General features: G+C 70.8%; 40 protein-coding genes and 1 pseudogene. 19 read left to right on the top strand and 22 right to left on the bottom strand.

Going from position 1 to position 40,722, the window contains the following annotated elements; translation table 11 throughout:
- Positions 1-328: 328 nt before the first annotated feature.
- The 3 genes from C3489_RS29505 to C3489_RS29495 all read right to left on the bottom strand — a co-directional run bounded on the left by C3489_RS29505 (position 329) and on the right by C3489_RS29495 (position 3,194).
- Complete coding sequence (locus C3489_RS29505) at positions 329-802, bottom strand: carboxymuconolactone decarboxylase family protein (protein WP_103785136.1); 474 nt, start codon at positions 800-802, stop codon at positions 329-331.
- Between the two features lie 86 nt (positions 803-888).
- Positions 889-2,166: an MFS transporter gene (locus C3489_RS29500; protein WP_219821991.1), complete on the bottom strand. Its 1,278-nt coding sequence runs from the start codon at positions 2,164-2,166 to the stop codon at positions 889-891.
- A gap of 251 nt (positions 2,167-2,417) precedes the next feature.
- A complete protein-coding gene (locus C3489_RS29495; RefSeq protein WP_103785134.1) occupies positions 2,418-3,194 on the bottom strand; it encodes a DeoR/GlpR family DNA-binding transcription regulator in 777 nt (258 codons plus the stop codon).
- A gap of 227 nt (positions 3,195-3,421) precedes the next feature.
- On the opposite strand from C3489_RS29495, the gene C3489_RS29490 reads away from it, so the two are divergent.
- Genes C3489_RS29490 through C3489_RS29475 form a run of 4 tightly spaced genes read left to right on the top strand, consistent with a single transcriptional unit; the run spans position 3,422 to position 8,088 of the window.
- On the top strand, positions 3,422-4,939 hold the full coding sequence (locus C3489_RS29490; RefSeq protein ID WP_103785133.1) for an FGGY-family carbohydrate kinase: 1,518 nt from the start codon (positions 3,422-3,424) through the stop codon (positions 4,937-4,939).
- On the top strand, positions 4,932-6,419 hold the full coding sequence (locus tag C3489_RS29485) for an FGGY-family carbohydrate kinase (protein WP_103785132.1): 1,488 nt from the start codon (positions 4,932-4,934) through the stop codon (positions 6,417-6,419). The genes C3489_RS29490 and C3489_RS29485 overlap by 8 nt, the downstream gene beginning before the upstream one ends.
- Positions 6,416-7,036 carry a histidine phosphatase family protein gene (locus tag C3489_RS29480; protein WP_103785131.1) on the top strand — a complete coding sequence of 207 codons (621 nt, stop codon included), beginning with the start codon at positions 6,416-6,418 and terminating at the stop codon, positions 7,034-7,036. Before C3489_RS29485 ends, C3489_RS29480 begins: the two co-directional genes overlap by 4 nt.
- Before the next feature lie 17 nt (positions 7,037-7,053).
- A complete protein-coding gene (locus tag C3489_RS29475) occupies positions 7,054-8,088 on the top strand; it encodes a 2-hydroxyacid dehydrogenase (protein ID WP_103785130.1) in 1,035 nt (344 codons plus the stop codon).
- Positions 8,089-8,097: 9 nt separating this feature from the next.
- Here C3489_RS29475 and C3489_RS29470 read toward each other — a convergent pair whose 3' ends face one another.
- The 8 genes from C3489_RS29470 to rpmG all read right to left on the bottom strand — a co-directional run bounded on the left by C3489_RS29470 (position 8,098) and on the right by rpmG (position 12,982).
- Positions 8,098-8,442 carry a GNAT family N-acetyltransferase gene (locus C3489_RS29470; RefSeq protein WP_103785129.1) on the bottom strand — a complete coding sequence of 115 codons (345 nt, stop codon included), beginning with the start codon at positions 8,440-8,442 and terminating at the stop codon, positions 8,098-8,100.
- Between the two features lie 34 nt (positions 8,443-8,476).
- A complete protein-coding gene (gene panD / locus C3489_RS29465) occupies positions 8,477-8,896 on the bottom strand; it encodes an aspartate 1-decarboxylase (protein ID WP_103785128.1) in 420 nt (139 codons plus the stop codon).
- A gap of 175 nt (positions 8,897-9,071) precedes the next feature.
- The gene (locus C3489_RS29460) at positions 9,072-9,818 is read right to left on the bottom strand and encodes a TIGR03943 family putative permease subunit (RefSeq protein ID WP_103785127.1); all 747 of its coding nucleotides are present in this window, start codon (positions 9,816-9,818) and stop codon (positions 9,072-9,074) included.
- The gene (locus C3489_RS29455) at positions 9,815-10,849 is read right to left on the bottom strand and encodes a permease (protein ID WP_181139899.1); all 1,035 of its coding nucleotides are present in this window, start codon (positions 10,847-10,849) and stop codon (positions 9,815-9,817) included. The genes C3489_RS29460 and C3489_RS29455 overlap by 4 nt, the downstream gene beginning before the upstream one ends.
- A 291-nt stretch (positions 10,850-11,140) precedes the next feature.
- Positions 11,141-11,383 carry a 30S ribosomal protein S18 gene (gene rpsR, locus C3489_RS29450; protein ID WP_103785126.1) on the bottom strand — a complete coding sequence of 81 codons (243 nt, stop codon included), beginning with the start codon at positions 11,381-11,383 and terminating at the stop codon, positions 11,141-11,143.
- 20 nt (positions 11,384-11,403) lie between these two features.
- The gene (locus tag C3489_RS29445) at positions 11,404-12,549 is read right to left on the bottom strand and encodes a GTP-binding protein (RefSeq protein ID WP_181139900.1); all 1,146 of its coding nucleotides are present in this window, start codon (positions 12,547-12,549) and stop codon (positions 11,404-11,406) included.
- Between the two features lie 5 nt (positions 12,550-12,554).
- A complete protein-coding gene (locus C3489_RS29440; RefSeq protein ID WP_103785124.1) occupies positions 12,555-12,812 on the bottom strand; it encodes a type B 50S ribosomal protein L31 in 258 nt (85 codons plus the stop codon).
- Positions 12,813-12,817: 5 nt separating this feature from the next.
- Positions 12,818-12,982 (bottom strand): 50S ribosomal protein L33, encoded by a 165-nt coding sequence (gene rpmG / locus C3489_RS29435; RefSeq protein WP_017949758.1) that lies wholly within the window; start codon positions 12,980-12,982, stop codon positions 12,818-12,820.
- Between the two features lie 83 nt (positions 12,983-13,065).
- Here rpmG and rpmB point away from each other — a divergent pair, with 83 nt between their 5' ends.
- A complete protein-coding gene (gene rpmB, locus C3489_RS29430; protein WP_103785123.1) occupies positions 13,066-13,302 on the top strand; it encodes a 50S ribosomal protein L28 in 237 nt (78 codons plus the stop codon).
- Positions 13,302-13,607: a 30S ribosomal protein S14 gene (rpsN, locus tag C3489_RS29425; RefSeq protein WP_103785122.1), complete on the top strand. Its 306-nt coding sequence runs from the start codon at positions 13,302-13,304 to the stop codon at positions 13,605-13,607. The genes rpmB and rpsN overlap by 1 nt, the downstream gene beginning before the upstream one ends.
- Before the next feature lie 99 nt (positions 13,608-13,706).
- Here the strand turns inward: rpsN and C3489_RS29420 are convergent, their stop codons facing one another.
- The 3 genes from C3489_RS29420 to C3489_RS29410 form a co-directional block, all read right to left on the bottom strand.
- A complete protein-coding gene (locus tag C3489_RS29420; RefSeq protein ID WP_103785121.1) occupies positions 13,707-14,507 on the bottom strand; it encodes a TIGR03943 family putative permease subunit in 801 nt (266 codons plus the stop codon).
- Complete coding sequence (locus C3489_RS29415) at positions 14,504-15,535, bottom strand: permease (protein WP_103785120.1); 1,032 nt, start codon at positions 15,533-15,535, stop codon at positions 14,504-14,506. The genes C3489_RS29420 and C3489_RS29415 overlap by 4 nt, the downstream gene beginning before the upstream one ends.
- 154 nt (positions 15,536-15,689) lie before the next feature.
- Entirely contained in the window at positions 15,690-16,370 is a 681-nt protein-coding gene (locus tag C3489_RS29410) for a TetR/AcrR family transcriptional regulator (protein ID WP_103785119.1), read from the bottom strand.
- An 84-nt stretch (positions 16,371-16,454) separates the two neighbouring features.
- On the opposite strand from C3489_RS29410, the gene C3489_RS29405 reads away from it, so the two are divergent.
- Complete coding sequence (locus C3489_RS29405; RefSeq protein ID WP_103785118.1) at positions 16,455-17,696, top strand: right-handed parallel beta-helix repeat-containing protein; 1,242 nt, start codon at positions 16,455-16,457, stop codon at positions 17,694-17,696.
- A gap of 88 nt (positions 17,697-17,784) precedes the next feature.
- Here the strand turns inward: C3489_RS29405 and C3489_RS29400 are convergent, their stop codons facing one another.
- From C3489_RS29400 to C3489_RS29370, 7 genes are all read right to left on the bottom strand, one after another.
- Entirely contained in the window at positions 17,785-19,338 is a 1,554-nt protein-coding gene (locus C3489_RS29400; protein ID WP_103785117.1) for a long-chain fatty acid--CoA ligase, read from the bottom strand.
- Positions 19,339-19,432: 94 nt separating this feature from the next.
- Positions 19,433-19,738: a hypothetical protein gene (locus C3489_RS29395; protein WP_219821990.1), complete on the bottom strand. Its 306-nt coding sequence runs from the start codon at positions 19,736-19,738 to the stop codon at positions 19,433-19,435.
- Positions 19,735-20,967 carry an acyl-CoA dehydrogenase family protein gene (locus C3489_RS29390; RefSeq protein ID WP_103785116.1) on the bottom strand — a complete coding sequence of 411 codons (1,233 nt, stop codon included), beginning with the start codon at positions 20,965-20,967 and terminating at the stop codon, positions 19,735-19,737. The genes C3489_RS29395 and C3489_RS29390 overlap by 4 nt, the downstream gene beginning before the upstream one ends.
- 102 nt (positions 20,968-21,069) lie before the next feature.
- The gene (locus tag C3489_RS29385; RefSeq protein ID WP_103785115.1) at positions 21,070-22,437 is read right to left on the bottom strand and encodes an NAD(P)/FAD-dependent oxidoreductase; all 1,368 of its coding nucleotides are present in this window, start codon (positions 22,435-22,437) and stop codon (positions 21,070-21,072) included.
- 7 nt (positions 22,438-22,444) lie between these two features.
- Complete coding sequence (locus C3489_RS29380) at positions 22,445-22,825, bottom strand: hotdog domain-containing protein (protein WP_103785114.1); 381 nt, start codon at positions 22,823-22,825, stop codon at positions 22,445-22,447.
- Complete coding sequence (locus C3489_RS29375) at positions 22,822-24,483, bottom strand: NAD(P)/FAD-dependent oxidoreductase (protein WP_103785113.1); 1,662 nt, start codon at positions 24,481-24,483, stop codon at positions 22,822-22,824. Before C3489_RS29375 ends, C3489_RS29380 begins: the two co-directional genes overlap by 4 nt.
- Before the next feature lie 119 nt (positions 24,484-24,602).
- Positions 24,603-25,589 carry an alpha/beta hydrolase gene (locus C3489_RS29370; protein WP_103785112.1) on the bottom strand — a complete coding sequence of 329 codons (987 nt, stop codon included), beginning with the start codon at positions 25,587-25,589 and terminating at the stop codon, positions 24,603-24,605.
- A gap of 168 nt (positions 25,590-25,757) precedes the next feature.
- On the opposite strand from C3489_RS29370, the gene C3489_RS29365 reads away from it, so the two are divergent.
- From C3489_RS29365 to C3489_RS29340, 6 genes are all read left to right on the top strand, one after another.
- A complete protein-coding gene (locus C3489_RS29365) occupies positions 25,758-26,420 on the top strand; it encodes a hypothetical protein (RefSeq protein ID WP_103785111.1) in 663 nt (220 codons plus the stop codon).
- Positions 26,413-27,786 (top strand): glutamine synthetase family protein, encoded by a 1,374-nt coding sequence (locus C3489_RS29360; RefSeq protein ID WP_103785110.1) that lies wholly within the window; start codon positions 26,413-26,415, stop codon positions 27,784-27,786. The genes C3489_RS29365 and C3489_RS29360 overlap by 8 nt, the downstream gene beginning before the upstream one ends.
- Positions 27,783-28,592: a gamma-glutamyl-gamma-aminobutyrate hydrolase family protein gene (locus C3489_RS29355; protein WP_103785109.1), complete on the top strand. Its 810-nt coding sequence runs from the start codon at positions 27,783-27,785 to the stop codon at positions 28,590-28,592. Before C3489_RS29360 ends, C3489_RS29355 begins: the two co-directional genes overlap by 4 nt.
- Positions 28,589-30,997, top strand: coding sequence for an AMP-binding protein (locus tag C3489_RS29350; RefSeq protein WP_103785108.1), 2,409 nt, complete (start codon positions 28,589-28,591; stop codon positions 30,995-30,997). The genes C3489_RS29355 and C3489_RS29350 overlap by 4 nt, the downstream gene beginning before the upstream one ends.
- A 97-nt stretch (positions 30,998-31,094) precedes the next feature.
- A complete protein-coding gene (locus C3489_RS29345; RefSeq protein WP_103785107.1) occupies positions 31,095-32,192 on the top strand; it encodes a Zn-dependent alcohol dehydrogenase in 1,098 nt (365 codons plus the stop codon).
- A 28-nt stretch (positions 32,193-32,220) separates the two neighbouring features.
- Positions 32,221-33,684, top strand: coding sequence for an aldehyde dehydrogenase (locus C3489_RS29340; RefSeq protein ID WP_103785106.1), 1,464 nt, complete (start codon positions 32,221-32,223; stop codon positions 33,682-33,684).
- 13 nt (positions 33,685-33,697) lie between these two features.
- On the opposite strand, the gene C3489_RS29335 is transcribed toward C3489_RS29340, so the two are convergent.
- Positions 33,698-34,309 carry a TetR/AcrR family transcriptional regulator gene (locus C3489_RS29335; RefSeq protein WP_258055010.1) on the bottom strand — a complete coding sequence of 204 codons (612 nt, stop codon included), beginning with the start codon at positions 34,307-34,309 and terminating at the stop codon, positions 33,698-33,700.
- Positions 34,310-34,524: 215 nt separating this feature from the next.
- Here C3489_RS29335 and C3489_RS29330 point away from each other — a divergent pair, with 215 nt between their 5' ends.
- From C3489_RS29330 to C3489_RS29305, 6 genes and pseudogenes are all read left to right on the top strand, one after another.
- Complete coding sequence (locus C3489_RS29330; protein WP_103785105.1) at positions 34,525-35,424, top strand: phytanoyl-CoA dioxygenase family protein; 900 nt, start codon at positions 34,525-34,527, stop codon at positions 35,422-35,424.
- Positions 35,425-35,441: 17 nt separating this feature from the next.
- The gene (locus C3489_RS29325) at positions 35,442-37,082 is read left to right on the top strand and encodes an MFS transporter (RefSeq protein ID WP_103785104.1); all 1,641 of its coding nucleotides are present in this window, start codon (positions 35,442-35,444) and stop codon (positions 37,080-37,082) included.
- A gap of 41 nt (positions 37,083-37,123) precedes the next feature.
- Positions 37,124-37,819, top strand: a complete 696-nt coding sequence (locus tag C3489_RS29320) for a transporter (protein WP_103785103.1) — start codon at positions 37,124-37,126, stop codon at positions 37,817-37,819.
- Between the two features lie 42 nt (positions 37,820-37,861).
- Positions 37,862-39,208 carry an FAD-binding oxidoreductase gene (locus tag C3489_RS29315; RefSeq protein ID WP_103785102.1) on the top strand — a complete coding sequence of 449 codons (1,347 nt, stop codon included), beginning with the start codon at positions 37,862-37,864 and terminating at the stop codon, positions 39,206-39,208.
- A 225-nt stretch (positions 39,209-39,433) separates the two neighbouring features.
- Complete coding sequence (locus tag C3489_RS29310; protein ID WP_103785101.1) at positions 39,434-39,715, top strand: hypothetical protein; 282 nt, start codon at positions 39,434-39,436, stop codon at positions 39,713-39,715.
- 6 nt (positions 39,716-39,721) lie between these two features.
- Positions 39,722-40,722, top strand: a pseudogene (locus C3489_RS29305) (transporter); the annotation flags it as partial.

The following is a 40,722-nucleotide window of genomic DNA, read 5'->3' as shown; positions in this document are numbered from 1 at the left end:
GGCCCGGGCCCGGCGGCTGGGGTGTCGGCGGGGGCTCCGACGGTGAGGCGGGGTACGGCTGCTGCGGATGCGGGCCGGGTGTCGGGCCCGGATGCACCGGGTCGTGGTACGGGTCGGTCATGGCGTCCTCCGGCCAGTCGGTCGACGGTGGCTCCTGGACTACTCCCCCGCGTACCCGGCGGCCGAGCGGCCAGTCACCCGGCGGAGCCGGGACGCGCCCTCCGCATGGCCCAACGGCGGCGTCCGGGACGTGACCCCGGCCGCCGCCGCTCTCGGAACTCGGCTCCCCGGCCGAACCGGCCCCGCACGGGCGGGGCCGGACGCCTCGTCAGCCGAACATGCCCGGCTCGTACGCGCCCGCCGGCTGCCGGACGAGGACGTTCGCCCGGTTGTAGGCGTTGATCAGGGCGATGAGCGCGACCAGCGCGCCGAGCTGCTCCTCGTCGTAGTGCCTGGCGGCGTTCGCCCAGACCTCGTCCGGCACACCGCCCGCCGCGTCCGCGATCCGCGTCCCCTCCTCCACCAGCTCCAGGGCCGCGCGCTCGGCCTCGGTGAACACCGTCGCCTCCCGCCAGGCCGCGACGAGGTGGAGGCGCACCGCGGTCTCCCCCGCGGCCGCGGCATCCTTGGTGTGCATGTCGGTGCAGAAGCCGCAGCCGTTGATCTGGCTGGCCCGGATCTTCACCAACTCCTGCGTCGCGGCGGGCAGCGAGGAGTCGTCGATCACCTTTCCGGCCGAGTTGAAGTACCGGATGAGCTTGTTCGTCACCGGGTTTTCGAAGAGGTTCAGCCGAGCGTCCATCGGTGAGCTCCCTGTGCGTCGTGGTCGGTTGCACTCATACGACGTACCGGCCCGGCCCCACGTGACAGCCGTCAGTGTGATCTGAGTCACTGCGCCGTCGTCGCCTCGCGCGCCGCGACCGCACCCTCGGCCGCCGCGCCCGCGGCCTCCCGCGGCAGCTTCAGGAACACCGTCAGCACCGCGCTCCCCGCGTACATCAGCGCGAAGACCCACATCACGCCCTCCACCCCGAGCGGCCCCAGGAAGAGCCCCACCACGGCCGGACCCAGGAACGTGCTGACGCCGGCTCCGAGGTTGAGGGCCGACATGGCCTGGCCCTTGTGCCGGGGCGCCATCGACGGAATGAGCGCCGACAGCGGCACATAGCCGGCGAGCGTCGCGCCGAACAGGCTCACCAGCAGCAGCGCGAGCGGGTAGTCGTGCCCGGCGGCCACGGTCCCGTAGTACAGCAGCAGCGTCGTCACCGCGCAGCCCACGCCACCGCACCAGGCGACGGTGCGGCGCCAGCCGATGCGGTCGCCGAGGACGCCGAAGAGCAGGTTGAAGAAGATGTTCGTGGCGAACATCGCCGACAGCAGCCGCAGCCACTGGGCGAGGGAAAAGCCCAGCGTGTCGGTGAAGAACACCGGCAGGAAGACCAGGAACCCGAACTGCGCCGCCGTGTTGACCGCGCGCACCACCGCCCCGGCGCCGATCCGCGGCTCGTGCCAGACGATCGCGAGGGAGCCGAGCAGCGTGGCCACGGGACGCTCGCCGGCCGGGGCGAGCCGGGTCCGGCCACTCGGTTCGCGCACCAGCAGCAGGGCGATCAGCCCACCGGCGACGACCAGCGCCAGCGACATCCACAGGGTGCGGTAGGCCCCCACCCACGGAACCGTGAAACTGGCGAACAGCGAGCCCAGCGTGGGCAGTCCGCCGGTGAACGCGAACCAGAACCAGCCCACGGCGGAGCCGAGCCGGCGCGGCGGGGTCACCGCGGTCACCCACACCAGGAAGCCGTAGGCGAAGAGCGGATACCCGAAGCCGCGCAGTCCGTAGCCGGCCAGCAGCAGCCCCATGTTCTGGGCCGGGATCGCCACGGCGAGGAAGAAGACCTGCAGCGCCACCCAGATGCCGAGCCCGAGCAGCATCACCCGGCGCGGCCCCCACAGGTCGGACAGCGCCCCCGAGAACCACGCCGCGATGCTGGCCGTCACCCCGTAGACGGTGAACAGCAGCGCCACCTGGCCCTTCGGGAAGCCCTGGTCGAGGAGATACGGCGAGAGATATCCGGATTCGACACCGTCACCGATCATGAATATGAGAACTCCGAGAAATCCCCAGGCAAGGGCTCTGGGAATTCCGATGCGTTCGAGGTCAAGCACGGCGGATCACCTTTTCGGGGTTTTTCGGCGGAGCGGAATGCCGCGAGTGGTGACGATGAAAAGAGCCGTGCCGTGGCCCGTCAATCCGCTGGTGGGAACACCTCGTGGGGTGCGGGGGCCGCCACGTGAAGTCGTCTGCGACCGGTCAGCCGTGTGGTGATGTATGTGCTGGTCAGAGGCGCGATCGGCGGCGACAGAGGGCCAGCCCCCGGGTGAAGTCCGCGTGATGTTCACGTGAGGGAGGCCGCCGCTCAGCCGGACACCACCCGCACCGCGACCCCCTGCTCGCGCAGCCGGCGCACCTCGGCCGCCGGTGCGGCGTCGTCCACCAGGATCAGGTCGAAGTCGGTCAGCGGGGCGAGCGCGTACAGCCCCTGGTTGGCGAACTTGGTGTGGTCGATGAGCAGCACCCGGCGTGCCGCGGCCGTCATCATCGCCCGCTTGACCTGCACCGTCTCCGGCGACATGTGGTAGCAGCGGCCCGCGGTGACGGCCGTGGTGGACATGAACAGCACATCCGCGCGGAACGCCTCCACGCCCGCCGCCGTGTGCGGGCCCATGAAGGCGTCGTAGGCCGGGAAGTAGGTGCCGCCGAGCGCGACCAGGGCCACCCCCGGCTCGCGGGCCAGGGCGGAGATGGCGGGCAGCGAGTTCGTGATGACCGTGATCGGCGTGTGCGCGGGCAGGTGCTGGGTGAGGGCGAGGCAGGTGGTGGAGTCGTCGACCATGACGACCTGCCCCGGCGCCAGTTCCTCCGCGGCCGCCCCCGCCAGGCGCCGCTTGACCTGCGCCATCGCCCGCATGCGTTCGCCGACGCTGCCATGGAACTGGGTGGAGGGCAGGCAGCTCGCGCCGCCGCGCACCTTGCGCAGCCAGCCCTGGGCCTGCAGCGCGTCCAGGTCGCGGTGGATCGTCATCACGCTCACGTCGAACTCGGCGGCCAAATCGGCCGTCCGCACGAACCCCTTGCCGGTGACGAGGTCGCGCACGCGGCGCCGCCGCTCCTCCTGGGCGTCCACCCGGTCCATGTCGTCGAGCCCCTTCCCGCCTCGCGCGATGTCCCCGTGCGAAGGTCACACGAACTTAACACGGCGGTCGGGCCTGCGGTCCGGCCCGGAAGCCGGTTCCGTCGGCGGACTTCACATGAAAGGCCGCGCCCGTCGCGGGATATGCGCGGGGAGTAATTGACGGTGCTTCTCACCGCGGGTTTCCCTGAGAGCGTCGCCCCAGCAACGAAGGGACAGGGAGTGCAGCCATGTCGGTACTGACCGTCGACGTCGGCACGTCCGTCATCAAATCCGTGGTGTTCGACGACCGGGGTCGGGAATTGGCGGTCTCCCGTATCGGCACGGAGGTGCTGCGCCCGCACCCCGGGTGGGCCGAGCAGGACATGGACGCGGTGTGGAACGCGGTCGTGTTCACCGTGCGCAGCGCGCTCGCCCGGCTGGGACCCGGTCACGAGCCGGTGTGGCTGGTCGCGTTCACCGCGCAGGGCGACGGCTGCTGGCTGGTCGACGGCGAGGGCCGGCCCACCGGCCCGGCGATCCTGTGGTCCGACGGGCGCGCGGCGGACCTGCTGGCGCGCTGGCAGGCGGACGGCGTACTGGACCGGACGTTCCGCCGCAACGGCTCGCTGACCTGCGGCGGCATGCCCAACGCGGTGCTCGGCTGGCTCGCCGGGCACGACAGCGAACGTCTCGCGCGCTCACGGACCGCGCTCACCGCGGCCGGCTGGCTGTTCCTCAAGCTCACCGGTGTCACCGCGATCGACCCGTCCGACGCGTCCGCGCCCTTCCTCGACCATGCCACCGGCGACTACGACCCGGCCGTCCTCGACCTGTTCGGCATGGACTGGGCGCGGCCGCTGCTGCCCCGGGTGCTGGGCGAGCAGGAGCGCGTCGCCGAGATCACCCACCACGCGGCGGGCGAGCTGGGCCTGCCGGCCGGTCTGCCCGTCGTCATGGCGCCGTACGACATCGCCGCCACCGCGCGCGGCGCGGGGGTGGTGGAGGCCGGGCAGGCGTGCGCGATCCTCGGCACCACGCTGTGCACGGAGATCGTGCGCGACTCGGTGGACACCTCGGGCGAGCCGTGCGGCATCACCATCGCCTACGACGGTCCCGAGCGCGTCCTGCGCGCCTTCCCGACGCTCTCCGGCACGGAGGTCCTGGACTGGGCCTGCCGCACGCTGGGCGCCGACGGCCCCGCGGCCCTCGGCGACCTGGCCTTCTCGGCGGAGCCGGGCGCGCGGGGGCTGGCGTTCCTGCCGTATCTCTCCCCGGCGGGCGAGCGGGCGCCGTTCCTGGACCCGCGGGCGCGCGGCGCGTTCTGGGGGCTGTCGCTCACCCACACCCCGGCCGACCTGGCCCGGGCGGTGTTCGAGGGGCTGTCGCTGGTGGTGCGCGACTGTCTGCACGCCTCCGGGACGCGGGTGCGCGAGCTGCGGCTGTGCGGGGGCGGCGCCGCCAGCGACCGCTGGTGCCGCCTCATCGCCGACGCCACCGGCGTGCCGACCGCCCGCAGCACCGACACCGAGCTGGGCGCCAAGGGCGCCTTCCTCACGGGTCTGGTGGTCACCGGCGCCGTACCCGACATGACCGAGGCCGTCGCCCGGTGCGTGCGGATGGGGTCGGCCTGGGAGCCGGACCCCGGCCGGGCCGCCCTCTACGACGACCTCTACGCGGCGCATCTGACCTGGCGGGACGCGGCCCGGCGCCTCGGCTGGACGCCCGCTCCCGCGACGGCCGGCGCACCGGAGGCCACCCATGTCTGACGCCCTCTCCCCCGATGCCGTCCACCTCGGCCTCGACCTCGGCACGCAGAGCGCCCGCGCGGTCGCCGTCGACGGCACCGGGCGCGTCGTGGGCGCCGCGTCCCGCCCGCTGACCGGCCGCCGCGACGGCCCGCGCCACGAGCAGGATCCGGAGCAGTGGTGGTCCGCGCTGAGCGCGGCCTGCCGCGAGGCGCTGGCCGGTGTGGAGGCCGGACGGGTGCGGGACGTGGCCGTCGACGCCACGTCCGGCACCGTCCTCCTGGCCGCCGCGGACGGCACCCCGCTCACGCCGGGTCTGATGTACGACGACGGGCGTGCCGCCGCCTGCGCGGACCGCGTGAACACGGTCGGCGCCGAGGTGTGGGAGCGGCTCGGCTACCGCAGCATGCAGCCGTCCTGGGCGCTGCCCAAGCTGCTGTGGCTGCTGGGGCGGGAGCGGCCGCCCACCGGTGCCCGGCTGCTGCACCAGGCCGACCTGGTGACCTGGCGGCTGGCCGGCCGGCAGGTGGCGAGCGACGCCAGCCACGCCCTGAAGACCGGGTACGACCTGCTCGCCGAGCGCTGGCCGGATCACGAGCTGTCCGCGCTGGGCGTCCCGGCGGGGCTGCTTCCGGAGGTCGTACGCCCCGGCACGGTCCTCGGTGACGTGTGCGCCGAGGCGGCCGCCGCCACCGGCGTCCCGGCCGGGACGCCGATCGTGGCCGGGATGACCGACGGCTGCGCCGCCCAGATCGGCGCGGGCGCCCTGGCGCCGGGCGCCTGGAACTCGGTGCTGGGGACGACGCTGGTGCTCAAGGGCGTCAGCCCGCACCCGGTGCGCGATCCCGCCGGGGTGGTGTACTGCCACCGCGGACCCGAGGGCACCTGGCTGCCCGGCGGCGCCTCCAGCAGCGGTGCCGGGGTGCTGACCCGGCGCTTCCCCGGCGCGGACCCGCGCGCCCTGACCGCCGAGGCGGCGGCGACCGGCTCCACGGCCGTCACCTATCCGCTCGTCGGCGACGGTGGTGAACGCTTCCCGTTCCGCGCCCCGCGGGCCACGGCCTTCACCCTCGGCGGACCGGCCGGCCGGGCCGAGGAGTTCCACGCCTGCCTGCTGGGCGTCGCCTGCCTGGAACGGCTGTGCTTCGACTACCTCGACCACCTCGGCGCCCCCGTGACCGGACCGCTGCGCCTCACCGGCGGCGGCGCCCGCAACCCCTACTGGTCCCGGCTGCGCGCCGACGTCCTCGGCCGCCCGGTCCAGCTGCCGGAGCAGGCCGAGAGCGCCGTCGGCATGGCGGTGCTGGCGGCGACCGCGTCCGGCGCCGCCCTGAAGGACGCGGCGGCGGCGATGGTGCGGATCCGCGAGGAGCTGCACCCCGACCCGGCCCGCACCCAGCGGCTGCTGCCCGTCTACCTCCGCTTCGTCGACGAGCTGGTCCGGCGGGGCCTGCTGGACGAGCAGGTGGCCGCCCACGCCCACGGAAAGGCCCGGACATGACCGACTTCGTCCTCGTACGGCACGGCGAGACCCCGTGGCACGCGGACAACCGCTACGCCGGCCGCACCGACGTGCCGCTGACCGAGCACGGCCACAAGCAGGCCGCGGCGCTGGGCGGTTGGGCGGCGGGGCAGCGGCTGGACGCGGTGCTGTGCTCGCCGCTGTCGCGGTCCCGCCTGACCGCCGAGCCGGCAGCAGCCGCCCTCGGTCTGCCGCTGCGGGTCGACGAGCGCCTGTACGAGGTGGACTTCGGCCGCGGCGACGGGCTGACCCGGGCCGAGATGGCCGAGCGTTTCCCGGCCGAACTGGCCGCGTTCCTCACCGACCCGGTCGCCCATCACCTGCCCGGCGGCGAGGACCCGGCCGCGGCCGCGCGCCGCGGGGTCGCCTGCCTGCGTGAGGTCGCCGGCGAACTGCCCGACGGCCGCGTCCTGGTCGTCGCCCACTCCACCCTCGTACGCCTGATGCTGTGCGCGCTGCTCGGCATCCCGCTCGCCCGCTACCGGGCCGTGTTCCCCGCACTGGAGAACGGCGCGCTGACCGAACTGCGGCTGCGCGAGGGGCAGGCCGCGCTGCTGCGGCTCAACGCCCCCGTCCTGCCCGCCGACCGCCTCTGACCGACCGGAGTACCCGCGTGACCACCACCGTCCTCGCCGCCGGCGACCACTTCGTCCTGCCCGAGCTGCTCGTGCGCGAACTGCGCGCCGCCGCACCCGACCCGGCCGCCCTCGACGTGCGCGAGCTGCGCCTTCCCTGGCCGCACACGCCGTTCGGCAAGGTCGCCGAGGTCGACGAGGCGTCCGGGACCGAGGAGCAGATGATCGAGGCGCTGCGCGGCGCGCGGATCTGCGTGACCCAGATGGCGCCGCTCACCGAGCGCGTCCTTCAGGCCTGCCCGGACCTGGAGCTGTTCTGCGTCAGCCGGGGCGGTCCGGTCAACGCCGACCTTCAGGCGGCCACCCGGCACGGGGTCAGGGTCTGCTACGCGCCGGGCCGCAACGCCGTGGCCACCGCCGAGCACACCCTCGCGCTGATCCTCGCCGCCGCCCGCCGGGTCGCGGACGTCCACACCGACCTGAAGCGGGCTGTGTGGCGCGGCGACTACTACGACTACGGCAACTGCGGCATCGAGATCGACGGCGCGACGGTGGGCCTGGTCGGCTTCGGCGCGATCGGCTCGCGGGTGGCGCGGGTGCTGGCGGCGATGGGCGCGACGGTGCTGGTGCACGACCCGTACGTGGACCCGCGGGCGGTGGAGGGAGTGGCCCGGCTGGTCACCCTGGACGAACTGCTGCGCCGCTCCCGCGTCGTGTCCCTGCACGCGCGGGTGACCGACGAGACACGCGGCATGATCGGCCGCGCGCAGCTCGACGCGATGCCGCCCGGCTCGGTGCTGGTGAACTGCGCCCGGGGCGCGCTGGTGGACTACGACGCGGTGTGCGACGCGCTGGACTCCGGGCACCTGGCCGGCGCGGGCTTCGACGTGTACCCGGCCGAACCGGTGCCGGCGGGCGCCCGGCTGCTGTCGACGCCGGGCGTGGTCCTCACCCCGCACATCGCGGGCGCGAGCCGAGAGGTCGCGCACAAGGCGGCCCGGATCGTCGCGGCGGAGGCCGGCCGCTTCCTGCGGGGCGAGCCCCTGGCCCACTGCGCGAACCCCGCCGCGTAGGGAACGCCCTCAGAACCGCCCGGGGTGGGCGGCCAGCCACTTCTTCGCGGCGGCGAGCAGCTCGGGGTCGGCGGCCGGGGCCTCCTCGGGATGCTTGGCGGCCCACTTCACGACGTACGGGCACAGCGGGGCGACCGGAACGCCCTCGCGCTCGGCGACGGCGTACAGCTCGCGCGCGAGGGAGGAGGCGATGCCCTTCCCCTCGTGCGCGGGCTCCACGATCGTGTGGACCGGGACCAGGGCGGTGCGCGGGGCGTCGAGCACGAAGTACTCGATGTGCCCGACGACCTCACCGTCGCCGACGGCCTCCAGCCGGCCGGCGGGGCGGTCGTCGCGGATCTCGATGTCGCTCATGGCCACGCTCCTGGTCGTCGGTCCCTGCCCCGGCTCAGGCCGTGACGGCCTGCGGGCTGCGCTCCTGGTCCGAGCCCGGCACCGGCTCCGACGGGTCGGCACCGAGGGCGACGATCCGGTTGCCCTCGTCCACGTGCACCACCCGCGGCGTCAGCGCCCGCGCCTCGGCATCGGTGACCTGAGCGTAACTGATGATGATCACCAGATCACCGGGGTGGACGAGATGGGCGGCGGCCCCGTTGATCCCGATCACCCCGGACCCGCGCTCACCCTCGATGACGTAGGTCTCCAGCCGCGCCCCGTTGGTGATGTCGACGATGTGCACGAGCTCACCGGGCAGCAGATCGGCGGCATCGAGCAGCTCGGCGTCGATGGTCACGGATCCCACGTAGTGCAGGTCGGCCTGGGTGACGGTGGCGCGGTGGATCTTGGACTTGAACATGGTTCGCAACATCGGGGCACTCCCACATATAGGCTCCCTGCCTGCGTTTTTGCAGGTCAAGGGCTGTTTTCACACCCTACAACGAGTCGCACGTCCGGGCAGCTGCCCCCACCGCGACGACGGAACAAGCCTACGCAACAGCCCCTCGGAGGCATCCGTGATGACCGTCACTCGCCTGCCGAGTCCCCTAGGAAGGCGTGAGCGGCAGGTCGTCCGTGTAGGCGTTGACCGGCGGGGTGACGCGCTCGGCGCTTCGGACGTCGAGTGCGGCTTGCGCGGTCCTGGTGCCGAGCGCGCCGTGGGGGTGCCAGGTGCCGGTGACCGCCAGCCATGTGTTGGCGGGCGGGGCCTGGGCGCCGTACATCCGCACCTTCACGGTCTGCGAGTCGGCGGCGCAGCAGGTGAAGATGATGCGCGTCAGATACCAGCCGCCGCCGTGTCCGGCCGGGGTGGCGAAGCCGGTCATCTGGATGGTGCGCCCCTTGATGGCGCGGTCGCGGTCCTGCTGGACCCGAGCGGTGAAGTCGGTGAGGGTCATGGGCAGCGGTGAGGTGGCGGGCAGCGGGTCGAACGCCTTGTGTTCCTTGACCGCCTTGTCGTTGGACCGTGCCGCCGTGTACGCGCCCAGGGCCGGCGGGGCGTGGAAGAGCAGGCTCAGTGCCGGGAGGAACAACAGCCAGGCGACGCCCGGTACACGGGAGTGGTCGTGGCCGTGCGCATGGCCGGCGTGCTCCGCCTCTTCGGCCCGTTCGGCGTGCTTCCCGGCCCGCACCCCGCTTGCCAGACCGAGGAGCAACAGCACAACCCCCGAGACGATCAGCAGGGGGCGCAGCCCCTCTTTCACATAACGCAGGTAGAGATCGGTGAAGAGGGCGGCGTGCAGCAGGCCGATGCCGGTCAGGGCCAGGAGCAGTACCTGTGCGGGGCGTTTCACAGCAGTGCCCCTCCGATCAGGGCGCTCGTGGCGATCGCCACGACGGTGGTGGCTGTGGAGAAGCGCCAGGCGAAGGCCCGGCCGAAGGTCCCCGCCTGCAGGGCGATGAGCTTCAGGTCGACCATGGGCCCGACCACCAGGAAGGCGAGCCGTGCGGTGGGCGAGAAGCCGGTGAGCGACGCCGCGACGAAGGCATCGGCTTCCGAGCAGACGGCGAGAATGACGGCGAGCCCGGCCAGGAAGAGCACCGACAGCCACGGGGAGGCCGAGAAGGTGTCCAGGACGGAACGCGGCACCATGACGTTGAAGGTCGCCGCGGCCATGGCGCCGAGGACGAGGAAGCCACCGGCGTGCAGGAAGTCGTGCCGGCACCCCTGCAGGAACTCCCGCCAGCGGCTGTGCCCGACGTGGTGGCCGGCGTGCCGGGCGCCGGGCCGGAGCCACTCCTCCCTTCCGCGCCAGAGCCACAGCCAGCCCATCACGGCAGCGGTGGCGAGCGAGGCCAGCAAGCGGGCGACGACCATCGCGGGGTTGCCGGGGAAAGCGACGGCGGTGGCGGTCAGCACGACCGGGTTGACCGCCGGCGCGGAGAGCAGAAAGGCGAAGGCGGCGGCCGGGGTGACACCGCGGCGGATCAGGCTGTTCGCCACGGGGACGGAGGCGCACTCGCAGCCGGGCAGCACCACTCCCGCCGCGCCGGCCACCGGAACGGCGACCGCGGGCCGCTTCGGCAGCACGCGCGTGAACAGGTCGGCCGGCACGAACGCGTTGATCGCGCCGGACAGTGCGGTGCCCAGAAGCAGGAAGGGAAGCGCCTGGACGGTGATGGCCAGGCACACGGTGCGCCACGCTTGAACGGCCGGATCGTTCAGCCACACGGTGCCTGCGGGAAGAAGCAGCAGCGTCACGCCGACCGCACTCGCGAAGACGGCGGTGAAGAGCCACCGCGGTCGGCGGAGGGGCACGGTGGGGACGGCGGAAGCGACTGCCACTCCTGCCGCCCGGTCAACCAGTTCATCCGATTTCTGCATGTTCACTCCGGATGTCGGCGTCTGACCGACCATAAGCCGAAGCCGACCCTCACCCCCGCCCACACGCCGTCCATGCATCCACCTCGTCGCCGGCGTCGCGCTCGGCCCGGTCGCCGCCTGGTGGACGGTCCTCACGGCCGTCGTCGTCCACCGCATCCCGTTCCTGTTGCTGGGCAAGGTCGTCTCCGCCGCCCTCGGCGCCTCGGCTGCGGCCGCATCTCCCAGCGTCCGGGGTGCCTCTGGCACGAGAGGCGGTGGCGGCGCCCGGGGTGAGCCGTGCGGCTGTCCCGGCTACCGGGTGCCGTAGGGCAGGAGCGCCATCTCCCGTGCATTCTTGATGGCCTGCGCTATCTGCCGCTGCTGCCGGCGCGTCACCTGGGTCACCCTGCGGCTGCGGATCTTCCCACGGTCGGAGATGAACCTCCGCAGCAGGTCGGTGTCCTTGTAGTCGACATAGGTGATGCCGGCGGCGTCCAGCGGGTTGACGCGCTGCCGCTTGGCGGTCTGCCGCCCGGTGCTCGTGCGTCGGGGCATGGTGGTGTCGGTCCTTTCCGTCAGGTCACGGGGTCGAGCAGGTCGTCGACGACGTGCGGGAGTTGTCGCCAGCCTTCTCTGCCCGCCGCGTACTCGTCGTCGGTGAGGAGGCAGGAGTCGAGCAGGGACAGCAGTCCGTCGCGGTCCAGGCCGGGCGAGGTGAACGTCAGGTACTGGCAGCGGTCGCCGTGCTCGGGGTGCCAGACCAGGGAGGCGGCGAGACGCCGTTCGGCGGGCACCATCTCCCACGCGGCGTCCGGCAGAGCGGCCAGCCAGGGACCCACCGACTCCACACACAGGGCACCCCCCGCGGCGTCCCAGGACAGCAGGGTGTCGGGGCGGTCGGCCAACCAGAAACGCCCACGGCTGCGGGCGGCGGCACAGGTCAGGTCCTCCAGAGCGGCGTACAGGCGCTGCGGATGGAAGGGCCGGGTGCGCCGCCAGACGAGGGTGGCCACGCCGTGTTCGTCACACTCCTGCGGCAGCAGCGCGCACGCCGGGTGCAGGCGGGCGGCGGCCGCCGCCACGTCGAAGCCCGCCAGCAGAGCGGACCCCAGGGCGCCGCCGTCCACACCCACCTTGCGCGCACCCGGTGTGAGCTGGGCAAGCAGAGCACGGTCGCTGTCGTCGGCGCTCTCCCCCGACGATCCGTCCTCGACGACGGCGATCACCGTCGGGTGTTCCAACTGCCGGGCGAAGGTGTCGGCGACGGTGCGCTGGTCGGTCGGCGCGGCAGCGAGGCCCACGTCCGCCAGGTCGTCACCGTTGGAGAGGTACGGCAGGACGAGGGCCGGGTCGACCGCGGTCGCGACGCCGGTCAGCGTCAGCGGGGCCCCCGCGGCGGCGACCACCGCGGCCATCGCCTGCGGTTCGACCGAGTCCCACAGTTCGACGACCGCCAGCCGGTACCTGCCCTCGTGCGCGAGCCGCAGCAGTTCGGGGACCAGGTCCTCACGCAGTGCGCAGCACGCGCAGTCGTTCACCAGTGGCGCGTCGCCACGGCCCAGCAGACCGTCGGCGTCGCGGACCGTGCGGTGCACCGCGCTGTCGACGGCGGCCGTCAGATCGTGGTGCAGCGCGATGGAGCCGGGGACCGTTCGCAGGATCTCCTCGACGGCCGTCCTGCGGGCGTCGGCGTGCAACCCCGCGACGATCGCGACGGGCAGCCCGCTCACCGCTCACCTCGTCCGTGCCCGTAACGCCGCTCGAAGCGCTCGACCCGCCCGGCGGTGTCCAGGACCCGCTGGGTGCCGGTGCAGAAGGGGTGGCTCGCCGAGGAGATCTCGACGTCGATGACCGGGTAGGTGTTGCCGTCCTCCCACGCGACGGTCTTCTCGCCGATGGCCGTCGAGCGGGTGAGGAAGGCGAAGTCGGCGGCCCGGTCACGGAAGACGACCGGGCGGTACTCGGGGTGGATTCCGGGCTTCACGGCTCTCAGCGCTCCTCACGGAAGTCGACGTGGCGACCGGCGACGGGGTCGTACTTGCGCAGCGTCAGCCGGTCGGGGTCGTTACGGCGGTTCTTGCGGGTCACGTAGGTGTAGCCGGTCCCGGCGGTGGACCTCAGCTTGATGATCGGGCGGAGTTCGTTACGGGCCATGCGCAGCACCATACACGAGTTTGGTTTTCATTTTCATTTAGCTGCTAGTGTGCTGCCGTCGTCGACCCACCAAGGAGGAACACATGTCCGCCCACTGCCAACTCACCGGCCGACAGCCGGGCTTCGGCCACCACATCTCCCACTCGCACCGGCGCAGCAAGCGCCGCTTCGACCCGAACATCCAGCGCAAGCGCTACTGGCTGCCGAGCGAAGGCCGCCACGTCCGGCTCACGCTGTCCGCCAAGGGCGTCAAGACCATCGACGCGATCGGCATCGAAGCCGCGGTGGCCCGCATCCGCGCCCGGGGAGGGAAGGTCTGATGGCGAAGAAGAGCAAGATCGCGAAGAACGAGCGGCGGCGTCTCGTCGTGGCACGGTACGCCGTGCGGCGTGCAGCACTGAAGGCGATCATCGCGTCCCCCCGCAGCTCCGCGGACGAACGGGCCGCAGCTCAGCGGGAGTTGCGTCGCCAGCCCCGTGACGCCGGCGCCACCCGCGTGCGCCATCGCGACGCCGTGGACGGGCGCCCCCGCGGCCACCTGCGCGCCTTCGGCCTGTCCCGCATCCGGGTACGCGAGATGGCACACGCCGGTGAACTGCCCGGCGTGACCAAGAGCAGCTGGTGAGCGACGGCCTCTCCGCTCACCGAGCCAGCCCCTGAACCGCCGCAGCACTCACGCCGGCGGATGGCGGGACATCCGAAACGGCCGCGCCCGTTCGGCCTTTCACTGGTTCCAGCTTTCGTCGTACGGATCGCGCGGTGCCGGCACCGGTACCGCCTCGATGACCCGCACATAGGGGATCGGACGGTTGTTGACCGGGTCCCTGGTCTGCTTCGGGGTGTAGGTGCCGGTCACGCGCAGCCAGGTGTCCGGTTCCAGGACCGGTGGGATGTCGCCCGTCAGGGCGAGCTTCACGGGCTGTGCGTCCGCGGCGCAGCAGTTCAGGGACATGCGGACCAGGTACGGTGCGCCCTGCGTGTCCAGGGCGACAAAGCCCGTGATCCGCACCTTTCGTCGGTCCAGTGACCGGCCGTGGTCGTATACCGCGCGGCCCGCGTAGTCGACGAGGCTGACCGGCAGGGGGTCCGAGGCCGGGAGGTTCGAGTAGCCGTACGGCTCCTGCAACGCCGTACCGGCACGCATCGCGCTGTAGGAGCCGAGTGCCGGCGGCGCCACCAGGATCAGTGCGAGGAGGGGGATCAGGAGGAGCCACATGACGCGTGGTTCTCGGTGCCCGTGATGGTCGTCCGTACGGTGGTCATGTTCATCACCGCCGTCACGGCCGTGCTCATGAGTCCGGTGAGGCTGCGTGTCCCCGGGTCCGTCCTGCTGGGCGGGCCCCCGCCGGCCCCTGAACTCGTACCACGCCGCCGCCAGCGCCCCGGCCATCAGCACGGCTCCCGCCACCAGCAGCAGCGGCCGCAACTCTGCCTTCACGTACCGCAGATACAGGTCCGTGAACCCGGCGTGCAGGATGACCGCGCCGACCAGGAACATGACCACCGCCTGGGCCTGCCGGTTCACCAGAGCACCGATCCGGTCGTGACCCCTGCCGTGATCGCCAGCACGAAGGTGGCCGGGGCGAAGCGGGCAGCGAAACCGCGGCCGAAGGTACCCGCCTGCATCGCGAACAGCTTCAGGTCGATCATCGGCCCGACCACCAGGAACACCAGCTTCGCCGTCAGCGAGAACTGCGTCAGCGACGCCGCCACGAACGCGTCCGCCTCCGAGCAGATCGACAGCAGCACGGCCAGAACCGCCAACGCGGTCACGGCGGCAAGCGGGTTGCCCGCCGCTGAGCGCAGCCAGTCCGCCGGGGCCACCGCCTTGAGCGTCGCAGCCGCCATCGCGCCCAGCACCAGGAAACCACCCGCGTGCATCACGTCGTGCCGGACCGAGTCCCAGAACGCCGCACCCTTGCTCGGCCCGTCGTACGTCGCGAGTGCCGGCGGACGCAGCCACTCCGTGCGGCCGAGCCGCTGCCACAGCCAGCCCATGGCGCACGCGACGAGCAGACTGGCCGCGAAACGCCCCAGCACCATTTCCGGATGGCGGGGGAACGCCACCGCCGTCGCCGTCAGCACGACCGGGTTGATCGCCGGCGCGGACAGGAGGAAGGCGATGGCCGCGGCGGGCGTCACGCCACGACGCACCAGCGCACCCGCCACCGGGACCGACGCGCACTCGCAGCCCGGCAGCACCGCGCCCGCCAGGCCCGCGACCGGCACGGCGAGCCCGGGGCGGCCGGGCAGTGCGCGGGCGAAGAACGAGGGAGGGACGAAGACCGCGAGCGCCGCGGACAGCAGGACACCCAACACCAGGAAGGGCAGGGCCTGGAGCACCACCGCCACGAACACCGTCATCCAGCTCTGCATCACCGGAGCGGCGAGGACCCGGCGAAGCGGGCCCTGCCCCATGACGATCAGGAGCAGGACCGTGACCAGGACGACGGAGGAGTTCACATGCCGGCCGTCACCTGCCGTACGTTCCCCGCCGGCGCGCTCACCCGCGGTCTCCGCCGGCCGACCCCGGTCATCCGGCGCCCGTGTCATCGCGTGCCGGTCTTCCGTCCCGGTGGCGGGGGCTGATCTCGTGGTGGCCACGGGTACGACACCTCCGGCGGGCTGCGTGTTTGGGAACACCTCCCCCTGACTACGGCGGCCACGGCACAGGCGTTCAACCGCGCTCATCACCCGTGTACGCGGCTCACTCTCCGGCGTCCTCAGCCGGATTGGCCACGCCCAGCAGGGCGAGGCAGATGTGCAGTACGACGTCCTGCAGGGCGGGGACCTCGCCGATGCGCCCCTGGCGCAGGAGGCGGCAGACGGCTTCGTGTGTGGCGTCAGCCGCGGCCATGTAGCTCTCGTCGGGGACACGGCGGTGACCAGGAATCCTGTTGTGCCAGGCGCGCATCGACTCGGCGAACCAGGAGCGGCAGGCGTCCTGGTGCTCCTGCGCACGTCCGCCGGCCGCCGCCGTCTCCAGGAAGAACGCCTTGGCGAATTCGGGCTCTTCGGCGATCAGCCCGAGAAAGGCACGGATCGAGGCACGAAGCGTCGCCACGGGGGACAGCGACTGCGTCGAGGAGCGGGCGAACGACGCCTCAAGCCGCTTGACCATCAGCTCGCGGCCCGTCTCCGCAGCGGCGATGAAGCACTCCTCCTTGTCCTCGAACAGCTCATAGAACGTCTTGCGGGACACGCCCGCCCGTGCCGTCACATCGGCCACGGTCGTGGTGATGTAGCCCTTTTCGGCAACCACGGTCGTCATCGCGTAGAGCAGCCGCTGGCGCTGAGAGCCCGTCACACGCTCCCGCGCGAGCCCGTGCGGCCCGCGGGGAAGGTCGGTCAGGCTCGGCTGCAGCAGCGGCCGGATCGGCTCTCTCATGAGTGAGAAACAGTCTGGTACACGTTATAGACGCAAGCGTTTCTCACTCGACGTCATCTTACGAGGAAGAAGGAGCGCACCTTCATGAGAAAACCGACTTCCCTTTCGGTGCTGGCTGCCTTACCGGTGGCACTCGCAGCCATCGTGGCCGCCGCCCCGACCTCCGCGGGGTCATCCTCCGCGTCGGCGACCTTCACGGTCGACTCCGCCCAGGACGCCGTGGATGCCGATGCGTCCGACGGTCTCTGCCGCACCGCCGCAGGCACCTGCACCCTGCGCGCGGCGGTCATGGCCGCCAACGCCCGGCCCGGCAGCACCATCGAGCTACCCGCCGCCCACTACCGGCTGACCATTCCCCCCGACCCCGGGCAGCTCAACAAGCGCACCGCCGACCCGGCCAGAGGCGACCTGAACATCCTCGAACCGACCACCATCCGGGGTGCCGGTGCGCGGGAGACCATCATCGACGGCGACCACATCGACCGGGTCTTCCGCATGGGCGCCGACACGCAGCTGTCCGACCTCACCATCACCGGAGGAGACGCCAAGCAGCGGGAGGTGCCCATCACCGACCCCGGCGGAGGCGGCATCGCCAACGGCAAGAACATGACGCTGCGCCGGGTGACGGTGACGGGGAACCGTGCCGGCTACGGAGGCGGCATCTTCAACATCCCCGACTCCCACCTGACGCTCATCGACAGCACCGTCAGCCGCAACACGGCGGGCGAGGCCGGAGGCATCCGGTTCGACGACACCGGCACCGTGGTCAATTCGACGATCGCGGACAACCGCGTGACCGACGAGTGGGACCGGCCGGGCAGCCTGTCCGGATACGGCGGCGGCATCGACATACGCGGCACCGGCCTGGTGGACATCCGCAACTCCACGATCACCGGCAACTCCGCCACCGACGGCGGCGGCGGGATCAACATCGCCCCCGCCTACCTGGACAGCCTGCCGGGACCCATTACCGACCCCGTCGATCTGCCGCTGGGTCACCTCGCGCTGAAGAACACCATCATCGCCGAGAACACCATCGGCCACACCACCAGCGACTGCAAGAACGTCTTCGCCGCCATCGAGTCACGGGGCCACAACCTCGACAGCGGAAACAACTGCCACCTCACGGCCGAAGGCGATCTCCCCGGCCGTGATCCCCGCCTCGCACCCCTCGGCGAGAACGGCGGTCCGACGGACACCGTGGCCCTCCTGCCCGGCAGCCCCGCCCTCGACGGCGGCGCCGACTGCCCCTCCACCGACCAGCGCGGCGTGCCGCGGCCTCAAGGTCCGGCATGCGACATCGGAGCCTTCGAATACCGGTCCTGACGTCCGCTCCGCACCTTGAGGACTCTCCGTGCGCGCAGAGTGCTTGAGGTGCGGATCCCCCGACAGAAGCAGACACCTGGAGAACGCGTCACCTGCGGGCCAGCTCACGCTTGAGGATCTTGCCCGTGGCGGTCATCGGCAGGCTGGTCACGAACTCGACGATGCGCGGGTACTTGTACGACGCCATCTGTCCCTTGGCCCAGGCGACGAGCTCTTCCTCGGTGAGGGAGGAACCGGGCTGCGGGATGACGTAGGCCTTGATCTCCTCGCCGTGGCGCTCGTGCGGTACCCCGATGACGGCGGCGAGGCTGACCTGCGGGTGCGTCATCAGGACTTCCTCGATCTCACGCGGATACACGTTGAAGCCACCTCTGATGATGAGGTCCTTCGACCGGTCGACGATGTAGTAGAAGCCGTCCTCGTCGCGTCGTGCGAGGTCGCCGGTCCGGAACCATCCGTCGCGGATGACCTCGGCGGTGGCTTCCGGCCGGCCGTAGTAGCCCTTCATCACGTTGTGGCCCTTCACCGCGATCTCCCCGACCCGGCCGCTGCCGGTCACCTCGGTCCAGTCGTCGTCGATGAGTTTCAGTTCGACGCCCCAGATCGGCACCCCGATCGATCCCGGGCGTGGGTCGACATCGGGGTCGCTGAAGGTGGCCACGGGAGAGGTCTCCGACAGCCCGTATCCCTCAAGCACCGTGATCCCGAGGCGCTGTCGGATCCGTTGGGCGAGCTCCACCGGCAGTGGGGCCCCTCCGGAGATGCCGATCCGTAGGTTGCTCGCGATGCGCTCGACGTCGACGTCGTCGCTGAGCGCGTTGAGCAGCCCCCACCACATGGTGGGCACTCCGGCGAAGAACGTGATGCGCTCGCGGTCCATCAGTTCCGCGACGGCGCCCGCGTCGAAGCGGGGGACGAGGTGGAGGGTGGCGGCCATCGAGAAGCCGGCGTGCATCTGCACCGTGGCGCCGAAGGTGTGGAAGAGCGGGAGGCAGAGCAGATGGCTGTCGGCAGCCGGTGTGCTGCGGAACAGGCGGTTGCAGGCCAGCACGTTCATCATCGTGTTGGCATGCGACAGCTCCGCGCCCTTCGCCTGTCCGGTGGTCCCCGAGGTGTAGAGGATGGCCGCCGTGTCGGTGGGCTCGGTCGGTACCGAGTCGAACGCCGTGCCCTGGCCGGCCACGGCACTGCCGAGCGTCTCGACGCCGTCGATGGGACTGGGCGCGGCCGGGTCGCCGGTGATGACGAAGAAGTGCTCGACGCTCTCGGCCTGCCGGCAGCCGGCGAAGCCCTCGGCGCTCATCGGCAGCTCGGCGGTGCCCTCGAAGCAGAAGTAGGCCTTCACCTCGGCGTCGTCCAGGTGGTAGGCGATCTCGCGGCTTTTCAGCAGCACGTTGAGCGGGACGACAGCCGCGCCGGTCTTGAGGATGCCGTAGTAGACGACGGGGAAGTGCGGCAGGTTCGGGCAGCTGAGGGCCACCCTGTCACCGGGGCCGATCCCGCGCTCCACGAGCAGGTTCGCGACCTGGTTGGCGGCGGCGTTCAGCTGAGCGTACGTCAGGCGGGCAGGGCCCAGTACGACAGCTTCGCGATCGGGGTACGTGCGGGCGGAGTCCTCAAGCAGGACCGACAGGTTCAGCATGGAGTTTCCTCATGAGCCGTGCGGCGGGCTCGCTCGCCCGCGGATGGACCGTGTGGTGCGCGCTTCGCCCCAGCGGGCGCGTGCCGTCTCGTCATCACCCTGGATCGACGAAGATGTTGCAGTTGGCTGCCACACCGTGGTCGGCGTACTCCGCCGCCCAGCCGGGTGTCAGGGTCGTCATGCCGGTGCCGTCGACGGCCAGCGCCGAGGCGTTGTCGACCACGATGTCGATGCCGCCGAAGCGGTCCACGCCTCGTTCGACGGCCCGCCGCACCGCTGCCTCGTCGCGTACGTCCCCGACGATCACGTTGGCGCCGCGGCGGGCGGCGGTGACGGCGATCGCCAGGCCGATGCCGCGGCTGCCGCCTGACATGAGCGGGGTGCGGCCCGCGAGGCTCATCCGGTGATCTCCTTGCCGAAGACGGTGCGGGCGATGACCCACTTCAGGATCTCGTTGGTGCCCTCGTAGATCTCCCCGATCTTGCTGTCGCGGTAGATCGCCTCGACGGGCCCCGGTGTGCCGTCGGCGCCGAGCTCCCGGGCGAAGCCGAGGCCACCGAACGCCTGGACCGCGTCGCGCGCCATGTCGACCGCCAGCCGGCTTCCGTACTGCTTCGCCATCGCGGCTTCCGGCTCGGGGAACACCTCACCGGCGTCACGGCGCAGCGCGGCCTTGAGGTAGAGGTTGCGGGCGTTCTCGATCTCCGTGGCGCGGTCGGCCAGGAGGAACTGCCAGTGCTGGTTGGCGGCCACTTTCCGGCCGAACGCCTCCCGGGTCGACAGGTGTGCGACCGCGTGGTCGAAGGCGGCCTGGGCCATGCCGACACCGGCGGCGGCGATGCCGACGCGGCCGAGCGTGAGGGTGGCGAGCGCGTGACGCAGGCCCTGTCCCGGCTCGCCGCCGAGCAGCGAGTCGGCCGGCAGCTCGACCTCCTCGAACCAGACGTCGGCGGTGAGCTGGCCCCGGTTGCCCATCTTCCGGTCGGGCTCGCCGACGCGCACTCCGGGCAGGGAGGTGTCGACGATGAACATCGACAGCCGGTCGCCGGTGCGGGCGAGGGTGACGATGAAGCCCGCGACCGGTGAGTTGGAGATCCACCGCTTGCGGCCGTTGAGGATCCAGGCGCCGTCCCGCTGGACGGCGACGGTGCGCACGGCCTTGGGGCTCAGGTCGGACGACGCCTCGGGCTCGGTGGTGGCGAAGGCGCCCACGACGGTGCCGTCGGCCACCGGTCGCAGCCACTTCTGCTGCTGGGCGGCGGTGCCGTGGGTCAGCGCGTTGCCGGCGAGGATGCAGTGGACGTCGAAGACCGCCGCGATGCTGCTGGAGTGGTAGGCCAGTTCCTCGATCGCGACGGCGGTCGCCGTGACGGGGTGCGTGAGCCCGTCCCCGCCGACCTCGGCGGCGAACGGCACCCGGAACAGGCCGGCGGAGGCGAGGCCGTCGAAGACGTCCCGCGGGAAGCCGTCGACGCGCTCGTCCCCGTTCGCGATCCGGCGTGCGGCGGGGGCGACGACGTCGGCGGCGATCTTCCGCACGCGGTCGCGCAGCTCCCGGGTATGAGCCGGGGAGAGCAGGTCGTGGTAGAGCCGGTCCGCCTGACGGGCGGGGTTCTGTGGTGCGGGCATGGTCGCCTTTCGTGCATGGGTCCGCCGCACAGGGCGGGGACCAGGATGTCGCGGAGTGGGCGCCGGCGCGGGCGGGCGGAGAACGCGGCGGGCGTCGGATCGTCAGCGCGCCGGGCGGGTCAGGCTCGCCAGAGCCTGCTGCGCGGCCCGCTCGCCCGACGTGGCCGCGTCGGCGAGTGAGGGCATGTCGAGCTGGTAGTCGCCGGCAAAGTAGACGGGACCGAAGTGCTCACGCAGCGTGGGCAGCGAGGCACGTCCGCCAGGCGCCCAGAACGGCACGACCCGGTGGTGACGTCGGACGATCCCCTCGTCGAGCTTCCCCTCCAGCTCCGGGTAGAGCGACAGGAGGTCCCTCGTGAACCGGTCGAGGATCTCCTGGTCGGTGAGCTCGAACAGGCGGTCGGCCACCGCGCCGCCCGCGAAGCAGGCCAGCGCGCCGCCCGGCTTTCGCGGGCCGGGACCGCGCAGGGCCGCGGCATGGTTGAACATCGCCTGGAACGACAGCTGCGGCGTCGACACGGCGATGTAGTCGTCCCACCGCTGCGGGCCCTCCTCACGGGTGAAGTAGCCCACCACCACGTACCGGCCGTAGTGGATGTCGTCGAACGCCGCCCGATACCCGGGAGGGAGACCGGGCATGATCTTCACGGCCACGTCGCTGGGAACGGCCACGACGGCACGGCGTGCGCGTATCCGCGCCGGTCCCCTCTCGTCCGCGTAGTCCACGACGACGTCGTCCTCGGTCCACTGCACCGACGTCACCGGCGAGTCGAGCCGCAGCCGGTCGCCGAGGTCGGCGGCCAGGATGTCGGTGAGGGTCTGATTTCCCCCCTCGGGCAGGGAGAAGTTGGGAACCTTCGCCGGGTCCGTCAGGAGTATCCCCATCGAGATCACGAACTGGGTCGCCGCCGTCTCCTCCGGCTCGCATCCCATCCACTGGCCGGACCAGGACCGGACCATGTCCCGCGCGACGTCGGAGTGGATGCCGCGCAGCACGTACGACGCGGGACGGGCGTCGAGTGCCGCCCGGACCCGCTTCGCCAGGGAGTTGTCGGGGTTCATCGCCAGGAACGGTACGGCCGCGACGATGCGCGCTCCGACGGCCGCCAGTCCGACCCGGTCCATGAGGCCCATCCGGGAACGGAACATCAGGCCGAACGGATTGGAGGTGTCGACCTGCTTGCCGTTGAGCGCGAGGGCCACCTTCTTGCCCGCCAGCGTGCCCATGGGGACCTGGTGGCGTTCGAGGGCTTCGATCAGGGTGCCGGTTCCCTCGGTGAACTGGGTTCCGAGGTTGATCCAGTAGTCGCCCTGACGAACCGACTCCACGCGCCCTCCGGCCCGACCGGTGGCTTCGAGCACGACGACATCCCGATCGGACAGGGTGGTCGCCGCCATCAGCCCCGCCATGCCGGCGCCGATCACGACGATCTCGCACGCCTCTTCGCGTACGTCGCTGGATGTGTTCATGGCTTCCTCAATTCACGTTCTTGATCGCGCCCGCAGGGACGACACCCGTCCCCCGGGCGCGCGTGGCGATGATGGGCTCGGCGAGTACCTCTGCCCGGCCGGTCTCGTCCAAGGACCGGCAGATGACGCGCAGTTCGAACTCGATCGTCCGGCTGCGTCTGCCTCTGGCCGCGAGGTGCGCCTCGACTTCGACGACGTCCCCGCCGCGGACGGGAGCGAGGAACTCGACCGAGGAGTAGCCGGCGAACAGCCCCTCGTGGCCGTCGACGGCGATGGCCAGATGGGTCCCGGCGTCCCCGAACAGCTTCAGGCTGAACGCGCCGTCGACGAGGTTGCCGGCGTAGTGGGCGTCGGAGTGGGCGACGTAGCGCTGGTGGACGACCTTCACGCGATCTCCTCGTCGATGCGGCCGATCCCGGGGGCGACCGCCTCGCCGCCGATCCTGACGCCGGGGTAGCCGCGCTTGGCGATCTCGGTGCACATGCGGCGGTACTTGCCGACACCGCCGACGTAACCGAGGAAGGTGGCCGGCTTGCCGGTCACGTTGGAGCCGCGGTACCAGGAGTCGGTGGTCGCGTACAGCGTCTGGTTGACCGTGGCCTCGGTGATGGTCACCCAGTCGTCCTGGGCCTCGGGGGTGGCTTCGATGACGTCGCCGCCCTCTTCCTTGGCATGGGCGATCAGGTCGGCGATCCAGTCGACCGCCTGCTCGATCGTCACGACGACGTTGCTCGCCAGCGCGGGGCTCTGGGGGCCGCCGATCATGAAGAAGTTGGGGAATCCTGCGGTCATGATGCCCAGGTAGGTGCGTACGCCGTCGCGCCACGCGTCCTGGAGCCTGCCCGCCTCGGGCGTCGTCACGTTGAGCGCGTACAGGGGTCCGGTGAAGGCGTCGAAGCCGATCGCGAGAACGATGGCGTCGACGTCGTAGGAGCCGCTCTCGGTGATGATGCTGCCGGAGGTCATGGTCGCGATCGGCTCGTCGCGCAGCGAGACGAGCGAGACGTTCGGACGGTTGAACGTCTCGTAGAAGTCGGTGCCGAAGCAGCTGCGCTTGGCACCCAGCGGGTGGAACCGGGGTTCGAGCAGGGACGCGGTCCGCGGATCGTGGACGATCTGACGGATCTTCTGACGCACGAACTCCGCCGCGGTCTCGTTGGCCGCCGGGTTGGTGAGGAGGTCGGCGAACTCCGCGCCGACACCGAGGAACCCACTGCGCTCGTAGGCCCGCTCGTAGCGCTCCTGACGCTCCTCGTCGGAGACGTCGAAGGCGCAGTCGGTCACGGGACGGTCCGGGATACCGCCGGGAGACTGCCGGCACTCCTCGCGGATGGCCGGGTACTTGCTCTTGATCTCGGCGATCGTCTGAGCGGGCAGCGGGGCGTTGCGGGCGGGGAAGACGTAGTTCGGGGTGCGCTGGAACACGGTCAGGTGCTCGGCCACCTCGGCGATGAGCGGGATGCACTGCACCCCCGAGGATCCGGTGCCGATGACGGCGACCCGCTTGCCGGCGAGGTCGTCGAGCGAGATCGTCCAGCGGCTCGTCGACACCTTCAGCCCGGTGAAGTTCTCCAGGCCGGGCACGTCGAATTCCTTCGGTGTCGACAGTCCGCCCGAGCCGGCCAGGAGGTAGCGGCCACGGCGGGTGTCACCGGAGTCGAGGGTCACCTCCCACAGGTGCTCGTCCGGGAGCCAGTTGGCCGCGACCACCTTGGAGTTGAACCGGAAGTGCCGGCGAAGGTCGAAGCGGTCGGCGACGTGGTTGATGTAGCGCAGGATCTCCGCCTGCGGGGCGAAGCGCTCGCTCCAGGTCCACTCCTGCTGGAGTTCCTCGCTGAACGAGTACGAGTAGTAGATGCTCTCGACGTCGCATCGGGCGCCTGGATACGTGTTCCAGTACCAGGTGCCGCCGACGTCGGGGGCGGTCTCGAACCCGGCGAACGTCCAGCCCTGCTCGGCCGCCTTGTAGGCGGCGTACAGGCCGGAGAACCCGGCGCCGACGCACAGGACGTCGACGACCGGGGCGGTGGAGGGGGTGTCGGTCATGGTCTCTGCCTTCTCGTGGTCCAGGGGGCCAGGCGGACAGCACTGAGCTAGTCAGGCGTCTAGGTCAGGTGACCAAGAATGTAGCTACGGACCGTGACCTCGTCAATGGCCGGCGGCGGTCAGGACGTGGATGCGGCGCGGGCGGCGGTCACGCCTCGCAGATGCCGCACCACGTCGTCGATCGCCGCGTCGGTCTGGGAGAAGACACCGACCTCGGTGAAGAAGCCGTGGAACACGCCCGAGTGGCGAACGGCGGTCGTGGGCACGCCGTCGTGCCGCAGTCGGTCGGCGTACGCCTCGGCGTCGTCACGCAGCGGGTCCACCTCGGCGGTGAGCACCAGGGCCGGCGGCAACCCGCGCAGGGACGCCGCCTTCATGGGCGCCGCGTACTGATCGACGCCGTCGGTGCGGCCGGGGCCGATGTACTGCTCCCAGAGCCAGTGCGCATCGGCCGTGGTCAGCAGGGGTGCGTCGGCGAACCGGGTCCAGGACGGCGTGGAGAACCGGTCGTCGACCGGGGGGTAGACCAGGACCTGCGACACGGGGAGCGGGAGTCCGTGGTCGCGCAGGTGGAGACAGAGCGCGGCGGCGAGGTTGCCTCCCGCGGAGTCGCCGCCGACGGCGATCAGGTCTGGATCGACGCCCCAGTCCGGCGCCGACCCGCGCAGCCACGCGAGCGTGTCGAGCGAGTCCTCGACGGCCGCCGGATAGGGGTGCTCCGGGGCGAGCCGGTACTCCGGGGAGAGCACCGCCCACCCGGAGCGAGCGGCGATGGCACGGCAGACCTCGTCCACTCCGTCGAGGGTGCCGAGGACGAATCCACCGCCGTGGAGATACATCAGCGCCGGCCGCGGTCCCGTGGCCGGCGAGCCCTCCGGACGGTACAGACGTGCGCGGAGCTCTCCGGAACGGGTCGGGACGGTCACCGTGTCGACCTGGTCGAGGGGCGTCAGCGGACGGTCGGAGGGTGAGCTCGCCAAGAGCTCGCGCGCCACCTGGGCGCCCAGCTCGCGGACTGGTACCGGCAGGGCCTTGGCGATCGCCTGGGCGACGAGCAGCGCGTCGGCGTCGAGGGGCTTCCAGCTCTGCGGGACGTGCTCGGTCATGTGCGGGCGCCTTCCAGCGGGATGAAAAGGGTGTTGACACGGTGTGAACCGTGCCCCACCATCCTAGTCATCCGACCCAGTCACGTGACTAAGAAATCCCGGATGTGTTCGAGACCGTGCGGCGACCGCACGCGTCGCGTGGCTCTTGAAAGTCGAAAGGACCGAAGGATGACCGGAACCATGACGGCTCCCGCGTCGGCCTCCGCGGGTGCCGCGGAGGTCGACGTCAGGATCGAGGACGATGCCAGTCCCCTCGTGCGGCTGATCGGCCGCACGCTGCGTGACTCGGCCCGCGCCGGGCATGCCGTCGACGCCCTGACGCGGTCGGCCGGCACCGTGGCCGTTCGCTCCCACGACACGCCCCAGGCCGCGACGATCACCTTCGGCGACGACGGCATCGACGTGGCCGGCGGCGTGCCGGCCGAGCCGGACGCGGCCGTCACCGTCGACCTCAACGCGCGCTTCGCGCCGACGGCCGACCCCGCCGGTGACGCCGACCTGGCCGAAGGCGTCCTGCGGGCGCTCACCCCGCCGCTGCCCGGGTGGCGCGATGCCGCTCAGCGGTTCTGGGACGCCACCCGTTCCCTGCCGGGCATCCCCGACGTGCTGATCGCGGTCACCGAAGGGCCCGAGGGCCTGGAGCAGGCCGTGCTCGGCGAGGGCACCACGCAGTACCTGATCGCCGGGGCTCCCGAGACGCTCGCCGGCGTGTTCTCCGGAGCCGACGACCTCTTCGCCGTCCTGTCCTCGGGCGCCCTGGGCATCCAGGGCACCCTGTCCCAGCTGTCGGTGATGACCGGCGCCTCCTGGAAGGTCCGTTTCGATGTCTGAGCTCAGCACCACCGCCACGAGCGCGCCGCTCCGCAACTCCGGCGCGCGAGCCGTCCGGCTGGAGGCGACGAACCACGAGGGATGCTTCCTCGGCAAGAACGTCTCGCCCCAGAAGTTCGCCGCCGGCAAGGACGCGGGTTTTCCCTTCGCGGATCTCCTGTTCGGCCTCGACCTCGGCAACCTTCCCGCCCTCGGTTCCGCCTACCCCGCCTGGCGTGGCCACCTCGACGACGTCTATCTGCGTCCCGACATGTCGACCCTGGTCGAGTGGAAGCCGGGCCTCGACTCGGTCATCGGCGACTACTGGCTCAAGGACGGCACGCCGGTCCCGATCTGTCCGCGCAACCTCGTGCGGAAGATGGTCGAGCGTCTGGCCACGCACGGATTCACCGCGACCGTCGCGGTCGAGATCGAGGCGACCGTCTTCGAGGAGTCCATCCAGGAGGCGCGCGCCCGCGGGTACCGCGACCTGACTCCGCTGGGCGGCAGCGCGGGTACGGCGTACCACCTGGCCAAGTCCAAGGACTGGACCGACTACATGAACGCCGTGGCCGACCGCCTCGACGAGGTCGGCATCGAGTGGGAGGCCTGGAGCGACGAGGACGCCGCCGGTCAGATCGAGCTCAACCTCGCACCGGGCGACCCGATCAAGGTCGGCGACGCCTGGGCGCGCACCCGCCAGATCATGCGCGAGGTCGCGTTCGAGCGCGGGCACAGCGTGACCTTCATGGCCAAGCCCACCGCCGGTTACGGCCAGGCGTCCCACATCAACCTCTCCCTGCAGCGCGACGGCGCCAACGCGTTCTACGCCGAGAACGGACCGTCGGACACGATGCTGCACGCCATCGGCGGGCTGCTGGAGACGATGGAGGGCAACACCTCGATCGTGCTGCCGCAGATCACCTCCTACCGGCGGCTGGTCGACCTCAGTGGGCCGCCGGTCACGATCAGCTGGGGCATCAGCAACAAGACCGCCGCGGTGCGCGCCGTCTGCGGACACCCCAAGTACTCCCGCCTGGAGTACCGCCTCCCGGGCGCGGACGCGAACCTCTACCTCGCGCTCGCGGGCGTGCTGGCCGGCGTCATCGCCGGTGTCGAGCGGAAGATCGAGCCGCCCGAGCAGGTCACCGACATGGCGTGGTGCATGCCGCCGGGCCTGGGCGTCGAGCGTATCCCGGACACCATCACGAAGGCCGCGGCCGCCCTGGAGGCCGACCTGATCCTGCGCGATCTCCTCGGCAGCGAGTTCGTCGACTACTGGATCGCGTCGCGCAAGTGGGAGTGGATGCAGTTCCACACCACCGGCGGCGACCCGTTCGCCGAGCTCTCCGAGTGGGAGTCGGTTCGCTACTTCGAACTGCCGTGAGCGCGCGTGAGGAGGCCGCGACCGTGCGCCCGCTGATCGGCATCACCGGGCGGCGGTACCGGCTCCAGCTGATCGAGGGAGCCGACGAGCGGTACGGCGACCGCTGCACCGACAGCTACATGTCGGACTTCGCGAGCCGGATCGCCGAGGCCGGCGGACTTCCCGTTCACCTGTCCTACGACACCGACGCGACGGACGTCTGCCAGTGGCTGTCCGGTGTGGTGATCACCGGCGGCCAGGACGTCCATCCGGCGTGCTGGGGCGGCGACACGGCCGTGGTCCGCGACATCGATCCACGGACGGACCCGAGGGTCCACGACGTGGCCCGGGACGAGTACGAGATCGCCCTCGTCCGGGCCGCGCTGGAGCAGGGCGTTCCCGTGCTGGGTGTGTGCCGCGGCCTGCAGGTGCTCAACGTCGCCCTCGGCGGCACACTGATCGCCGACCTTCCGCCCGGCTCCGTGAGTCACCTGTCCACCGAGGCCGCGCCGACCGACGGCACCGCTGATCACCTCGTGTCCTTCGAGACGGGTTCGATCGCCGCCGGCCTGTTCGGCGAGCACGCGCTGACCAACTCCTGGCACCACCAGGCCGTCGACCGCTGCGGCGCCGGCCTGGTGGTGACCGGCCGGACGAGCGACGGCGTGATCGAGTCGGTGGAGCTTCCTGGTGCTCCGGTGCTCGGAGTCCAGTGGCACCCCGAGTGGATGAAGAGCGCGGACCCGACGATGACATGGATCGTCCAGGCCGCGGCGGAGCTGCTCGCGGCCCGCCGCGGTGAACACACGCACAGGAGCCCCCGATGACTCAGAACACCGCGGTGGAGCAAGCCGGTCGCACCCGGGCGCGTCCGGTGCCGGTGGTGAAGCCCGAACAGCTCGGTGAGGACCCCGCCGTCCCGACCCTGACCGGGCTGCTGTCGCGGCGCGCACAGGACGCGCCGCAGCGGGAGTTCCTGCGCTTCGGCGACCGGTCGTGGAGCTTCGCCGACATCGACGCGTGGACGTCCAGGCTGGCGCACCGCCTGATCGAGGTCGACGGCGTACAGCCGGGCGACCGTGTGGCGATCATGCTCCCGAACGTCGTGCACTGGCCGGTCGTGTGGCTCGCCGCGCTGAAGGCCGGAGCGGTCGCCGTGCCGATCAACTCGTCCTACCGGCGGGGCGACCTCGCCTTCGTCCTATGGGACTCGGGTGCGCGGGTCGCGTTCACCGACTCCGAACGGGCGGCGCTGATCGCCGACGTCATGGCGGCCGAGGACGGGCTCGCCGGCCTTCGTGTCGTCGACGTCGCCGACGACGGGGCCGATCCCTTTCCGCAGACGGCGCCGGCGGTGCCGGTGGATGCGGGGACGCTGGCGAACCTGCAGTACACCTCCGGCACGACCGGCTTCCCCAAGGCGTGCATGCTCACGCACGACTACTGGGTCCGGCTGGGCTGGATCTGCGCGGCGGCGACCGGACTCGGCACCGAGGACGTACTCCTGACCGCACAGCCGTTCTCCTACATGGACCCGCAGTGGAACACGGCGCTCGCTCTCACGACCGGGGCCCCGCTGGTCGTGCTGCCCCGGTTCTCCGCGTCGACCTTCATGGCCGACGTCCGCCGGCACCGCGCGACCTTCTTCTACGTCCTCGGATCGATGCCCACGCTGTTGTTCAAGCAGCCGCCCACGCCCGAGGACCGCGACAACTGCGTACGTCAGGTGCTCTGTTCGGGCATTCCCGTCTCCCTGCACGCCCAGGTGGAGGAGCGCTGGGGCGCACCGTGGCGGGAGATCTACGGGATGACCGAGTCCGGCGTCGACCTGTTCAGCCCGTTCGCCGACGCCGGCGCCGTCGGCAGCGGCAGCCTGGGGCAGCCGGTGCCGACCAAGCAGGTCCGCGTCGTCGGCCCCGACGGCAACGAGGTGCCGGACGGCGAACCCGGGGAGCTGGTCGTCTCGGGCAAGCCCATGATGAGCGGCTACTGGAACCGTCCCGAGGACACGGCCAGGGTGCTGCGCGAGGGCTGGCTCCACACCGGTGACGTCGTCGTCCGCCGGCCCGGCCAGGGCATCCAGCTGGTCGGCAGGATCAAGGACATGGTGCGCCGCGGCGGCGAGAACGTCGCGAGCGTCGAGGTCGAGGCCGCTCTGGAGCGCGACGACATGGTCGTGGCGGCCGCGGTCGTCGCCGAACCCGACGACACCCTCGGGGAGGAGGTCAAGGCCTTCGTCCAGCTGGCGGCCGGTGTGCCGGCCAGTCGTACGACGGCCGAGGCGATCGTCGAGCGGGCCGGCAAGGAACTCGCCCGCTTCAAGGTGCCGCGCTACGTGGAGTTCGTGGCCGACTTCCCCCGGACGCCGTCCGAGCGCATCTCCAAGCCGGCCCTCAAGGCACGCGCCGCAGAGCAGCCGGGCGTGACCTACGACCTCGGCGCGCGACGGAACAGGACGGTGACGCCTGCCGCATCCGGCGCAGGACACCTCGACGTCGACGTCATGCGGGGCGTCGCGGTGCTGACGCTCCGGCGTCCCGAGAAGCTCAACGCCATGGATGTGGCCACCCGGCTGCGGCTGGCCACGGTCATCCGCGAGTTCGGGACCGGCGACAGCGTGCGCGGGATCGTGCTCACCGGCGAGGGGCGGGCCTTCTCCGCCGGTGAGGACCTTGCAAGCGCCCCCTCCACGGACGCCGAGTTCGAGGAGGCGTTCGCGAGCTTCCACGACATCACCCGGGCCATCCTGCAGACGCGGGTACCCGTCGTCGCGGCGGTCAACGGACTCGCGGTCGGGGGCGCCTCGGAGATCACCCTGTGCTGCGACGCCCGTATCGGAACCCCGGCCACGGAGTACTACCAGCCGGAGAACAGCCGGGGCATCACGATCTCCAACGCGTCCAGCGTGCTGCTCAGGCGCCTCGTCGGGAGTCATGCGATGCGCATGGTGCTCGGATCGCCCCGCGTCCGAGCCGACGAGGCGCTGCGGATCGGGCTCCTGGACGAGATCGTCGAGCCCGACGCGCTGATCGGCCGGGCCGTCGACACCGTCGTCGAGTGGACGCCCCAGGGCAACACGACGGCCCTCCACCTGGCTCTCCTGCGCCCTCAGGCAGAGGAGATCGAAGCGGCCTTCGCCCGTGAGGACCTCGCCGCGCGGACGTCGTGGGAGAGCGGAGTCCTCGGTGCGGGGATCAAGGGCTTCTGGTCCGCCCGGGGCACCGGCGCGTAAGCCTCCTCGCCCTCACCCTCACCCTCACCTTCTCCATCACCTTCACCTTCACCTTCAACAGACCGATGCCACAGGAACCGACAGAGGGGACGTCGACATGATCGACACCCAGGCCGCGGTGCTCACCGCGGTCAACGAGCCGCTGGAACTGACCGTCATCCGGGTCGACGACCCGGAGCCGCACGAGGTGCGGGTCGCGGTGACGAACGTGGGGCTGTGCCACAGCGACCTGCACTACATGACGGGGACGGTTCCGACCGGCCTGCCGGTCGTGGTCGGGCACGAGGTGGCGGGCGTGGTCGAGGCGGTCGGGGCGCAGGTGTCCGGCCTGCGTCCCGGGGACCGCGTGGTCGGCGCGCTGACCCCCTCCTGTGGCCTGTGCGCCAACTGTGAGGCGGGGCGCTCGACCCAGTGCCGGCGGGTGGAGGAGATACGCCGCCGTCCGCGGCCGGCGTTCCGGACCACGGACGGCCGGCCGATCGAGCGGCTCGGCGACATCGGGGCGTTCTCCCGGCACATCCTCATGCGGGAGAACGCCCTGGTGAAGCTCCCCGACGACGTACCGCTGCACGTCGGGTGCCTGCTGGCCTGCTGCGTCGTCACCGGTGTCGGCGCCGTCTTCCGCGGCGCCCGCGTGAGGCCCGGCAGCACCGTCGCGGTCATCGGCTGCGGCGGCGTCGGGTCGGCCATCATCCAGGGGGCCAGGCTCGCCGGAGCGTCGGCGATCGTCGCCATCGACCTGGACGACGCACGGCTCAAGGCCGCGCGCGGCTACGGCGCGACGCACGTCATCAACGGCGCGGGCAGCGACGTCGTCACGGAACTGCACCGCCAGTTGGGCGACGGAGTGGACTACTCCTTCGAGGCGGTCGGCTCGGCCCGTACCGCGGCGACGGCCGTGGCCCTCCTGCGCCCGACCGGTACCGCGTGCCTGGTCGGGATCGCGCCGGGAGGCACCGAGCTGTCCCTCCCGGCGTCGGACTTCTTCTTCGAGGAGAAGCGACTCATCGGTTCCTACATGGGCTCGGGTCAGGCGCGGCAGGACATCCTCCAGCTCGCCCGTCTGTACCAGCAAGGGCGCCTGCTGCTCGACGAGATGGTGACGCGGGTCATCCCCTTCGGCGAGATCAACGCGGGCTTCAAGGCGATGAAGTCCGGTGACGTGACCCGCATCGTCGTCGACCTCCAGTCCTGACCGACGAGTGAACGCAGAGGTGAGCTCCATGGCGAGCAACGACATCACGATCCCCCAGCCGGTGAACTACATCGCCGACGAGTGGAGCGAGTGCCCGACGGTCGACGACGCGTGGAACGTCGACCCCAACACGCGCGAGCCCGTCCACCGCTTCGTCACCACGGCACCCGACGATCTCGAACGGGCACTGCGGCACGCGGAGCGCGTGTACGACATCGGCCGCTGGGACGAGGACGCCCGGCGGGAGCGCGCCGACATGCTGGAGCGCGTCGCCGCGATCCTTCAGACCCGCAGCGAGGACATCGCACGGACGGACTCCCTGACCAGCGGCACCCCCATCGGCGTCACACGCAAGGTCGCGGCCTTCCTGCCCGCGAGGATCCGGGCGGCGGCGTCGGACCTGGTGAACATCCCGCGCGTCACCGCGCTGTCCGCCGGCGGCCGCGACGTCCGCCTCTACAAGGTGCCGTGGGGGCCGGCCGCGATCCTCACGCCGTGGAACGGTCCGAGCTTCATTCCCGCGGCCAAGATCGCCAGCGCGATGGCGGCGGGCTGCCCGGTCATCCTCAAGCCCTCGGAGCACGCGCCCGGCAGCGCGCAGATCATCGTCGAGTGCTTCGTCGAGGCGGGCCTGCCGAGCGGCGCGCTGCAACTGGTGCACGGCGGCGGCGACATCGGCGCCAGGCTGACTGCCGACGCGCGCGTCAAGGTCGTCTCGTTCACCGGCGGACCGGGTGCCGGCCGTGCCATCGCGCGGGCCGCCGCGGAGGACTTCAAGGTCCTGCAGCTGGAGCTCGGCGGCAACAACCCGGTGCTCGTGCTGGACGACGCCGATCTCGACGTCGCCGCCGACGGCATCCTCGACGGCATGACCAAGCTCAACGGCCAGTGGTGCGAGGGGCCCGGCAAGATCCTCGCGCACCGCGGCCTGGTCGAACCTCTGCTGGAGGCGTTGACCGAGCGGATCTCCAAGCTCGTCGTCGGTCACTCGCTCGACGAGGACACCGAGATCGGCCCGATCTCCAACGCGCCGCACTTCCAGACCCTCCAGGGCAGGATCCAGGGGCTGCGTGACCTGGGGGCGAGCATCCACGGGCCCGCCCCGTTGCCCGAGCTCGGCGGCTTCTTCCTGTCGCCGACGATCGCCGCCGGCGCCGACCCCGATCGGGCCACCGCCGAGCTGTTCGGTCCGGTCGCCTCCCTGCACGCCGTGGACTCCGAGGAACAGGCCTTGCGCATCGCCAACGCCCATCCCTCGGGCCTCGACGCCTATGTGTTCGGCGCCGACACCGACCGTGCGATCGACGTGGGCTCCCGCCTCCTGGCCGGCGAGGTGCGGGTCAACGGCGCCAAGCTCGCCGACCTCGGTGAGGAGTCGGCACAGAGCTTCTGGGGCCCGGCCGGTATCGGCGGCCACGGACCGGCGGAGTCGGTGCGCGTCTTCTGCGGCGACCGGGTGGTCGGCGTCGACTCGCCCGACCTGCCGTTGTGAGACGACACCGTCCTCACAGTGCTGCCGGCGCGGATCCGAGCCGTGCCGCAAGCCAGCTGTCGAGTACGGAGACGGTGATGTCCATCTGCTCCAGCGCGGCGGACCGGTCCCCGTAGGTGAACCAGTTCAGGGCGAAGCCGTCGGCCAGGGTGGCGATGACGTAGGCGATCTGGTTGATGGTTTCCGCTTCGACCGGCTGGTCGGAGCGGGCGCTCCGCAGCACGGTCCGCACCGTTTCCAGCGCCTGGTCGTACACCGCGATACCGCGGCCTCCGTCCTGACGCCCCGCCCAGCTGATGAGCTCCAGGGCGGCCGCGGTGAAGCTGGCCGACTCCAGGTAGAACTCCATGACTCCGCGCAGGAGTTGGCGAGACGTGTCCATCAGGTCCGAGTGCGGGTCACTGGCCTTGATCACCTCGCGGAACTTGGCGGCCACGAAGTCGTAGACATCGGCGAAGAGGTCCTCCTTGGAGTCGTAGCAGTAGTGCAGCATCGCCAGGTTCGCCTGAGCCTGCTCCGCGATCCGTCGGGTTGTCGCGCCCTCGATGCCGTAGGCCGCGATGACTTCCACGGCGGCGTTGATGAAGTCGCTGCGCCGTTGGGCGGCGGGAATCCGGCGTGCCACGTAACCCTCCCGTTTCGAGGCGCCCACACAGTTGGACGCTTGATTAAGTCAACATCCAGCTTAACAGCCACCTCCTCTTCGATCCGGGATTTCTTAGTCATATGTCTTGAACGGCTGACTAAGTTTGCTTTAGCGTATGAGCCCGATCACACGGCCTGCCCGGCGCCCCCCTCCGGTGCGGCCCCAGCCCTCCCTCCCAGAACGGACCCCCCGTCATGACGACAAACGAACTCGCGCGTCTCGCCCCCGACGCCACCCCGGACACCGCGGTCGAGGTGATCATGCGCGACGGTGGCGTGATCATCGAAGGACTCTTCGACGAGGCCACGATCGAAGGCATCAAGAAGGACCTGGACCCCGTGCTGGACGGGGTCGACACGGGCCACGACGAGGTGTTCGCCGGCAACAGGACCAAGCGTGCGTGCGGCTTGTTCGCGCGGACCGAGCACATGACGACGATCGCGCTGAACCCGTTGTACCGAGGCATCGCCGAGCGCATCCTCGACAAGCCGATCAACGCCCACATGGGTGAGGAGTCGGTGCCCTTCCCCGCGGGGATGCACATCGGCGCGACGATGGCCATCAAGATCGGCCCGGGACAGGGTGCGCAGCCGCTCCACCGCGACGACTCGGTCTGGCTGTGGCGGCACCCCACCTACCAGCGCGAGGCGCGGGTGCAGATCATGGTGGCGGTCAGTGACTTCACCGCCGAGAACGGCGGCACCCTCGTGATTCCGGGCTCCCATCTGTGGGACGACGAGCGCGCGCCGCGGCAGGAGGAGGCGGTCCCGACGCGGATGAAGGCCGGCTCGGCGCTCATCTGGATCGGCTCCACCTACCACGCCGGTGGCCGCAACACCACCGTGGACGAGCACCGCTTCGGCCTGTCGATGGGCTACGACCTCGCCTTCCTGCGCCCGGAGGAGAACCACTTCCTCACCTACACGCTGGAGCAGATCCGGTCGTTCCCCGAGGAGATCCAGCGAGCGCTCGACTGGTCCTCCGAGCACTACGTCGGCTGGGTAGAGGTCGGCGGGCAGATGTCCGACCCCAAGGACCTGCTCGGTCGCGACGACTACACCTCCATCGGCGCCGGGCTGCCCGGTCACGTCTGAGAAAGCCGGCTAAGGACATGGACATCCAAGGAACAGTCGGCCGGACCGATGCGCCGGCTCCGGCCCGTGTCGCGGCCGACAAGAGGTCACTGATCGCTGTCGCCGCCCTGCTGGCCACCGTGACGAACGCGGTGGCGTTCATGGTGCCGCCGCTCCTTCCCCTGATCACCTCCAGCTACGCGCACAACTCGGTGAGTGCCGCGACCTGGATCTTCAGCGCGCTGACGCTGGGCGGCGGCGCGGGATTCGTACTGATCCCACGGCTGACCGACATGCTCAGTGAGCGCGCCATGGCGCTGCTCGCCGGCGGTTTCCTCGTGGGAGGCGCACTGATCGCGGCGATCGCGGACACCTACCTCGCCCTGGTGATCGGATCGGCGCTCCTCGGCTTCGGCAGCGCGGCCCAGCTGCTGCCGCTGAGCTTCCTGCGCCGGCACCTGCCCGGCAACGGAGTGTCCACGGCGGTCATGGTCCTCATCATGGCCACCGGGAGCGGTGTGGTGCTGGGCATGGTGGGCGGCGGCATCTCCGTGCGGATCTGGCCACTGCCCACCCACCTCAACGCGGACGGCTCGCTGCCGAGCCTGTCGATCGCGCCCTTCTACTACATCCTGGCCGCGCTCTTCCTCCTCACCACCGTCGCCCTGCTGGTGGTCGTGCCGAACTCTCCGCCGCAGTCCAAGGGCCGCCTGGGCGTCGTGAACACGATGTGGCTGATCGGCTGGGTGGCGCTCATCCTGCTGCCCCTGAGCGCGCCGCCGGACAGCGCCATCGGCAGGAACAGCGCGGTGATCCTCCTCGTCGGCGTGGTCGCGGCGGTCGCATGGGTCTTCGCGGAGCGCCGGTCCACCAAGCCGGTCTTCGACATCTCGGTGCTGCGCACGCCGTACGTCACCACGGCCTGTCTGTCGGCCGGACTGTTCGGCTGTATCGATGCCGCGTTCCTGGTGCTGGCCAACTACTACGTCCAGACCCCGAACGGCCTGCCCGTCTCGACCGACGGCGGGCTGACGGGCTGGTCGACGAAGTTCGCCGAGTACGGCCTGACCTACGATCCGCTGAAGACGAGCCTGATCATGCTGCCGTTCGCGCTGACGATGTTCATCAGCGGCAAGTACTCCGAGAGGCTCATCGCTCGCGGTCGCCCCGGCGTCATCCTGGTCGGCGGCGCGGCGGTCTGCGCGGTCGGCCTGCTGTCCCTGGCAGTCGCTCATGACCGGCCGTGGGAGTACGTCGTCGCGTCGGGCGTCATCGGCCTGGGCAGCCGGGCCGGCTACAGCGCCGCCTTCGCCATACCGCAGTTCGTCGTCCCGGAGGAGAAGGCCGGCATGGCGGCCGGAATGCCCGGCACGGTCATGGCCATCGGCATCGCGATCGGTGCCGCGGTCGTCACGATCCTGCTGAACGCATCCGGATTCGTGTACCACTCGATGGACGTCGCCGGCATGACGGCCGGCAAGCTGAGCCCCTCGCTGGTGGACCTCAGGGCTTCGGACTACCTCCTCGAAGGTGCCCACATGCCGAGCGCTCAGGCATACACCACGGCCTACTACGTCTCGCTCGTCTTCCCGGCGCTGGTCATCCTCGCGACCGCGCTGTCGCGGCTGCGGCACAAGGGTGGCTTCAGGGCCGTGCTCGAACAGCACACGGCCGGCTGACCTCTCAGCACATCGGGCCCGAACTCAAAGGAGCAACAACCATGAAGGAACTGCTCTTCATGCTGGCCGATCTCTGGATGATCTTCGCCGGCTTCTGTTACGGATGGAAATTCATCCGGCGGTACGGAAACTACCTGCTCGGCCTGGAATGGATGATCGTCGCCACGTCCGGCTCGAACTTCCTCCTCTGGTCCCTCCTCGGAGGCGATCCGGACAGCCACCTGTTCGACATCGCGTACTTCTTCGACGCCTTCTCCAGATCGGTGGGCATCACCCTGATCCTGGTCATGGGCCTGATGCGCGTCACGCACCGGTACAAGCCGACGTTGGCGGCCGACATCGGCGCGTTCGCGGTGGCCATCGCCGCCGGGCTGTATCTCCAGCAGTTCCGCAGCCATGAGCTTCACCTCGGCCCCGCGACGTTCTACGTCGTGGTCAACGCTCTCACCACCCTGTTCCTCGCCTACTTCGTGCGGCGGCTGTGGAAGATCCGTGCCAAGGGCCCGGCCATCGCCACCGCGCTCGCCACCGCCGCGGGGACCGCCATCGCCGTCATCTACGACTTCTTCCCGATTCCCGGCGACGACGAGTACCGCACCATCTTCTACACCCTCGCGCTCGCCACTTGGGGAACCCAGCTCTTCGTGTACTTCAGGTCGTACCGCGCTCTGCACGACCACAACGTGGCGACAGGTGTGGAGCCGGCCTCGAACGAGCGCAGCGTTGCCCGTGCTTGAGCCCCGCCAAGGACCAGAGCACGCTCGAAGGAGCAACAACCCATGAAGACCGGCAACGTGGAGTACACCAGCTTCAGCGGCTGGGTCGATCCGCCCGCGGACATCCAGCCGGCCCTGACCGGCGACCTCACCTGTGACGTCGCGGTGGTCGGCGGCGGCATCGGAGGCATGTCGACGGCGCTGCGACTGGCCGAACGCGGTCAGGACGTGGTCCTGCTGGAGGCCGAGTTCTGCGGACACGGCGCGAGTTCGCGCAACGCGGGGCAACTGGCGGGCGCTCCGGGCGGCGACCTCCAACTCCTCAATCTGCTCCACCGCAAGAAGATGCCCGGCCTGATCCGGCTCGCCGAGCACGCCGCGCACCACGTGGAAGACCTCATCAAGGCGCACGGCATCGACTGCGACTACGAAGCCACGGGCAACTGCTTCGCGGCGGTGTCGCGCGGACAGATGGGCCGAGTGCGCCGTGTGACCAAGATTCTCCAGCGCGCCGGGTGCCACGTGGAACTGGGCACGAGCGAAGAGCTCGGCATCCCGCGCGGATTCCTCGGCGGGATGCGCGAGGTCGTCGGGGGAATGATGAATCCCGGCAGGTTCACCCTGGGTGTGCGCCGCGCGCTGCTCGGCTCGTCCGCGCAAGTCTTCGAGCGGACGAAGGTCACCGACGTCACGCGCGACCGCGGTCAGGTCGTCCTCACCGCTTCTCAGGGCCAGGTGCGGGCGAACAAGGTCGTCCTGGCGACGAACGCGTACGCGGGAGAGTGGGACATCACTCCCCCACGGCTCTCGGTGCCCATCCACGTCATCGAGGTGGAGACCGAGCCCATCGATCCTGCCCGTCTGGCGGCGCTGGGGTGGACCAGTCGGTCGGGGCTGGTCACCCAGCACGCCATCATGGAGAACTACCGGCTCACGTCGCGCAACACCATCGTGTTCGGCGTGCGGCGGCTCGAACGTGGCACGAGGTATCCACTCCCGCAGAAGAAGCCGGACCCGGCGCTCGTCGAAGAACTCGCACAGGCCTTCGCGACGCGGTTCCCGGCCCTGTCCGACATCGCGATCGAGCGGGCGTGGGGTGGATGGATCGCCATCACCTCGTCCTGGCTGCCGCTGGCCGGGCAGATCGGGGACAACGTCTTCTACTCGATCGCCTGCAACGGTCACGGGCTGGCTCAGGCGCCCTACATCGGGACCCTCATCGCCGATCTCCTCGTCGACGGCGAGCGGCACGAGGACCTGGAGGGGGTGTGGACGAAGGAACCGAAGTTCCCTCGTCCGATGATGATGAGCCCGCTGGGACTGCGCACCATCTGGGCCGTCGACCGTTTCAACGATCTGGTCAACGGAAGCCGGCGCAACGCCCGGCGAGGCGCGGTGCCTGTGGCCTGACCTTGTGGCCGCACGGCAGGGAGTGATGTGGACACGCTGGGGCCGAGAGGCTCTCAGCGTGTCCCTGCCACCGATCCGAATGATCCGACAGCTCATGACCACGTGCTCGAACCCCCGCACCCTTACTCACAAGAGAGTTCCGTGCCCTCCTCCTTCGTTCCGAAGCCGTCCGGTGAGCCGGCACCGGATGTCCGTGCGCAACGCGCCGAGACGCTCCACCGAGCAGTGCACCGCGCCCAGCGCAGGTTCCTCGCCGTCAACGCGGTCCCCCTCGCCGTCGGCGTCGTGCTGTCCTGCGCGGCCGGTCTCGCAGCGGCTCCCGTGTACGGGCGCTCAACGCTGGGGATCGTCTGGGGAATCCTGCAGCTCGGCGTCTTCGTCGGCAGCGTCTGGTGGTACGAGGACCACTCGACGCGCGTCTGCGATCCCCTCGAACAGTCCCTGACGTCCGGCATGCCCCTGGCTGGGGCGCCGGACGTTTCCCCGACCGACGAAGCGTGGCGGTGAAGCGCGGTGGTCCTGTACCTGAGCTCGGGCGTGCACGATCCGATCGGTTCGGCGGCGAGGGGGCCGGTGCTGGTCGCCTTCTTCGTCTTCATCGGTCTGGCGCTGCTGTGGGTGTTCACGCTGGCCACCCACGACGACCGCCCGGAAGGGCTGTACGTCGCCGACCGTTCGCTCTCCGCGGTGTTCAACGGTTTCGCCCAGGCCGGCGAACAGATCTCCGTCCTCACGCTGTTCGCGACGTCCGGGGGCATCGCCCTGTTCGGCTACGACGGGTACGCCTCCGCCGTCGACAGCGTCATCGCCCTCGGTCTGCTGCTGCTCCTGGCCCAGAGGATCCGCGACAGCGGCAGCTGCACGCTCGGTGACCTCTTCTCCTTGCGGGCATCCGGTTCGGCGCCACGCGTCGCCGCGGCGGTGGTGACGCTCGCCATCACACTGCCCATGCTGGTGCTCCAGCTACGGGCCGGCGGCATCATCGCGGCCATGCTGATCGGCATGTCGACCGATGCCGCCCAGGTGCTGTGCACGGTGCTGATGGGCGGGCTCGTCGTCTGCTTCGCCGCCGTGGCGGACCTGAAGGGCACCAGCCGCATGCAGGTGGTCAAGGTCGGCATCACCCTTGCGACGCTCGCGGTGCTCGTGGTGCTGTCCCTGCGGAAGTTCTCGTGGGACACCGGAAGCCTGCTCGGCGCCGCGGTGGACAAGAGCGTGGCGCCCGACGACTACCTGCGTCCGGGGCTGTGGGCGCACGTTTCGAGCCTCATACCGCTCAACATGATCAGCGATCACCTCGTGATGATCCTCGGCATGTCCGTCATGCCGCACCTGATCCTGCGTGTCGCCGCGTCCCGCACCGGGCGCTCGGCACGGCGATCCATGAGCATCGCCGTGGGTCTGACCGCTGCCTACTTCCTCCTCGTGACCGCCACGGGCTTCGCGGCCGCCGCCGCGGTGGGCGGCAGGGACATCGCAGCGGTCGACGGCAACGGCCAGGCGTCCCGGTCCTG

It is taken from the genome of Streptomyces sp. Ru71 (genome assembly GCF_002920535.1).
Taxonomy (GTDB): Bacteria; Actinomycetota; Actinomycetes; order Streptomycetales; family Streptomycetaceae; genus Streptomyces.
The sequence above is the reverse complement of the archived record's forward strand: the minus strand, read 5'-3'. Positions and strand labels throughout refer to the sequence as shown.

Bases quoted from the DNA above. Each gene is read 5' to 3' on its own strand.
- C3489_RS29505 (WP_103785136.1), bottom strand. From the start codon at position 802: ATGGACGCTCGGCTGAACCTCTTCGAAAACCCGGTGACGAACAAGCTC.
- C3489_RS29495 (WP_103785134.1), bottom strand. From the start codon at position 3,194: ATGGACCGGGTGGACGCCCAGGAGGAGCGGCGGCGCCGCGTGCGCGAC.
- C3489_RS29490 (WP_103785133.1), top strand. From the start codon at position 3,422: ATGTCGGTACTGACCGTCGACGTCGGCACGTCCGTCATCAAATCCGTG.
- C3489_RS29485 (WP_103785132.1), top strand. From the start codon at position 4,932: ATGTCTGACGCCCTCTCCCCCGATGCCGTCCACCTCGGCCTCGACCTC.
- C3489_RS29480 (WP_103785131.1), top strand. From the start codon at position 6,416: ATGACCGACTTCGTCCTCGTACGGCACGGCGAGACCCCGTGGCACGCG.
- C3489_RS29470 (WP_103785129.1), bottom strand. From the start codon at position 8,442: ATGAGCGACATCGAGATCCGCGACGACCGCCCCGCCGGCCGGCTGGAG.
- panD (WP_103785128.1), bottom strand. From the start codon at position 8,896: ATGTTGCGAACCATGTTCAAGTCCAAGATCCACCGCGCCACCGTCACC.
- C3489_RS29455 (WP_181139899.1), bottom strand. From the start codon at position 10,849: ATGCAGAAATCGGATGAACTGGTTGACCGGGCGGCAGGAGTGGCAGTC.
- rpsR (WP_103785126.1), bottom strand. From the start codon at position 11,383: ATGCCCCGACGCACGAGCACCGGGCGGCAGACCGCCAAGCGGCAGCGC.
- rpmG (WP_017949758.1), bottom strand. From the start codon at position 12,982: ATGGCCCGTAACGAACTCCGCCCGATCATCAAGCTGAGGTCCACCGCC.
- rpmB (WP_103785123.1), top strand. From the start codon at position 13,066: ATGTCCGCCCACTGCCAACTCACCGGCCGACAGCCGGGCTTCGGCCAC.
- rpsN (WP_103785122.1), top strand. From the start codon at position 13,302: ATGGCGAAGAAGAGCAAGATCGCGAAGAACGAGCGGCGGCGTCTCGTC.
- C3489_RS29415 (WP_103785120.1), bottom strand. From the start codon at position 15,535: ATGACACGGGCGCCGGATGACCGGGGTCGGCCGGCGGAGACCGCGGGT.
- C3489_RS29410 (WP_103785119.1), bottom strand. From the start codon at position 16,370: ATGAGAGAGCCGATCCGGCCGCTGCTGCAGCCGAGCCTGACCGACCTT.
- C3489_RS29405 (WP_103785118.1), top strand. From the start codon at position 16,455: ATGAGAAAACCGACTTCCCTTTCGGTGCTGGCTGCCTTACCGGTGGCA.
- C3489_RS29400 (WP_103785117.1), bottom strand. From the start codon at position 19,338: ATGCTGAACCTGTCGGTCCTGCTTGAGGACTCCGCCCGCACGTACCCC.
- C3489_RS29395 (WP_219821990.1), bottom strand. From the start codon at position 19,738: ATGAGCCTCGCGGGCCGCACCCCGCTCATGTCAGGCGGCAGCCGCGGC.
- C3489_RS29390 (WP_103785116.1), bottom strand. From the start codon at position 20,967: ATGCCCGCACCACAGAACCCCGCCCGTCAGGCGGACCGGCTCTACCAC.
- C3489_RS29385 (WP_103785115.1), bottom strand. From the start codon at position 22,437: ATGAACACATCCAGCGACGTACGCGAAGAGGCGTGCGAGATCGTCGTG.
- C3489_RS29375 (WP_103785113.1), bottom strand. From the start codon at position 24,483: ATGACCGACACCCCCTCCACCGCCCCGGTCGTCGACGTCCTGTGCGTC.
- C3489_RS29370 (WP_103785112.1), bottom strand. From the start codon at position 25,589: ATGACCGAGCACGTCCCGCAGAGCTGGAAGCCCCTCGACGCCGACGCG.
- C3489_RS29365 (WP_103785111.1), top strand. From the start codon at position 25,758: ATGACCGGAACCATGACGGCTCCCGCGTCGGCCTCCGCGGGTGCCGCG.
- C3489_RS29360 (WP_103785110.1), top strand. From the start codon at position 26,413: ATGTCTGAGCTCAGCACCACCGCCACGAGCGCGCCGCTCCGCAACTCC.
- C3489_RS29350 (WP_103785108.1), top strand. From the start codon at position 28,589: ATGACTCAGAACACCGCGGTGGAGCAAGCCGGTCGCACCCGGGCGCGT.
- C3489_RS29345 (WP_103785107.1), top strand. From the start codon at position 31,095: ATGATCGACACCCAGGCCGCGGTGCTCACCGCGGTCAACGAGCCGCTG.
- C3489_RS29340 (WP_103785106.1), top strand. From the start codon at position 32,221: ATGGCGAGCAACGACATCACGATCCCCCAGCCGGTGAACTACATCGCC.
- C3489_RS29330 (WP_103785105.1), top strand. From the start codon at position 34,525: ATGACGACAAACGAACTCGCGCGTCTCGCCCCCGACGCCACCCCGGAC.
- C3489_RS29325 (WP_103785104.1), top strand. From the start codon at position 35,442: ATGGACATCCAAGGAACAGTCGGCCGGACCGATGCGCCGGCTCCGGCC.
- C3489_RS29320 (WP_103785103.1), top strand. From the start codon at position 37,124: ATGAAGGAACTGCTCTTCATGCTGGCCGATCTCTGGATGATCTTCGCC.
- C3489_RS29315 (WP_103785102.1), top strand. From the start codon at position 37,862: ATGAAGACCGGCAACGTGGAGTACACCAGCTTCAGCGGCTGGGTCGAT.